The sequence below is a fragment of the Sinorhizobium sp. BG8 genome (assembly GCF_016864555.1).
Lineage (GTDB): Bacteria > Pseudomonadota > Alphaproteobacteria > Rhizobiales > Rhizobiaceae > BG8.
Map to the genome: position 1 here is coordinate 1 of NZ_CP044011.1, position 56,638 is coordinate 56,638.

Sequence of the window (56,638 nt, forward strand, 5' to 3'; positions counted from 1 at the left end):
TTCATCCCCTGATACCGGAGTTCCGTTCATGTCCGACCCTGCGTTGCCATTCCCTGCGACATCCGCGAGATCGAAGGCAACGTCTGGCAGGCTACCCCCAATCAGTACGTGCGTGCCGCTGTCAAAGGCGCCGACGTCATGGTGTTCCTCGTTCCCGCACAGGAAAACGGCCACGATTTCGACGGCATCCTCGACAGGGTGGACGGTTGCTTGTCAGCGGCTCGCGCACCAACGTGCACCCATCGCTCTATGGCGCTCAGGCGACGGAAGCCGACGGCCCGTTCGACCCCGCGCGCGATGCCACGACCCTGCCGCTCATCCGCCGCGCGATCGAACGCGGCATTCCGCTGCTGGCGATCTGCCGTGGGATTCAGGAACTGAACGTGGCGCTCGGCGGTACGCTCGCCAACGACATCCAGGACACACCGGCATCTGGGATCACCGCAAGCCCGACGTGCCGGAACTCGACGAGGCCTATGGCATCCGGCAGAACGTGATCGTCAAGGAGGGCAGCTGCCTTGCGGCGGCGGTGGGCCCGGGTGAGATCCAGGTCAACTCCCTGCATCGTCAGGCGATCTCGCGCACCGCGCCGCGCCTTGCGGTCGAGGCGCTTGCCGAGGACGGCACGATCGAGGCCGTTTCGGTGATCGACTCCAAGGCCTTCGCCGTCGGCGTCCAATGGCATCCGGAATACTGGGTGGGAACGGACGGAACCTCGAACAAGCTGTTCAAGGCTTTTGGCGATGCGGTGCGCGACTATGCCGCCCGCAAGCAGCACACCTCCGAGAAGGCCGGAGCGGCCTGAACCAGGCCGTCAGTCGACCACGGCCATCGTCAGCAGCGCGTCCGACGGTTCGATCGCCTCATAGGCAAGCCCGTCACCCTCCGCGATGGTGATGATCGCCTCACCCTTGGCATTGCCGACAACGACCATCCCGTCCCCGTCTCGATCCAGGTTCGGGCCTTCGACAGGCCCGCCAGACGAGGTCGCAATCGGGCCCGGCGCTGAAACGCAGGCTGCGGTTTGAAAGCTTCTCGCCGCGCTGCGCAAGACAGCTCGTGTGCTCGGCGGCATTCGCAATCGAATAGGTCTTCTGCGGATTCGGTTTGGCGATCGACGCAACGACGATCGGGTCCGGCCCGTCCTGTACCTGCCGGCTCGCGAAGGCCCACAGTCCGGACGCGACGATGGCTGCCATGCTCGCAATCATAAGCATCTTCATGGACGCTTCCCTCAAGCTTGGTCCCGCATGAGACGCGGCGCGAGGCGCGCCGCAGCGGGTATCTGGAAGATCACGCTACGCGCCCAAGCTTGCGAAAGGCTTACTAAAGGATTTTCTTGATCGCTAAAATGCTGCCGGAACGAGGACCGCAGCACGAAACCGTTGCCCGCCCCTTCCCCAGCCGGAGCGGCGGCATCCGTGCCTCTGCATTCCCTCAGTGCGGGTAAGGGGTCTCCGCGACAGGGGTCAGCGGCGCGCCGTTGAAGAACCAGCCAAGCAGATTGTCCGCGACCAGATCGGCCATGGCGTCACGGGTGGCGACGGAAGCCGATGCGACATGCGGCAAGAGCGACATGTTCGGCATGTCGAGGAAAGCCCGCGGCACGTGCGGTTCGTCTGGAAAACGTCAAGGCCCGCCGCCGCTATCGTGCCATCCCGAAGAGCGCGCGCAAGATCGTCCTCGTCCACGGTCCAGCCACGGCCGACATTGATGAGAACGCCGTTTGCCCCGAGCGCGCCGAGAACCTCGGCGTTGATCGTCTTGTAGGTGTCCGGCGTCTTCGGCACGATGGCGATGAGCGTATCCACGCCGAGGCAAGCCCCAGCAACGTCGAATGATAGGTATAGGCTACACCCGGCCTCGGCGTACGGGTGTGATAGCTGATCTCCACGAAGCCTTCAAGGCGGCGGGCGATCGCCATGCCGATGCGGCCCAGACCATAGATGCCGATCTTGCGCCCTCTGAGCGTGAGCGGCGTCAGCGGGAACTGGCCGTCGCGCTCCCAGCGTCCTTCCCGCAGCCATGCCTCGGCTTGCGGGTAACGCCGGACAGTGTTGAGGAGAAGCGCAAGCGTCGTATCCGCCACTTCCTCGTTAAGCACATCCGGCGTGTTCGTCACCACGATACCGCGTGCCGCCGCCGCACCGACGTCCACTCCATCATATCCGACGCCGAAGCTCGCGATGATCCGCAGTGCCGGCAAGCGCTCCATGAGCTCGGCGCTGAACCTGCCTGATACGGCCGCACCCGTAATTTCCGGAGCAAGCTCGGGATCGATGAGGTCGGGATCCGCGCGCTCGATCCGCACGATGTCACACTTTTCCTGAAGCCTGAGGATGACGCGTTCGCGGATCTGGCCGGGAATGAGGATTTTGGGTCGGATGTCGCTCATGGTTGTCCTGTATTGCGCATGCGTGGAAATGCCGCGTCAGCTCTCGATGTGATGGCGCAGGGGCCCTGTCGACTGGCGGATTCGCATTTCAGGCTTGATGAGGTGAATGCCGTCAGGATCGTGATTTCCGGAAAGCTTGTCGAGGGAGCGCCGGGCGGCGCTGCGCCCGACCTCCGACTGGCCGTTCCAAACGGTTGTGAGCGAAGGGGTCGCGATGGACGCCTCCTCGAGATCGTCATACCCCGTGACCGAGACGTCGCGGCCGGGAACCAGCCCGGCACGGGCGATGCCGTTCATCAGGCCGATCGCCACGAGGTCGTTCCAGCAGACGGCGGCCGTAGGCTTCTGCGGCAGTGACAGGAAGTTGACCGCCGCCTCGAACCCGCCCTGCTTCGAGCGGGCCCCGGGATGCGCAGCGCGGGTCGACCTCGATATTGGCCTTGCGCAAGGCGTTGACGTAACCTTGGTAACGGTCGCGGCCTGTCGAGGTCTGGTCGGTGCCGCCGACCATCGCGATGACCCGGTGGCCGAGCCCGATCAGGTGGTTGGTGGCAAGCGAAATCCCGTAGGTATCGTCTCCCCGGAAGATCGGCACGTCGAGCCCGTCGATCGAGCGCGCGATGAGGATGGCCGGCATGCCATTGTCCTCCGCGAGCTGGATGTCCTCCGCCGGTGTTCCGATCGCCGGCGACATGATCACCCCGTCGCCGCCAAGCTGCAGCAGCGTCTCCACGAAGGTGCGCTGCTTTTCCACCGAGTCGTAGTGGTTCGACAGGATGAATGTCTGCTGGTTTCGGTCGAGTTCGCTCTCGATTGCCTTGAGGATTTCGGCATAGAAGGGATTCATGATGTCGTGAACCACGACGCCGATGATACCCGATCGCGAGGTCCGGAGACTGGCGGCGCGCCGGTTGTAGATGTAGCCGAGTGCCCTCGCCTGCTCCTTGATGCGATCGCGGGTGCTCGAGGCGACCAGGGGGCTGTCTCTGAGGGCCAGCGAAACTGTTGCCGTCGAAACGCCGAGCGTCTCGGCAATGGTCGAAAGCTTGATCTTTTGTGCCACGACGCGCTCCCCGCGGAAGCGCTCCTGAACTGTGCGGCGCCCCTTAAAAGATTTATTTAAACGCTTTAAATCTCCTCCGCAACATCCTTCTCAGCGGGCTCCGAGCGGCCTTCGATCACCCCGCGCAAATTGTCGTCGACAGCTCTCAGGAGCTTGGAAAGTGTGCGGATCTCCTTCTCCGACAGCCCCTCGACAGCCTGGCCTTCGCTGACCCGTACAGCCTCTCCGATGACGGAGAGCGAACTCCTCCCGGCATCGGTTAGGTGAACGACGGTGAGGCGCCCGTCATCCTCATCCGGTCGCCTCTCCACGAAGCCCTGCGCCTCGAGCCTGCCTATGGTGCGGGTCATGGTCGGCGCCTTGACGCCGAGGCGCGCGGCGAGCGAGCCCGCGGTCAGTCCGCCCTCCTCCGCCAGTGCCATGATGACCCCGTCCTGCCCGGCATAGAGACCGGCAGACAAGAGGTTCCGCGACAGCACCGTGCGCATGGAGCGCGCGGCCTGGACTATGCTGCCGCCGAGCGGCGGAATCCCCGCCTCCTCCTGGCCCTTCTTTTTGCCGGATTTACCCTTTTTGCCGTCCTTGTGTTTCTTGCCCATCGTTTCCACCTGACGCGGATTGTTCTGTGGTTGCTTCTCGGCTGCAAAAATCTTGCATCGTATGGTCCTCCCTGTATGACTCATTGCAACTGCTTGCGGCAAGACAAGATCAGGGGATGGGCGATGGTGCGACCGGCGCGACGCTGGAGTGACAATGACGCAAGACTCGCTCCGGCCGAACGCGCGCGATGGATCGCCGTCCTCCCGCTCGGTGCTCACGAGGGCCATGGCCCCCATCTGCCCCTCGACACGGACACGCTGATTGCGGAAGGCATCGTCAAGCGCCTGATCGCCGCCCTGCCCGCAGACCTGCCGGTGAGCTTCCTTCCGGTCGAACCGGTCGGCTACTCGCCGGAGCACCTCGACGTCCACGGCACCAAGTCGCTGGAATATGATGAAGCCATCGAGCGCTGGCTCGCGGTCGCCGGCGAACTGTTTCATCTCGGGCTCCGCAAATTCGTCATGCTGAATGCCCATGGCGGCAATTCCCCCCTGATGACCATCGTTGCGACCGAGGCACGCATCCGCTTCGGAATGCTTGCGGTCGCAACCAGCTGGACCCGCTTCGGCCAGCCCGAAGGCTGGATCTCGCCGGAACGCAAGGCGATCGACATCCATGGCGGGGACATCGAGACTTCCGTCATGCTGGCGCTCGACCCGGATCTGGTGGAGATCGGCAAGGCAGAGGATTTTTCGTCTCGCCAGACAGAGTTTGCCGAGCGCTTCACGCACCTGCGCGCCTATGGGCCGCATGCCTTCGGCTGGAAGATGTCCGATCTCAATCGGAAGGGCGTGGCCGGCAATGCCGCCAACGCCACGGCCGAGCGCGGCGAGCAGCTCCTCGACCACGCGGTCGCCGGCATCATTGAATTGCTGAGGGACGTCGACGCATTCGACATGTCTGATCTGGACTAGCCCGAGTGCGTCGCCGGCCCGCCCGGTCCGGGACAAGAATTCCGCGCCCAAGACCTTTGCTCTTGGCTCCCTCATCTCCTATATGAGGGCGACAATCCGACAAACGCGGCAGAACGCCAGCTCCGAGGCTACCATGACCGACACCGCCACGCAGAAGCCCATCCCCGTCACCGTTCTCACCGGCTATCTCGGCGCGGGCAAGACCACGCTGCTCAACCGCATCCTGACCGACAACCATGGCAAGAAATACGCCGTCATCGTCAACGAGTTCGGGGAGATCGGCATCGACAACGACCTGATCGTGGAGTCCGACGAGGAAATCTACGAGATGAACAACGGCTGCATCTGCTGCACCGTGCGCGGCGACCTGATCCGGGTCGTCGAGGGCCTGATGCGCCGCCCCGGGCGCTTCGACGCCATCATCGTCGAGACCACCGGTCTTGCCGACCCCGTTCCGGTGGCGCAGACCTTCTTCATGGACGACGACGTTCGCTCCAAGACCGAGCTCGATGCCGTCGTCGCCCTCGTCGATGCGAAGCATCTGCCGTTGCGCCTCAAGGATTCGCGGGAGGCCGAGGACCAGATCGCCTTTGCCGACGTCGTTCTCCTGAACAAGACCGACCTGGTAACGCCGGAAGAGCTCGCACGGGTCGAGGCCACCGTGCGGGTAATCAACCCCTCCGCACGCATCTACCGCACCACGCGCTCCGACATCGACCTTTCCAAGGTCCTCGACCAGGGCGCCTTCAACCTGGAGCGCGCGCTCGAGAACGATCCGCATTTCCTCGATCACGATCACGAGGACCATGTCTGCGGTCCCGATTGCGACCAGGATCACCACCACCACGATCATGACCACGACCATCATCATCATGACCACGATCACGACCACGATCACGACCATGATCATGGCCATCATCACCACGATCATGGCCCGTCCCCGATCCATGACGTGACGGTCCAGTCGATCTCGCTGCGCGGCGGCGAGATGAACCCCGACCGGTTCTTCCCCTGGATCCAGAAGATCACCCAGACCGACGGGCCCAACATCCTCCGCCTGAAGGGTATCATTGCCTTTGCCGGCGACGACGAGCGCTACGTCGTGCAGGGCGTGCACATGATCGTCGAGGGAGACCACCAGCGGGCCTGGAAGGACGGCGAGAAGCGCGAGAGCCGCCTCGTCTTCATCGGTCGCGACCTCGACCGCGAGAAGATCGAACGCACGTTCAAGGCCTGCGAGGCTCAGCCGAACTGATGCCGACAGTCGCACCTCTCGATCTCGACGGCCACGTCGTCGCGGCCGTTTTCCTCGGTGACGTACCGTTCTTCGCGTCCGCCTCCGGGGAGATCCATCGCCTGGACAACGGACACAAGGTGACGCAGGCCCATCAGGGACTGCTTGCCTGCGTACGGGACGCGGCGAACGACACGCTTGTGACGGGCGGCGAGGACGGCAAGGTCCTGCGCATCAGTTCCGAGGGCACCAGCACCACCCTTGCGGAAGTGCCGCGCAAGTGGATTTCCGTCGTGGCGCCGGCCCCCAGGGGCGGTCGCCTTTGCAGAAGGCAGAACGGCCCGCGTGCGCCTGCCGGACGGCACGGTGAAGGAATTCGCCGAGACCCGCACCGTCGAGGGCGTCGCCTTCGCGCCCAAAGGGTTGAGGATCGGCATCGCGCGCTACAACGGCGTTTCGATGCACTGGGTGGCCACCAATGCCCCGCCCGTCGACCTTGAGTGGAAGGGCGCCCATACGGGTGTGATCTTTTCGCCAGACGGGCGCTTCGTGGTGACGTCGATGCAGGAGAACGCTCTCCACGGCTGGAAGCTCGACGGCAAGGCGGGCGCCGACACGCGCCACATGCGCATGACGGGCTATCCGGCCAAGGTAAAATCTCTCTCCTGGTCGGCCAAGGGCAAGTGGCTTGCTTCCTCCGGCGCGCCGGCAGCCATCGTCTGGCCCTTTGCGGCCAAGGACGGCCCGATGGGCAAGGCACCGCTGGAACTCGGTACGCGCGCCGACGTGATGGTGACGGCCGTCAGCTGCCATCCGGTCGAGGATGTCGTCGCCATAGGCTATTCCGACGGCATGGTTCTCGCCGCCCGCTTCGCGGATGCGCGCGAAGTGCTGTTGCGCCGGCCGGGCAAAGGTGCGATCACCTCGATGGATTGGAGCCGCAACGGCAAGCTCCTGGCCTTCGCATCGGAAACCGGCGACTGCGGCGTGATCGACATCGCCGGATAGGAGAATGGCGCATGCCTTCGAAAACCGCACTCTCTCCGCAGATCGCTGACAAGACGCCGGCGCCGAGCCTGCGCCCGCACCCGGCAGACAGCGAGATCTGGACGATCGTCCGCGCGGAGGCCCGCGATCTCGCCGAACGCGAGCCGGTCCTGCGGGCAAGTCTCGAGCGCCTCCTCGCGGCCGAAAGCGATGCTGCGCTGCTTTCCGGCGTGCTTGCCACGCGGCTGGCGGCCGACGAGGCCGAGCGCCGGACGATCGGGCAACTCCTGACGGAGGTCTTTTCCGCAGAGCCCTACATCCTTGCAAGGGTGGAACTGGATCTCAGGGCCGTGCGCGAGCGCGACCCCGCCTGCGAGAGCTTCCTTCATGTGCTCGCCAACCTCAAGGGCTTCCACGCGCTGGAGACCTACCGGGCGGCGCACAGCCTCTGGCATTCCGGGCGGCGCGAGGCGGCAAACTGGCTTTCCAACCTCGCCTCGCTGGTCTTCGGCGTGGATATCCATCCGGCGGCCACGATCGGGTCAGCGGTGATGCTCGATCATGGATCCGGCATCGTGATCGGCGAAACCGCCGTGATCGAGGACGATGTCTCGATCCTGCAGGACGTGACGCTCGGCGGCACCGGCAAGCAGACCGGCGACCGCCATCCGAAGGTCAGGCGGGGCGTAATGATCGGTGCGGGCGCCAAGATCCTTGGCAACATCGAGGTGGGAGCCTTCAGCAAGATCGCAGCCGGAAGCGTGGTCCTGAAGGCGGTTCCGTCTCACTGCACGGTTGCCGGTGTGCCGGCATCTGTCGTTCGCATCCACCGCGCCGACGAGATCCCGTCCGCGAGCATGGACCAGACGATCCTCTGAGGCTCAGCTCTCTGCCGTCCCGATGATTTCCGCGAGCAGGCCGTGGAGCGCGTCCCGGTATCCCGTGCGCGCCGATGGTCCGCTTTCGTCGGACGTCATGGCGACGGTCAGGCCGAGTTCGGGCACGATATAGAGCATCTGGCCACCGAAACCCCAGGCGAAATGCACGGTCTTGCCGCCGATGACGCGCTCGAACCAGCCGTAGCCATAGCCGTCATTTGAGAAGCGGGAATTGGTGCGCACCTCCCAGGATTGCCGGACCCATTCCTCCGGCACCAGCTGCCTGCCGTCCCGCGTGCGGCCGCCGTTGCGGTAGAGCTCGCCGAACGCCAGAAGCGAGCGAGCGCTCATCGCCATCTGGTTGCCACCGAGATAGATGCCCTGCGGATCGCGCTCCCACGCGCCGATATGGAAATCCTCGAGCGGCCCGAGCCACTCGCGCGCCAGCGCCAGCGTGGGCTTGCCGCCGACCCTGGTGAGAATCGCCGAAAGCAGATGCGTCGACGCCGTAGAATAGAGCATCGCACCGCCCGGCTCTTCCACGAACGGCGCAGCAAGTGCCGTGCGCACCCAGTTGCGGCTCGACACCCAGCGCCCGTAGTTCGCACCGGACATCCGCTCCAGTCCCGCCTGCATCGACAGCAGATTGCCGATCGTCACCTGTGCGAGTCTCGGATCGGGTCAGCCGGCAGGTCGGCGCGAAGGATCGGTGCGATCGGCTGGTCGGTTCCCTCCAGCAGGCCCTTTTCGATGGCGATCCCGACCAGCGCCGAGACGATACTCTTCGATGCGGACTTGATATTGGTGCTCTCGCTCGTCGAATGTCCGCGATAGCCGCGCTCCGCGATGATCTCACCGTTGCGTGCAACGATGACCGTCCTGAGGGCCGGAAACGCCGACGCTTCGTCGAGAACACGCGAAAGCCCGCCACTGCGGGTCGCCGATGCCGGTTCCGCTGACCCTTCCAGCGCTTGCGCCTGCAGCGATCCCGGCGCCAACGGGAGCGCCAGGCAAAGGAAGAGGATGAGGACTTTTCTGGTCATGGGAGTGAGGTAGGGCATCGTCCGGCCGAAATCGCGGCGCCCCGCCACGCTTCACGCGTTCTTGAAGATTGGTGATGTGCGAAGCGTGCACGCCGGGCTTCGCAATCCGCCCCGCCACGGGAGCGGGGTGGATTGCGCGTGGGCACCCACGACGAACCAGATCCGGCCTACCACTCCAGCTCCACGTGCGGCCTGCCGTCCGATGTCTTCGAAGCGGTTCGCCCCGTTTCGTCGACGGTGCAGCTCACGCGCTGCCGGAAGGCGGAGAAGCTCTCGAAGGTCACCACGTCGACGGGTTCGTCAAAATGGAGCGTCAGGCGATAGTGGCCGGGGCTGGACGTAATCGCCTGGACCGCGAGCACCGTCGCGTCGAAGGGCTGTCCGAGATAGTGGCCGCGCACTCGCGAGCCGAGTTGCCAGGGATCGAATGGCGGGCGATTGCCGAGAGCCCCGTGAAGGGTGTTCCAGTCGCGAAAGCCGTATTGCGCGGCAACGAGTTCGAGCGCGCGGGAATGGCCGATTGGCTGGTCTTCGGCGGCAAGCCGGATCCTCAGACGTTTGGCCTGACCCTTCAGGCTCTCCAGGGAAGGAAGCGGCGTCGATAGACGCATGGTTTTCTCCAGTGTCTGCATGCGCCGTGTCGGAGGGGTCCGCATTGCCACCGGTCCGCATGCTATGATGCTGGAAAACCGTGTCGTATCAGAGAGACTTCACCAAAGCTTGCGCTCGCGGACGGCCGGGGCTCTCACCCGTCGGCCAGGTTTTTATCGCGAGGTGGGCCAGCTGTCAAACCAGCCCGCGACGGGATCCGCGAAGCCGAAAAAACGCACGCCGAAACCCCGGCACGGACGGCGGTCGAAACCGTCCGTGCCGGTTCTGCTCGGGAGGCAGGCAGGCGGCTCGGTTGCATTGGTATTTCATGTCAGGCTTTCCGCCTGCCCGGTTCCTGCAGGTCTTGCGAAGACGAAGGGATTGTGACGCTGTCAGCGCCGCAACACCCTCGCCCCGGAGACCCCACCCTGACGGCGAAGGCCTCAACCGGAGAAACCATCCTTCTTGCCCGGGTTGCGCCGGTGAGGCGGCCGGTTCGCGAACCCGGCTCCCTTCCCGAAGGACCGCCTTAGAATGACATACCCTTCGCGGGCGGGGAAAACGGGGAAAGTTTCCCCGCTCCGGATTCGCACACATAACCTAGAAACGATAGGTGAAGCCCGTGCCGATCAGCCAGGGGTCAAGCTTGGCCTTGCCCGAGAGCGACGTGCCGCCGAAGTCGACCTTCCACTCCGGCTCCAGGAACAGCTTCTTCACGTCGAAGTTGACACCCAGTGGTCGTCGATCATGTAATCGAAGCCGACCTGAAGCGCCGCGCCGAACTTGTTCTTCACGTCGAGGTTGGAAAAGTCGCCGCTGCCGGACTGATCGAAGAAGATGGTGTAGTTGACGCCAGCCCCGACATAGGGCTTGAAGGCACCGAAATCGGTGAAATGGTATTGCAGCGTCAGCGTCGGCGGTAGCAGCCATGTCTTTCCGACCTTGCCCAGCCCGGCGATCGAACCTGCTGCATCGATGTTGGCATAGGTGGCGCCGAGGATCAGTTCCGCAGCGATGTTGTCAGTGAAGAAATAGGAGATATCGAGCTCCGGAACGATCGTATCGCTGTACGACAGGTCGGAGCCTGCAATGCCGTTCACATGGCCCGAATCATTGGTCACGACACCCAGGCCGCGCACGCGGACCTGCCACGGGCTCGACGCCGCAAGTTCCGCCGCCCCTGGCGCCGGCTCGGTTATGGGCGTCAGGTCCGCCGCCGAGGCCACCTGCCCCAGGGTGGCGGCGACTGCGATCGCAAAAAGCCCCATGGGACGGGTCAGGGTGTTCAGCATCATTCTCTCCTTCATCGGTCATGAGCAGCGGAATCGCCGCTGCGATGCGGCGACTATCCGCCGATCCGACATGAGAGAGTTGAGCTGGATCAATACTTTAGCAACTGCTGTGCAGGTCTTTGCCGGTTTGGACAAGCGTTGCACTTATGCCACGCATTGCAATGCGGAGATGTATGCGCCGGTGGCTATCTTTCCAGGAAGGCCGCCCTCCCTTCCGGCAAGGCGGCGCACCGCCCTCGCTGCGACAGGCAGCGAAGGTTTCAACGACGGTCCGGATCGCTACCGGTTTCTGTCCGGGAGCGGCGAAGCCTGCCTCAGGCCGGGCGACCGGCCCTGCCCTCGAGTCTCACCGGGGCGTTCCGCCGAAGCGCGAACAGACAGAGCATGCCGAGCGCACCGAGCAGGATGATGAGCGCGCCGATCTTGGCGAGTGTCGGCTCTCCGCCGGCATCGATCTGCATCTTGCCGATGACGAGCAGCACGGCGCCGAGTTGATAGACGACGAACTGCGGCAGGGCGAGCCGGGATTCGCGCATGGATGGGTAGGCGCGCAGTATGAGCCCGAAGAGGATCGAAGAGACAAATCCCAAAAGATTGGCGTGGGCATGGGAATTGGAGAAGTTCAACTGCATCGCGACCCCCATCCAGATCCCGAATGCCATGCCGAACGCGAGCCAGAGCAGCCCGCAGCCAATATAGGCGTCGTCCAGTTTACGCATGATTATTCCCCCGTTTTGAGGCGGTGCCCGCCGGCACCGCCGCCCGATCGTAACATCGGGCGGGGAGATTGTCGCGCCAGCCGCAGTTCAACCGCAGGCCGCCCGATCAGGCCGCCTTGTTGAACTCCGGCCGACCCAGCCGGCGGCCGGAGGCGACGAGGACGCCGGCGGTGCCCTCGAGCCAGCCCTCTTTCAACTCCAGCGCCAGGAAACGATGGCGCTCGAACGGGCCGGGCATGACCAGATGGCAGGCCTTTTCCGCAAAGAAGCCGAAGCGCTCGTAATAGGGTGCGTCGCCGACCAGCAGGACTGCACCATGCCCCAGGTTGCGGGCTTCGGTCAGCGCTGCCCGCATCAGCGCGGAGCCGATGCCCTTGCCTTCGTGATCGGGGTCGACAGCAAGCGGACCGAGCAGAAGCGCGGGAACGGGAGCGCCCGAGGCGTCGATACCGGCCTCGACGTTCCACAGCCGCACTGTGCCGATCATGTGTCCGTCCCGATCTCGGGCGACGAGGGCGAGACCTTCTGCCGGAACCCGGCCGTGGCGAAGCTTCTCCGAGGACTTGCGGAAGCGGCCCTCGCCCATGGCGCGGTCGAGGAGGCGTTCACGCGCGACGACGTCGCCGGCATTCTCCGAGTCGATTGCGAATGCGGATTGCGCGAAAAACGCGCGGACAGAGTCAAGAACAGTGGCCATCCCGGCCTCCCGAACTTCAATTGCCGCCACAAGCGGGCATCAGACAGAGTTGTGAAAGGCGCTCCCGCGCAAATGCGGGAGCTGCCGGATCAGATGACATAGGCCTTCAGGGGCTCGAAGCCGTTGAAGGCGACGGCCGAGTAGGTCGTCGTATAGGCCCCGGTGCCCTCGATCAGAACCTCGTCGCCGATCGAAAGAGAGATCGGCAGCGGATACATGTTCTTCTCGTACATCACGTCGGCCGAGTCGCAGGTCGGGCCTGCAAGCACGCAGGGCTCCATCTCGTCGGCATCGCGAACCGTGCGGATCGGGTAGCGGATCGCCTCGTCCATGGTTTCGGCGAGGCCGCCGAACTTGCCGATGTCGAGGAACACCCAGCGATGGTTGTCGTTGTCAGACTTCTTCGAGATGAGGACGACTTCCGCCTTGATCACGCCGGCGTTGCCGACCATGCCGCGGCCCGGCTCGATGATGGTTTCCGGGATGTGGTTGCCGAAGTGCTTGCGCAGCGCCCCGAAGATCGCCTGGCCATAGGCCTCGGCGGAGGGAACGTCACGCAGGTACTTGGTCGGGAAACCACCGCCCATGTTGACCATCTTCAGCTCGATGCCCTGCTTGGCAAGCTGGACGAAGACGCGCTTGGCATCGGCGAGCGCAGAATCCCAGGCATCGAGCTTCGTCATCTGCGAGCCGACATGGAACGAGACACCGTAGGACACCAGGCCGAGCTGGTGCGCATAGACGAGCACGTCGACCGCCATCTGCGGTACGCAGCCGAACTTGCGCGATAGCGGCCATTCCGCACCTTCGCCGTCCGTCAGGACGCGGCAGAATACGCGGCCGCCCGGGGCAGCACGGGAGATCTTCTCGACTTCCTCGTGGCTGTCGACGGCAAACAGGCTCACACCAAGCGCGTGGGCGCGGGCAATGTCGCGCTCCTTCTTGATCGTGTTGCCGAACGAGATGCGGGCGGGCGTCGCACCGGCATCGAGCGCCATTTCGATTTCCGCGACGGACGCGCAGTCGAAATTGGAACCCATGCTGGCGAGCAGGCGCAGGATTTCCGGAGCCGGATTGGCCTTGACGGCATAGTAGATCGAGCTATCCGGCAGGGCATGACGGAAAGCCTTGAAATTGTCGCGCACGACATCGAGGTCGACAACAAGGCACGGACCGTCGGGACGTCGGGTGTTCAGGAAATCGATAATACGTGCGGTGGTCATCTTGCCATTCCCCATGATCAATTGGCTCCGGAAATCCGGAGGACAAAGGGCATACGCGAACATGCGATGGAACCAGCCGGTGGAGACCCCGGAACCAAGCATGCGCACGATGCGCGAACGATGAACTGAAGCCCGCCTAGGCTTCAATTCGGCTTTGTCTGCCATGGATTGGAGGGGAATAACCCAACCGCACTTCCGGCAATGAAGGTGTGCCTCTTCAGTAACCCCGGCTGATGGAAAGCCGGCAGACACCAGAAAGGCCCGCACCGTCGTTGCTTCAAGATGTCCTCGCATTTCCCGGTTGGCCGGAATAGCGACTGGAGGGGTTAGTTCCAGGTACCTTACCGATGACCTCACCTAATCGAGGGTCGGCGGACACCCACAGGCACGTGCGACTTTGGGCAGCACGGGAGATAAGGAGATTCCCTGTCGCAATCAAGAGTTTTTTGCCCCCCGCTATTGAAAATTCTTCCCCATCGGCGAAATTCGACCCAAGCCGCTCGAAGAATCAAGGATTTGGAGCAAAAAGATCCACCCGGGGCGATCGGGCGGCGAGATCGGCGCAGACAGACATGTTTCAGGATTTCAGCTGCGCTCGCCGCTTACGCGGCGCCGCCAAATTGGAAAGTCTTTTCAGATGGATACCTTGACCCGCATTCGGGCCTTCATCGATGTCGTGGACGCCGAGGGGTTTTCAGCCGCCTCGCGCAAGATGGGCCGCTCGAAGGCGCTCCTTTCCAAGTACGTCCGGGAACTCGAGGACGACCTCGGTGCGCTGCTTCTGAACCGCACGACACGCCAGTTCTCGCTGACCGAGGCGGGCCATACCTACTACCGCACCGCGTCCGAGATCCTGAAGGAAATAGACAACCTCGCCGACCTCGTGCGGGAGAAGAACACGGACCTCAAGGGGACGCTGAAGATCTCGGCGCCGCGCACCTTCGTCGATGCCGACATCGGCCAGTCGCTCGTCGATTTCGGGCGGGCGCACCCGGAACTGTCGCTCGAGATTGTCGCCGAGGACCGCTTCGTCGATCTGGTCGAGGAAGGCTTCGACGTGGCGGTGCGCATCACCCGGCTGGAAGATTCGGCGCTGATTGCCCGCAAGCTCGGTGACTTCCACCTGAAGATCTGCGCCTCGCCCGATTTCATCGAACGGACCGGCGCGATCACCCACCCGAACGATCTGGCGCGCCTTCCCTGCATTCTCGACACCAATGGGCGCTCCTACAGCAATTGGCGCTTCGTCGACGAGAAGGGCGCCGGCTTCAGCGTTCCGGTCAGCGGCCACATCGAGGTCAACAGCCCGATGACGGCGATCCGCGCCGCCGAAAGCGGCCTCGGCGTAGCCCAGGTGCCGGAATTCATCGCATCGAGCCGGCTTGCGTCAGGTTCTGTGGTGTCCCTGCTCGAGGACTTCCTGCCCACCGATCGCGGCATCTACGCGATCTACCCGCACCGCCGCTACCTGCCGGCCAAGGTCCGCACCTTCGTCGATTTCCTTCACGGCTGGTTTCGCCGTTTCCCTTCCACCGGCGGCTGACTGCGACAATCCGACAACCGCGACGGGTCCCAATTCCGTCCCAATTGAGATACATTCCATTGACTTGTTTCCACTTCGATCAAAGGGCGTCAGCGAACGCATGAACCATCGTACCATGCTCTTGGCCGGGCTCGCCTGGCTTGCTCCGGTGGCCGCCCTCGCCCACCCGCATATCTTCGCCGAAGCCCGGCTCGAGATCGTCGCAGGCGAGGACGGGACGATTTCCGAACTGCGCAACGTCTGGCGGTTCGACGACATGTTCTCCTCGAGCGTGATTCTCGATTTCGACAAGAACAGCAATGCGAAGCTCGATCCGGACGAGCTCGCAGAGGTCGGCCAGACGGTTCTCGAGTCGCTGGAGGAGTTCAACTACTACACCTCGATCACCGAGGACGGGAAAGACATCAAGGTCGCAAAGCCGGACGTGATAAACGTCGACTTCAAGGATGGGCAGCTCCTGATGTTCTTCAGCGTCAAGCCTGCGGAACCGATGCCCCTGAAGGGCAAGCTTACCTTCGGCGTCTACGATCCGACGATGTATGCCGCGATGGACTTTGCCAATGACGACGACATGACGGTCCTCGGCGACAAGTTCGACGCCTGCACGCACAAGGTCGTCCGGCCGGACCCGGACGAGGTTCTCGCGGAAAACCAGTCAACCCTCACCGATGCCTTCTGGAACGATCCGACGGGCACCGACATGTCCAAGCTCTTCGCCACGAGGATCGAAATCACATGCTGAATGGCAGGCTCGTGCGGCTCGCCCCGGCCGTCGCAATCCTGGTCCTCGCGGGACTGGGCTACGCCCACGCCCAGTCGCCGCTCGGCATCGGTACCGCAGAACCGGCATTCAACACGACCGGTCCCTTCGGCAGCTTCTTCGCCTGGGTCAACAGTGAGCAGCAGGGCTTCTATCGCATGCTGACGGGCGCGCTGAAGCAGATGCGCGACAATCCCTGGGCGGCCTCGACCCTCGTCGGACTGTCCTTCGCCTACGGCGTCCTCCACGCCGCCGGGCCCGGCCATGGCAAGGCGGTCATCTCGTCCTACATGCTGGCGAACGAGGTGGAACTGAAGCGCGGCGTCGTGCTGTCGTTCCTGTCCTCCATGCTCCAGGGCGCGGTCGCGATCCTGCTCGTCGGCGCGGCCTACCTCGTGCTGCGCGGAACCACGATCTCCATGACACGCGCCACCCATGCTCTGGAAGTCGCGAGCTATGCCCTGATCGCCGCCTTCGGCGCCTGGTTGCTCTATCGCAAGCTCCGGGGCGGTCCCAGAAAGGCCGCCGCCCTGAGCGCGCAGGTCAGCGCCACGTCTCACGAGCCGCACCACCACGATCATCACCACCACGGCCATGCAAATGACCACGGCCACCACCATGGGCCCGGCGAGATCTGCGCGACGTGCGGCCATGCCCACGCACCCGATCCGCAACTCCTGAAGGGTGAGCGCTTCAGGCTGAGGGAGGCATGGTCGGCAATCGTGGCCGTCGGTCTGCGTCCATGCTCGGGCGCGCTGATCGTGCTCACCTTCGCGCTGCTGAACGGGCTTTATCTCGGCGGAATTCTTTCGGTCTTCGCCATGTCGATCGGCACGGCCATCACCGTTTCGATCCTCGCCACGCTTGCCGTGACCGCCAAGAACGCGGCGATGCGCTATGCCGGCGACGGATCGGCGGCGCTGCGCCTCGGCAGTGCAATCGAGATCGTGGGGGCTTTGCTGGTCATGGTTCTCGGGCTCGTGCTCCTCGGCGCGTCGCTCCAGGCCTAGAGCAATTCCGCTTCTCTCGGGCTAGCGAGAGCGCTCAAACCCTTGTTTGACGCTGCTGCGGACACGAACCCGCTGCACGCCTCTTGAGGGGTAGACCTGCCGCAAATTGCGACGAGGCCGACCGTCGCGCTGACGGCAATCCGCAGAAATGGTGACTGAGACGGGCGAAATGCCTGCTACTTGTCGTGTCCGCGCTGGTAGCGTGCCCGCAGCCAGAACAGCAGGAAGAAAGCCAGCACGACCGCCGTGCCGAAGACGCCCGCGAGCCAGGGAGAAATCCCCCCGAGGGCAATCATCACCTTCGGAAGGAAGAAGAAGGCAAGCCCCGTCACGACCAGAATCACGGCGGCGGCGACGGCAGGCGACGTTCCCTTTCTTTCGGGCTCCACGCTCATGCCTTTTCCTTCAGGAGCTGAGCACGGATATCCTCCAGACGACGCTTCTGGCTTCCCGCCGCATCGAAGTTTTCCGGGTCGAGCCACAGTTCGAAAGCCCGGGCGACCACCGGCCATTCACCGTCGATGATCGAAAACCAGGCCGTGTCCCGGTTCTTGCGCTTGGACAGCATGTGTTGGCGGAAGACGCCCTCGTACTGGAAGCCGAGGCGGGCAGCCGTTCGCTTGCTCGGCTCGTTCTCGTCGTTGCATTTCCATTCGTAGCGACGATAGCCGAGGTCCTCGAAGGCATGCTTTGCCAGCAGATACTGCGCTTCGGTAGATAGAGGTGAACGCGCCATTGCCGGCCCGTGTGCTATACCGCCGATCTCGACGACGCCGTTTGCCGGATCCGGCCGCATGTAGTTGGCCATGCCGACGACCGTGCCGGTTGCGCGGTCGCGGAACACTTCGGTGACCCAGCCGCCCTTCTGCACGGCGCTCAGCCACGCATCGAAATCCTCGATGCCCTTGAAGTCGTCCTGGGTGAAATAGAGCAGCAGCGGGTTGATCGCCAGGCCGCCGAAGGCATCCCAGAGCGCCTGCAGGTGCGTCTCGCGATCGTATGGCTCGATACGAACATAACAGCCCTCCAGCGTTACCGGCGCGGGCGCCGGACGTGCAGTCCAATTTGCAAGATCAGCCATAAGTCACTCCCTGGTCCGCGACATCGCGCCGGCGGCATCAACGTGCTGCAGGCGGCGTTGCGGGTCGAGCCCGCAACGCATATTGCCATAATTCAGGGGATGCCCCGGCACAAATGGAAAGTGGTGATCGATCGATCACACGGCCGTGCCGGCCGGCGTCTTGGCGGCGGATACGGTCGCCTCGATATGGTCTACGAGCGCGTCCGCAAGCCCGAGCCTTCCCGCCAGCAGGTCGAGATAACCACGCTCCGCCCGGCTGTCAGGCTCGATTGTCAGCCGCGACGCTGTATAGAGCTCGACCTTCTGCTCCTCGCTTTTGGCGGCCGCAACGATCGCGTCCATGTCGATCGGATTGGCGAGCTCGCTATCGAGGAATGCCGTGGCGTCGTCGCCGAGGCCGGATACCTTGAGCTTGTCGATGATGCGTTCCCGCTCGGCCGCATCGATATGGCCGTCGGCGCGCGAGGCGGCGATCATGGCGCGCACCAGCACCAGTGCGAAATCGGCGGATACCGCTTCCGTCTCGAAGCCGGAATTGGTCGGAGGGGGAAGCAGTTCCGGGGTCGTCCCCGCGGCAGCGTCCTGCGGCGCCTGCCCTGCCTTGTAGGCCTGGTACGCCTTGTAGCCGAGGCCGGCGATTGCGGCCAGGCTGCCGAGCTTGAGAGCGCTGCCGGTCACCTGCCGGCCAGCGCCGGTGCCGAGCAGCACGCCGGCGATCGCGATCGAGGCGAGAGGGTTGTCCTTGGCGAGCTGGGTCACTTGCCCGGCCCTGTCCCGCACGGTCCCTCCCGCGCCAGGCACCTGCGATCCGAGGAACTGATCCAGCAATTTCTTCGCATCGAACATCTTGGCTCTCCGTTTCTTGTGCCGACTGCAACGGAAGATAGGATTGCCATATGCGAATTACAAACAGGCGAAAGCGCCGCATGCGCGGCGCGCTCGCTTGGGCCCGGCCTTGCTCAGCCCTTCAGTGCGAATGCTTCGGCGGCAAGCTTGGTGATTCCCGCCCAGTCACCCTTGACGATGAGCTCCTTCGGAGCGACCCACGAACCGCCGACGCAGACGATGTTCGGCAGCGAAAGATAGTCCTTCGCATTCGAAAGCGAGATGCCTCCGGTCGGGCAGAAGAGCGTGCCGGCAAGCGGCGATGCCAGAGACTTGAGGTAGGATGCGCCGCCCGCCTGCTCGGCCGGGAAGAACTTGAGAACCTCATAGCCCTCGTCGCGCAGTGCCATCACCTCGCTTGCAGTCGCCGCGCCGGGAAGCAGCGGAACCTCGAAATCCTCCGCCGCATCGAGAAGCGACGGTGTGGATCCGGGGCTGACGATGAACTGCGAACCTGCGGTGACCGCCTGCTCGAACTGGGCGGCGTTGAGGATCGTTCCCGCACCCGGAACGGCACCCTCGACCTCGTCGGCAACGGCGCGGATCGCGTCGAGTGCGGCCGGCGTGCGCAGCGTGATCTCGATCGCCTTGAGCCCGCCCGCCACCAGCGCGCGCGCAAGCGGAACCGCAGTTTTGGCATCCTCGATGATGAGGACCGGTACGACGGGCTGCAGCTTGAGGACGGAGAGGAGCTTTTCGTTTTTCTCGCGCATGGCATCGGCCCTTAAAACGATTGAATTTCCCGTGGAATATAGCGCTTGTCCGTTGATGTCGAGACAAAACCGCACGGTAGGGCTCAAACTTCATGCAAGCCCATACTGAGCGCTTGCCATCAGAGTGCTATAATGTAGTCTCGCTCGCACCTACGGTCCGCAACCATTCAGGGCGGAAAGCATGGCCAAGGAAATCGAAAGAAAATTTCTGGTTTCGGGAAGTCGCTGGCGCCAGACCGCCGATGCAGGCGTCAGGATTCGTCAGTCCTACATCATCACGACCGACGACCGGTCGGTGCGGGTTCGCACCTATGGCGACGGTCGGGCGCAGCTCACGATCAAGATCGGGCAATCCGCCCTGGTGCGCGACGAGTATGAATTCGACATCGATCCCGACGAGGCCAGGGACATGATGCGCCAGGCGATCGGGACGATCATCGAGAAGACCCGATACAAGGTACGCCATGGCTCCCACGTCTGGGAAATCGACGTCTACGGCGGCATCCACACGGGGCTGGTGATCGCCGAGGTGGAACTTGCGAGCATCCATGATGATCCGGACCTGCCGCCGTGGGTGGGCCGGGAAGTGACCGGCGAGAGCCGCTATTCCAACCAGGTGATGGCGCTCGGCCAGTCTGCGGGACTGACACATGCAGTTCATCTTCAGGCCTGACAAGCCGCTGGACAAGGAAATCCGCCGCATCGCCGGCGGCTATATCGAGAAGGCGATTACCACGCTCGAGGGCAGCCCACCCGGCGACGAAGAAGCCATCCATACGACGCGAAAGCAGTTCAAGCGCATGCGCGGCCTCTACCGCCTTGTGCAGTCAGCGGACAAGGAGTTCCGCGAGAAGGAGAATACGCGGATCGGGGAGGCCATGCGCGCCCTCGCCGCCGTCAGGGATGCGACGTCCCGCATCGAATGCGCCCGCCACCTCGCCGTCTCGGCATCGACCGCCGACGAGCACATGGCCATCATCCGCATCTGCGACCGCCTGGTGGAGTGGCGCAAGGAGCATGCCCCCAGCGGCGAGGAGATGGCGGCGCTGCAGGCCCGCACGATCGCCACCTGCCACGAAGCCAAGGCTGCCCTCGACACGTTCTCGGCGCCGGATTCGGCGCGGGCGACATCGCGGACCTTCGGCCGGGGATGGATGCGTACCAGCGACAGGGCCGCCAAGGCTATCGAGAACGCCAGGAATGGCGGCGATGCCGAAAGCTTCCACGCCTTGCGCAAGCGTGCGCAGGACCGGTGGATGCAGAGCGGCTTCCTGGCGGAGGCCTGGCCGTCCGCCTTCTTCGCGAGCTCGGCCAGGTCAAAGCGGCTCGTGCAGCTTCTCGGCGTCAATCAGGATATCGCTCTGCTCGGCAACTTCATCGATACGCATGCCGCCGATCTCGGCTCGTTCGGCGACGTCGCCCACCTTCTCTCGGTCATGATCGCGGAGAGCACCCGGATGCGAGCCGAGGCGCTTCCGCTTGCCGACGCCATCTTTGCCGGACGTCCCGAGCGGGAGGGCGAACGCGTCGAGCTCCTCTGGCGGTACGCCTGCAAGGTGCGCCGGTAGACAAAATGTCGCGAGCGCGCGCGGCAATTGCCTGAAAAGCCGCAAAGCTGTATTTGGCAGCCATGACCAGCGAACTCTCCATTCCCCGCCCCGAGGCCGACGGCCAGTTCCTTGTGGCCGCGCTCTATCACTTCGTCTCCGTGCCACGGTTCGCCGACCTGCGCGAACCGCTTCAGGCGCTGTGCGAGGAACACGGCGTGCGCGGCACGCTGCTGCTCGCCCACGAGGGCATCAACGGCACGATCGCCGGACCCGAAGAAGGCGTGCGAACCGTGCTTGCCTATCTGCGCGCGCAACCCGAATTCGCGTCGCTGCAGCACAAGGAGAGCCGTGCCTCCAAGATGCCGTTCCTGCGCATGAAGGCGCGGCTGAAGAAGGAAATCGTCACGATGGGCGTCGAGGACATCGACCCCAACAGGATCGTCGGCACCTATGTCGCGCCGAAGGACTGGAACGCCCTGATCTCCGATCCGGACACGATCGTCATCGACACGCGCAACGACTACGAGACCGCCATCGGCGTATTCCGCAACGCCGTCGATCCGAAGACCAAGACGTTCCGAGAATTTCCGGAATGGGTCCGGCAGAACGAGGGGCTGCACAACAAGCCCAAGATCGCCATGTACTGCACCGGCGGCATCCGCTGCGAGAAGGCGACCGCCTTCATGAAGCAGGAGGGTTTCGACGAGGTCTACCATCTCGAGGGCGGCATTCTGAAGTATCTCGAGGAAGTCCCCGCGGACGAGAGCCTCTGGGAAGGTGCCTGCTTTGTATTCGACGAACGCGTCTCCGTGACCCACGGACTGAAGGAAGGCGAACACAAGCTGTGCAGGGCCTGCCGGCATCCGCTGACCGCCGAGGAGATCGCGTCCCCGGTCTACGAGGCGGGCGTCTCGTGCCCCCATTGCCACACGGAACGAAGCGATGACGACCGCCTCCGCTTCCGCCAGCGGCAGAAGCAGATGGATCTCGCCCGCAAGCGCGGACAGAAACACCTCGGCAAGTAAGGCGGATCACCCGGAAGTGCTCGGCGGTTCCCGATTGCGGGATGCGCAAGAACAACGAGCACATGCGTCGACAGCCGGTCCGGTGATCGCGACGCGCTCGAGGGCGACTTCAGTCAGGCAACAGCTGTCGCTTGTGCACCGCCCGCCGAAGACCGGCGATGTCGCCGCTTGACGGCCTGGATTTCACGCATCAGCGCGTCGAAATCCTCGAGCGCCTCCTGCTCCTCCTGCGAAAGATCCTCGGGACGCCCGAAGCGGGTCAGCAGTACCGCAAGCGCATCCTCGATCCGGCCGATCTGCCGGCCATAGCTCGCGACGTCGCGCAGGATCTCGCCTTCGACCTCCGGGTTGGACGACGGGCCGAGATCGAAGCTGAAGAGACTGAAGCTCGTGTTGCCGGGGCTGAACACCCAGGTCCAGGGGTTGATCGTCTGCGTCACATCTCCGGAAAGCGGCAACTGGAAGCGGGCCATGATCGTCCCCTCGTTGATGGAGCACCAAGAATAGCCACACGACCGCGAGGCAGCAATCGCGCCCTAAACGCGGGGCGTGGGGCGCCAACCCTGAAATGACAATCCCGGCGGATGGCTTGTCCGCCGGGACCGTCATGAAGTGGCATCATGCCAAACCGGCCACGGCGAGGCCGGCGCCAACAGAGGCGGTTCACAGAAACGGCATGCCCAGGGGGTGGACCTGACGATCACCGCCTGGACAGGAATGCCGTCTCTTCGTCAGACCCATGCGGTACGCTCGCCGAACGGCGTGGAATCATCGAAATTCGTCGTTCCGATATTGCTCTTGCTTTCGTCCGAGGACGATTGCGTGGCCTGTGCGGCCTTGGCATCCTGTCCGTTCTGCGCTTCCCCAGACTTGCTGGCCTGCTGCGCTTCAAGTGAAGCGAGCTGGGCCTTCAAGGCTGCGACTGCCTCTTCAATCTCGGCCTTTTCTTCGTCGGACTGGGCATCTTCCAGTTCCGCTTCCTTGGCCGAAATTTGAGATTCGAGCTGAGCGATCTGCGAGCTTAGCGAACTCCCAGAACTGCTCGTCGAACTCGTGCTCGAGAGAAGCGATACCGATGAACTTGAAATGGCGCTAACCATCTTTTCGTCCTCTACTTCTTCTTCACAATGCCCCGGCATAGGCCGGGGCATGGGAACTCTTCCCTGCTTGCCGGGTTGCGGAAAAGGCGATTTATAAGGGGTCAGATCTTGTCACCCGCGCACGGGGAGAATGGAGGCCGGTTGGCGCCTCACGCAAATCCGTTCGGATTTTTCCGCGAGTAAGGGCACTTTCTTTGCGCCGTCTTTCGAAAAACAGCAATTCAAGGAAACAGGATTGCATTTGTTTCTGTTTCGCAATGAATTGCGCACCGGATACGCGGCGCCACGCAGCAACGCTTGGCAATATTGAGAGATATGGAGAGACAAAATTCCTGGGCGTCGCAACCGTTGTTTACCCGAAACATCACGATTTCGCCGACATTAGTTCATCTCTCGCGCCGGCCTGACGTAACGGCACCTCGTTTCTAGGCGCCGGCAGTAGATATTCGACGATTCGCCCCTATCCGAAAATGCAAATCGCGCGCCGTGTTTGCGGCGCGCGATGAGAAATCAGGTCCGGTGGGTCTTACCAGCTGGGGATGACCGAACCCTTGAAGGTGTCGTTCACGAAGGCCTTCACAGCGTCGCTGTGGTAGGACTCGACCAGCGTCTTGACCCAGGCGGCGTCCTTGTCCTTGGCGTTGATTGCGATGACGTTGACGTAGGGCGCCTTCTCGCCTTCGCGGGCGATCGGATCCTTTGCCGGATCGAGACCTGCTTCAAGCGCATAGTTCGTGTTGATCACGGCAGCGTCGACATCGTCCAGCGAGCGCGGCAGCTGGGCGGCGTCGAGCTCAGCGAAGGTGAGGTTCTTGGGGTTCTCGGCAACATCAGCCGGACCGACCTTGAGGCCAGCGCCTTCCTTGAGCTTGATCAGGCCGGCATCTGCGAGCACCAGCAGGGCACGCCCGCCATTGGTCGGATCGTTGGGAATTGCGACCGTTGCGCCATCGGCAAGCTCCTCGAGGCTCTTGACCTTCCTGGAGTAGACGCCCATCGGGAAGTTGACCGTGTAGGCGATGTCGACGAGGTCGAAGCCGCGGTCGGCGACCTGATTGTCGAGATAGGGCTTGTGCTGGAAGGAATTGGCATTGAGTTCCCCATCCGCCAGAGCCTGGTTAGGCACGACATAGTCGGAAAACTCGAGCACTTCGATGTCGAGGCCCTTGGTTGCCGCGACTTCCTTGACCTTTTCCATGATCTGCGCGTGCGGACCGGGCGTGACGCCCATCTTGATCGTTTCGGCGTGGGCAGCGCCCGTTGCGAAGGCGAGCGCCAGCGACGCCGCGAGAATGAGTTTCTTCATTGCTTTGCTCCTTGGATGTTCAGTTCTTGCGGGTGCGCCGGTCGAACCTTCGCGCCAGCGCGTCTCCGGCGCTTTGCACAAGCTGGACCAGCACGATGAGGACGATGACGACGATCAGCATGACGTCGGGCATGAATCGCTGATAGCCGTAGCGGATGCCGAGGTCGCCGAGCCCGCCGCCGCCGACCGCGCCGACCATCGCCGAATAGCCGATGAGGCTGACGATCGTCATCGTCAGCGCCAGGATCAGTGCCGGACGGGATTCGGCGAGCAGCACCTTGAAGACGATCTGCATGGGCGTGGCACCCATGGCGCGCGCCGCCTCGATCAGCCCCTTGTCGACCTCGCGGATCGCCGCTTCGACGAGGCGGGCGAAGAACGGGATCGTTGCGATGGTCAGCGGGACGATCGCCGCCTTGGTGCCGATCGACGTGCCGGTGATGAGCCGTGTCAGCGGGATGATCGCGACGACCAGGATGATGAAGGGCGTCGAGCGCGCGGCGTTGACGACAAGCCCGACGATGCGGTTCGTCGACGGTGCGGGGAAGAGCTCGCCGCGACCGCTGGTCGCCAGGAACACGCCGATCGGAAGCCCGATCAGCGAACCGATGAGACCGGCGATTGCGACCATGCGCAACGTGTCGAGCGTCGCCTTGGCGATGAGGAGGAGAAGGTCAGGCGACATAGCCGAGAACCTCCGTTACAAGGCCGTTTTCGTTGAAGAAGTTTCGCGCACGCTCCGTCGTCTCGGGCGTTGCGGCATAGGCGACCACCAGCGAGCCGTAGGGTTCGCCGCCGATCTCGTCGATCGTTCCGGCGATGATGTTCACCTCGGTTCCGACCGTCTTGATCAGCTGGGACACAAGCGGACGTTCCGCCGTGGCGCCGAAGAAGGTGAGCCGCACCACAGCCCTGTCCGTCGCTCCCGGCGCCGCCTTGAGATTTCTGGCAAGCGCATCGGGAAGCTTCGAGCCCGGAAGGCCGGACAAGAGAGCCCGCGTGGTCTCGTGCTGCGGCTGCGTGAACACGTCGAAGGTCCGCCCCTCTTCGACGATCCGCCCGCGGTCGATGACTGCAACCTTCGAGGTCACGGCCTTCACCACTTCCATTTCATGGGTGATGAGCAGGACGGTCAGCCCCAGATCGGCGTTGATCGTCTTCAGCAGTTCGAGGATCGACTGGGTCGTTTCCGGATCGAGCGCCGAGGTCGCCTCGTCGGAAAGCAGCAGCTTCGGTTCGGTGGCGAGCGCGCGGGCGATGCCGATGCGCTGCTTCTGCCCGCCGGAGAGTTCCGAGGGGTAGCGCGCATGCTTGTCGGCGAGCCCGACCAGATCGAGCAGCGGGCGCACGCGCGCCTCGATTGCCTGCTTGTCGACGCCGGCGATTTCGAGCGGAAGCGCGACATTGTCGAAGACGGTGCGGGACGAAAGCACGTTGAAGTGCTGGAAGATCATCCCGACCGAACGGCGAAGGCCGCGCAGGCCGGTTTCGTCCAGCCCGGCGACATCGACACCGTCGACGATCACCTTGCCGCCGGAAGGCCGCTCCAGTCCGTTCACGAGCCGGATCAGGGTCGATTTCCCGGCACCCGAGCGCCCGATGATGCCGGTGATCGAGCCCTTGGGCACGACAAAGTCGACGCCATCGAGGGCGACGAAGGCGCCGCTGGCGCCGGCCGTGCCAAACTGCTTGGACACGTTTTCAAAGGCGACTGCGGACTTTGCGCCTTCCTGCCCGGTGTGGGTGGCTGATTGGATTTTGCTCATCGCCAGACCGCCCCGGTCTGGGAGAGTGAAACAGGAATGGATGTCATCGGTGCTCTCGGATGTTCGAAGTCAGGTCCGTTCAGGACGGACGGAGAATGCGTTTGCTCAGGCCGACATTCGGCAACGCATTCGTATCAGGGAGCAACTCTCTATCATCTGGAGACCGGACATTTCAATTCGCGTTCGCACCCGCTGCAACGGGGCACGGGCACCCGGGCGCTTATGGACCATCAAGCGGCGGCAATGATAGGCATCATTTTCCGCCTGCAGCACCAATCCAGCAAAAAATTGCTCTTTGGCGCCAGGATTCGCCCCTGAGGCAGGAAAGTGTCGTGGAATGGGGTGAAGCCGGCAGAAGTTGGCCACGGGTGGGAACCCGGCCGCTCCCTGCCCCTTGCCCTACCCTTTCGCGGACGACGCGTGATTGCCCGCCGGAAACTCGCCGGCGAGGCGGGCGTACCACTCACCGCTTTTCTTGACGGTGCGAACCTGCGTCTCGTAGTCCACATGGACGATGCCGAAGCGCATCTTGTAGCCTTCCGCCCATTCGAAGTTGTCCATCAGGCTCCACGCGAAGTAGCCGCGCATCGGATAGCCCTCGGAAATGAGATCGGCGGTGACGGAGAGGTGCTCGGCGATGTAGTCGAGGCGCGGCTGGTCGTCGACCACGCCCTCCTCCACGCTCATGTTGTAGCAGGCACCGTTCTCGGTGATGTAGCATTCCGGCAGGTGGTAGTCGGCGTTGAGCTTGCGCACGAGATCGCCGAGCGCAGGCGCATAGACCTCCCAGCCGATATCGGTCTTGATGTCCGCGACGGGCGCCGCCGGAAGCGTGGCCGGGAACTCCGCGCCGGGCGCGGGGTCATCGTGGACGCGCATCGGCGTGTAGTAGTTGAGGCCCCACCAGTCGAGCGGCTGCGCGATCGTTTCCATGTCGCCCGGCTCGATTGCCGGCATGCGCCCGCCAAGTGCGGTCATGAAGCTTTCGGGATACTCTCCCTTGAAGATCGGGCCGAAAAACACGCCGTTGTTGAAATCGAAGGCGCGCTGCGCGGCTGCGACATCCGCGGCCGTGTCGCTGCCCGGATAGATCTGATGGGCATTGAGCACGATGCCGACCGGCAGGTCCGGCCGCTCCGAGCGGACAGCGGACACGCCAAGGCCATGGGCGAGATTGGTGAAATGCAGGGCATTGAGCGCCGCGTCCATGTTTCGCTCGCCGGGCGCGTGGATGCCGTAGAGATGGCTGAGCCAGACGGAGCACCACGGCTCGTTGAAGGTCGCTACCGCATCAAGACGGTCGCCGATCCGGGCGATCGTGGTCTTCGCGTAGCGCTGGAAGGCGTAGGCCGTCTGGCGCGCGGTCCAGCCGCCGTCGCCCGCCAGCATCAGTGGCAGGTCCCAATGGTAGAGCGTCGCGAAGGCCTTGATGTTTCGGGCCTTCAGGCCGTCGACGAGGCGATCGTAGAAATCGAGCCCCTTCTCGTTGATCGGCCCTGTTCCCTCAGGGATGATGCGCGGCCAGGCGATGGAGAACCGATAGGCCTCGACCCCCAGCGACTGGATCAGGTCGAGATCCTCCTCGAGCCGGTTATAGTGATCGCAGGCGACATCACCGTTGTGCCGGCCATAGACCCGACCCGGCATGTTGCAGAACGCATCCCATATCGAAGGCTTCCTGCCGTCGGCTTTCGAAGCCCCCTCGATCTGGAAGGCCGCCGTGGCGACGCCGAAAACAAAATCGCCCGGGAAACGGGCAGCGAGCATCTTGGGATCTGTCATGATCGATAATTCCGGTTGGCCAGCGGCAGCCCGATCGCCGGGCCGGTCCTGCTATAGTTCTGCAACGTTGCAGTAATGCGACTGTCCCCGGACTGCAACAACTGAAGTCGGAACGGACGGCTTTTCCTCATCCCGGAAAACGAGGCGATACAGCGCGAAACGACCGGCCTTCCCTCCATGCCGACCACTTCCCGCCGAAGCGGGAAGGGGTCTGGAGCTACGCGTCAGACTTTCACCCAAGCGCCGTTCCGCTGCGAGGAACGGACGCAGGCATCGACGAAGAGCATGCCCTTCAGACCGTCGTCGACGGTCGGATAGATGACGTCAGGATCGACCGCCACGCCCTTGCGTTTTGCGATGATCGCGCGCGCCGCCTCGGCATAGATATTGGCGAAGCCTTCGAGATAGCCCTCGGGGTGCCCGGAAGGGATACGGGTGACGCGGGCTGCGGCGGCATTGGCGCCGGCACCTGCACGGGTGATCAGCCGCTTCGGCTCGCCAAAGGGCGTGTACCAGAGATAGTTCGGGTCGGCCTGAACCCATTCGAGCCCGCCCTTTGTGCCGTAGACGCGCACCTTGAGGCCGTTCTCGTGGCCCGGCGCCACCTGGCTGCACCACAGCATGCCCTTGGCGCGAACACCGTCCTTCTCCGCAAAGCGCATCAGCACGTGGGCATTGTCGTCGAGACGACGGCCCGGAACGAAGCTGTCGAGGTCCGCGGCAAGCTCCTCCAGTTCCAGCCCGGATACGAAGGCGCCGAGATTGTAGGCGTGCGTACCGATGTCGCCGGTCGAGCCGCCCGCACCGGATTTCGACGGATCGGTACGCCATGATGCCTGCTTCTGGCCCGACTGTTCGATGTTTTCGGTCAGCCAGTCCTGCGGATACTCCATCTGCACGAGGCGCACCGTACCGATCTCGCCGTTCTGCACCATCTCGCGCGCATGGCGAACCATCGGGTAGCCGGTGTAGTTGTGGGTGAGCACGAAGAGCGCGTCGCTCTCATCCGCAAGCTTCTTCAGCTTGCGCGCGTCCGCAAGGGTCGAGGTCAGCGGCTTGTCGCAGATCACATGGATCCCGCGCTTCAGGAACTCCTTGGCCGCCTCGTAGTGCACATGGTTCGGCGTCACGATCGCCACCGCCTCGATGCCGTTCTTCAGCTTCGCCTCGCGGATGGCCATTTCCTTGAAACCCGGATAGCTGCGTGCGGGGTCGAGCCCCAGTTCACGGCCAGAGGCCACGGCCTTTTCCGGTGTAGAGGACAGGGCGCCCGCCACCAGTTCGAACTGGTCGTCCAGACGCGCGGCGATGCGGTGCACGCCACCGATGAAGGCGCCGGAGCCGCCGCCCACCATGCCGAGCCTGATCCGCGGCTCGCGCGCCTCGGTAGTGCTTCCTTCGATTGCCATAGGTTCTCTCCTGAAATTGGTCTTCGGGAGGGTATCCCCCCATCTGTCACGTCGGGACACCCTCCCTCGAGGGGGAGACTATCCGTTGCCCAAGGCCTGCACCTTTCGCAGGGTTTCAGTTCGGCCAGACGCGACCTTTATCCGATCTGCCCCTAAGGCGAGAGGCCCGCGGGGCAGAGGGTGTGAAGTGTGCGCTGTCAAAGTCCCAGCATGCGCCGGTTGGCAGCGTCGTCCGTGCCCGCGTCGGCGAAGTCGTCGAAGGCCTTCTCCGTTACGCGAATGATATGGTGGCGGACGAACTCCGCGCCTTCGCGTGCGCCGTCCTCGGGATGCTTGAGCGCACACTCCCATTCGACGACCGCCCAGCCTGCAAAGTCGTTGGCGGCCATCTTGGAGAAGATTGCACCGAAATCGACCTGCCCGTCGCCAAGCGAACGGAAGCGTCCGGCCCGGTTGACCCAGCCCTGGAAGCCGCCATAGACGCCCTGGCGCCCCGTCGGGTTGAACTCCGCGTCCTTGACGTGGAACATCCGGATGCGGTCCTTGTAGATGTCGATGTTGTCCAGATAGTCGAGGCACTGGAGAACGTAGTGCGAGGGGTCGTAGAGCATGCAGGCGCGGGCATGGTTGCCTGTGCGCTCCAGGAACATCTCGTAGGTGATGCCGTCGTGCAGGTCCTCGCCGGGATGGATTTCGTAGCAGACGTCGACACCGCAGGCGTCCGCGTGGTCGAGGAGTGGCTTCCAGCGCTTGGCCAGTTCGTCGAAGGCTGTCTCGACGAGACCCGCGGGACGCTGCGGCCAAGGATAGACGAAGGGCCACGCGAGCGCACCGGAAAAGCTTGCCATGGCGTTGAGCCCGAGGTTCTTCGACGCTGTCAGCGCAAGTTTCACCTGCTCGACGGCCCATTCCTGCCGGGCTTTCGGATTGCCGCGGACTTTAGGTGCGGCGAACCCGTCAAAGGCTTCGTCATAGGCCGGGTGCACGGCGACGAGCTGGCCCTGGAGGTGTGTCGAAAGCTCGGTGACCTCGACGCCGTTCTCGCGCGCCTTGCCCGCGAACTCGTCGCAATAGGTCTTCGATTGCGCCGCCTTTGCGAGATCGATCAGGCGCCCGTCCCAGCTCGGAACCTGCACGCCCTTGTAGCCGCAATCCGCGGCCCACTTGGTGATCGAATCCCACGAATTGAACGGTGCCGCATCGCCTGCGAACTGTGCCAGAAACAGGGCCGGGCCCTTGATGGTCTTCATTGAAGCTCTCCTCCCAGATGATCCGACCGCTTTTCGCCGGCCGGCTTCCTCGGTTGTCATTCCTGGCTCGAAGTCCTTGGAGGACCCGACCCTGAAACGTTTCAGGCAGCGGACGCTAGCATGGTTTCGCTACCCGACAATGGATCCGTCGGATTTTCCGCAGAAAAATCAGACAGATTGAGAAACCCCCGCAAGCGCTGTCGCGATTGCGGGGCCATGTCCAGATCAGACGTAGCGGTTGACCACGTTTTCCAGAAGCTCCTGCTTGCCGGAGCGCGGCTGCGGGTTGAGCCCGGACTTCAGCACCCAGGCCTCGATTTCCTCCAGCGTAAATCCGCCGTCGAGCATCTTCTTGGCTTCCGGCACGTTCCAGCCGGCGTAGCGATCGGCAAGCGGCTTGGACAGTGCCTTCTCCTCGATCATCTTCGCAGCAGCCTTCAGGCCGCGCGCGCAGCAATCCATGCCGCCAATATGACCGATCAGCAGGTCCTCCGGATCGAGCGACTGGCGGCGGAGCTTGGCATCGAAATTGGTGCCGCCCGTCGTGAAACCGCCGCCTGCGAGAACCTGGTAGTAGGCAAGCGCCATTTCCGGAACGTTGTTCGGGAACTGGTCGGTATCCCAGCCGGACTGGTAGTCGTTGCGGTTCATGTCGATCGAGCCGAAGATGCCGAGCGCGTTGGCGAGCGCCAGTTCGTGCTCGAAGGAGTGGCCGGCGAGGATGGCGTGGCCCTGCTCGATGTTGACCTTGACCTCGTTCTCCAGCCCGTACTTCTTGAGGAAGCCGTACACGGTTGCGACGTCGTAGTCGTATTGATGCTTCGTCGGCTCCTGCGGCTTCGGTTCGATGAGGATGGCGCCCTTGAAGCCGATCTTGTGCTTGTACTCGACGACGAGATTGACGAAGCGGCCGAGCTGGTCGAGTTCCTGGCCCAGGTTGGTGTTGAGCAGGGTCTCGTAGCCTTCGCGGCCACCCCACAGCACGTAGTTGTCGCCGCCGAGCCGCTGGGTCGCGTCGATGCAGGTCTTTACCGTCGCGGCGGCGAAGGCGAAGACATCGGGATCCGGGTTCGTCGCCGCACCCGACATGTAGCGTCGGTTGGAGAAGAGGTTGGCCGTGCCCCAGAGGAGCTTCACGCCCGTGTCAGCCTGCTTCTTCGCAAAGTGGTCGACGATCTCGTTGAGATTCTTCGTGTTCTCGACGAAGTCCTTGCCTTCCGGGCGCACATCGGCGTCATGGAAGCAGTAGAACGGCACGCCGAGGAGCTGAAAGAACTCGAATGCGACGTCGGCCTTGAGCTTGGCCGCCTTCATCGAGTCCTCGAACCACGGGCGCTGGAAGGTCTGGCCGCCGAAGGGGTCGCCGCCCGGCCAGACGAAGGTGTGCCAGTAGGCGACGGCGAAGCGGAGGTGATCCTCCATGCGCTTGCCGAGCACGATCTCGTCGGGGTTGTAGTGGCGGAAGGCGAGCGGATTGGTGCTCTCCGCCCCTTCGTACTTGATCTTGCCGATGTCACCAAAGAAACCGGTGCTCATGGATGTCCTCCTGTCTTTCGGAATGTGGTTTTCTGTTTCAGTAGGCAGCGCGGACAGCCGGATAGAGCCGGCGGTATCGCTGGTAGGCGTCCTCGTAGGCGGCGTTGAGTGCCGGCTTCGGTTCGATGGTCGCCGCAGTGCTCGGCGGTGTGCAGACCGACACGGGATCGGCGCCCGTTGCCGCGATCAGTCCAAGGCGGGCGGCCCCGAAGGCCGCGCCGAAATCGCCGTCCGCGGGAAGGTCGACCGGCAGGCCGAGAGTCGTGGCAATCGACTGCAGCCAGTAGCGGGAGCGCGAGCCGCCGCCGATCGCAGTGACGCGCGAAAGGCTGGTGCCGGCGGACTTCAGCGCTTCCAGGCTGTCGCGGATCGCGAACGATACGCCCTCGAGCACCGCCTGGGTCAGCGCCACCCGGTCGCTCTCGTGGCCGAGGCCAAAGAAGGCGCCACGCACCGCCGCATCGTTGTGGGGCGTGCGCTCTCCGGAAAGGTAAGGCAGGAACGTGACGGCGCCGGGCGCCTTCAGGTTATCGCCGAGTTCGCCGGTCAGGTCCGACGCGCTGGCGCCGGTGAGCCGCGAGTACCAGTTGAGGGCGTCGGTCGCCGAAAGGATGACCCCCATCTGGTGCCAGGTGTTGGGCAGCGCATGGCAGAAGGCGTGGACGGCGCTGGCCGGATTGGGAAGATAGGAGGCGTTTGCGGCAAAAAGCACGCCGGAGGTGCCGAGAGAAACGAAGGCGGCGCCTTCGCTGACGGTGCCCATGCCGCAGGCGGATGCGGCGTTGTCGCCGGCGCCGCCGGCCACGACGGCGTCGCCGGAAATACCCCACTTCGCCGCGAGTTCGGCGCGCAGGCGACCGGCCGGATCGGTGCCCTCGACCAGCGCCGGCATCTGCCGTTCCTCCAGATCGGTTGCCGCCAGAAGATCGGACGACCAAGCGCGCTTGCCGGTGTCGAGCCACGAGGTGCCGGCGGAATCCGACATTTCGGACATGTGCTCCCCGGTGAGCCACAGGCGGAGGTAGTCCTTGGGCAGGAGAACCCACCGGACCTTCGCGAAGATGTCCGGCTCGTTGTTCTTGACCCAGGCGAGCTTCGGCGCCGTGAAGCCGGGGAAGACGATGTTGCCGGTAATCGCGCGGAAACGGGGATCGGCATCGAGTGCGGCCGCCTCCGCGTGGCTGCGGGTATCGTTCCACAGGATGCAGGGACGCAGCACCTTGTCATCGGCATCGAGCAGGGTCGCTCCGTGCATCTGGCCGGAAAGGCCGATGCCGCGAACCGCCGAAAGCTCGCTCGGATGCTTGGCCCTGAGACCTTCGACGGCCTCCTCGGTCGCGCGGATCCAGTGCGACGGATCCTGTTCCGACCAACCCGGATGCGGGCGGGACACGTCAAGACCGCCGTTGGCGGAGCCGATGACCCGCTGGTCGCCGTCTATCAGCATCGCCTTGACGCCGGAGGTTCCGAGATCGAGACCCAGATACATGTGCGTTTCTCCCTAGCTCTGCCTCTCAGGGCAGATTGTCCTTCAAAAATATGTCGAGCCGGATGCGCTCCTGCGCGGCGATGACAGGCAGCCCGTCTGCCTTCGCCTTCAGGACGCGGATAGCGCTCCTGACCTCATGGCCGGCATCCTGGTTGAGAATTGCGTCGATCGTCCCGTCGAGGAGTGCGGCGCGCGTGTGCGCCGTCAGCTCATGGGCGACCACCGTCAGGTCGCGACCCGCCCCCTGTTCCTTGAGGGCACGGATCAGGCCGCGGTTGCCCGCGCCCAGACTGTAGATCCCGACAATCTGTTCGTCCGTCGAAAGTACATCGGCAATCAGCCTGTGCGCGGTCTCCGGATCGTCGCGGGCTTCGAGGACCGGCAGAACCGAAAGGCCGGAAAAGTCCTCCGCCATGACGGCTGCAAAGCCCTCGAGGCGTTCGCGGTGGTCGCGCACCAGCATGGAGCCGGCGAGTACCGCCACCCTGCCCCGGATACCGCCAAGAAACCTGCCGAGAAGGCTAGCGGCCGTGCGGCCGGCTGCGATGTTGTCGACGCCAGCGTAGTGATGTCGAAGCGAAGCGGTAAGGTCGGAGACCAGCGTCACGACCGGCACGCCGTCCTTGACGAGCGCATCCACCGAGGCCCGGACATCAGGCGCGTCGGTCGCGACGAGAGCGATGCCGGCGGGGGCCTCCCCGCGGAGTCCTTCGAGAACCGAGACGAGTGCGGCCGGATCGAACGCCGGCACCTCGACCGTGCGGATGGCGGTGCGCTCTGCGGCCGACCGGGCGATCGCCTGCCCGATCTCGGCGCGAAGCCCGTGCATGAACGAGTTGTCGCTGGCCGGCAGGATGAAGACGAGCGGATAGACGCGGCCCTTGGCGAGATTGGCGGCGGCGACGTCGCGCACATAGCCCAGCGTCTCGATGGCCTTCTCCACCCTTGCCCGCGTGACCCCGCGAACACCCGGGCGGCCGTTGAGCACGCGGTCCACCGTGGCCAGGCTGACGCCCGCTTCGGCAGCGATGTCATGAACAGTCGGGCGCATGTTTCCTCCGCGGACATGCCATAGAGGATTTTCTGATGTACGTAAATCAAAAATTCTCCGGCAGAAAACAAATCGGGCGCGGCCACTGGAAAAATCCATGCAGCCGCGCCCGCGCCGGAGGTATCAAGAGACTGAAAAGTCTGAACCTACAGGGTGACCATCCGTCAATGTCCGCCGCCGGCACCGCCGGCTGCCGAAGAGGGTTTGTTGATCATCAGAACACCGAGCACCATCGCCAGGAACAGCACGGTCAGCATGAGGAACACGTCGCTGAACGACAGGATCATCGCCTGCTTCTGGACGAGGCCGACCATCTGCTTGACCGCGACCGTCGCGCCATCGAGGCCGTGTGCGGTATAGTTGGCGGCCATGTTCGTCATCTGCTCGACAGCCGTGGGATTGCCCCAGTCGATGTGCTCGCGCAGGCGCATGTAGTGGACGTCCTGGCGGTTGGTCAGCACCGTGTTGATGATGGCGAGCCCGACGGCGCCGCCGAGATTCCGCGTCAGGTTGAAAAGGCCCGAGGCACCGCGGATCTTGGCCGGCGGCAAGGTGCCGAGCGCAATGTTATTGATCGGAACCATGCACAGCATCAGGCCGACGCCACGCAGGATCTGCGGAATGAACAGTTCGTAGAAATCCCAGTCCGCGGTGAGCCCGGTCATGATCCAGGTGCCCGACGCAAACGAGACGAAACCGATCGTCATCATCGCGCGCAGGTCGATCTTGCTCGCGAGCATGCCGGCGAGCGGCGCGGTGAAGAACATCGCCAGGCCCGAGACGAACATGGTCTCGCCGATCATCAGCGAGTCGTAGCCACGGATGCGCCCGAGGTAGACAGGATAGATATAGGTGAGCCCGTAGAGGCCTATGCCCATGACAAAGGAAAACGTCGAGCCCAGGGCGAAGTTGCGGTTGGCGAAGGCCTTGAGGTCGACCACGGGGAACTCCACCGTGAAGGCTCGGTAGAAGAACACCAGGGCGGCGACCACCGAAGCGACGGCTCCGATGAGGATGTACTCGTCATTGAACCAGTCGTTGGCGTTGCCCTCCTCCAGCACGTACTCGAGCGCGCCGAGGAAGATGGCCATCGAGGCAAGCCCCCACCAGTCGAACTTCTTCAACAGCGACATCTCGGGCTTGTCGAAGTCGATGAAGTTCCAGGTGACGATCGTGACGATGATGCCGGGAACGATGTTGATCAGGAACAGCCAGTGCCAGGAGAAGGCGTGGCTGAGATAGCCGCCGACGGTCGGGCCGATCGTCGGGGCGAGCGTGGCGATGAGGCCGATGATCGGCGAGACGATGTTGCGCTTGGAAGGAGGGAAGATCGTGAAGGCGGCAGCGAACACCGACGGAATCATGCCGCCGCCGATGAAACCCTGGAGCGCGCGATAGACGATCATCTGCTCGATGTTGGTGGCCGTCGCGCAGAGTGCGCTGGCGATCGTGAAGCCGGCAGCGGAGAAGGCGAACAGATAGCGGGTGGAGACGATGCGCGCGAGCGTTCCCGAGAGCGGGATCATGATCACTTCGGCGATCAGATAGGCGGTCTGCACCCAGGCAATTTCGTCGGAACCGGCGCTGAGGCCCGCCTGGATCTCGGAAAGCGACGCGGACACGACCTGGATGTCGAGGATCGACATGAACATGCCGAGGACCATCGCGAAGAACGCGATCAGCCGCTTCGGATCCATGGTTTCGGCAGCGGCCGGCGCCTTGCTGGGCACCTGGCCTGCGGTAGCTGTGGCGGACATCGTCGCCTCCGGTCTCTTACTTGGCAGCCGCTACGCCGGTTGCGGGCGCCGTGCGGGTGTCGACGTCGACGACGACACTGAGGCCGGCGCGCAGGCGACCGCTGTCGAGCGCCTCCTTCGGCAGGGCAATGCGCACGGGGACGCGCTGGATGATCTTGGTGAAGTTACCCGTCGCGTTTTCCGGCGGGAGAAGCGAGAATACCGAACCGGAAGCCGGCGAGATGGATTCCACCGTGGCTTCGATCGCGTGATCGTCATAGGCGTCCACGTGAACCTTTACCTTCGATCCGGGAACGAGATGCGCGATCTGCGTTTCCTTGAAGTTCGCGTCCACGTAGAGTTCGCGCACCGGCACGAGCGCCATCAGCTTCTGGCCGGAGGAAACGAGGTCGCCGACCTGGACCGAGCGGTTGCCGACGATGCCGTCATAAGGCGCCTTGAGCACGGTGAAGTTGAGGTCCCGCTGTGCCTTGTCGCGCTGGAGCTCGAGGGTGCGGATCGTGCCTTCCTCCTCCTTGCGCTGGGCTTCGAGGAGCGCGATGTTCGCCTTTGCCGCGGTGATGTTCGCCTCGCCACCGACGAGGTTCGCCCTCGCCTGGTCGAGCGCGACATTGGCGCTGTCGAGGGTTGCCGTGGTGCCCACAGACTTGGACTGCAGCTCGCTCGCGCGCTTCTGTGCGATTTCGGCACCCTTGAGCGCCGCGGTCAGCGCGACCTGTTGCGCTTCGGTCTGCGCAAAGCTTGCCTTGGCGCCGTCGATCTGGGCGTCGATGCGGTGGAGCGAGAGGCGGGCCGTGTCGATCTGGGCATTGGCCTGGTCGAGCGCGTTGCGATAGTCGCCGTCCTCGAGAGTTGCCAGGACGTCGCCGGCCTTGACCTCCTGGTTGGCGACCACATTGACCTTCTCGACGTAGCCCGTGACCTTGGGAGAAATCGTGGCGATGTCGCCCTCTATATAGGCGTCGTCCGTGGAGACCATGAAGCGGCCGTTCGTCCACCACTCGTAGCCGTACCAGGCGCCGGCGGCGAGCAGCACCGCCACGAGAACGGGGAGAACACGACGCTTTCCGCCGCTCTTGGCCGGGGCCGCTTCGGCCTCGACCTTCGCCGGACCGGACACGCCTTCCGCGCGGCCTTCCGCAGCCGGGACCGTCTCGGACGCGGGAACGAACTCTTCGTCGGCTTCGACGGGACGAACTCTCGCTATGTTGGTATTCTGCTTGCCTGACATCGTCGCACCGGATCGAAATTGAACAAATTTTATCGAACTGAACCGTTCGGTTCGATTGACATAGGCGCATTCCTGTCGCATATCAAGTGAAATCGAACCGAGCGGTTCGAAAATAGTATGGACGTACACTACCATGACGGATGTGAAGGAATTGGAATCAATCTGTGCGGATGCAGCACAGGCCGGTCGTCGCGCCGCGGGCGAGGATCCGGCCAAGCGCGAGCAGATCCTCGAAGGCGCCAAGCGCGTCTTCATGGAGCAGGGTTTCGATGCCGCCAGCATGAACGACATCACCCGTGCCGCCGGCGTTTCGAAGGGCACGATCTACGTCTATTTCCAGAACAAGGAAGATCTATTTGCGGAACTGATCGAGCGCGAGCGGACCCGGATCTCGGAGACCGCCGGCCACGCGTTGGACGCCGGCCTGTCCGTCGAGCAGGCGCTGCACGACTTCGGCGTGATCTTTTGCACACATATTTCGTCAAACTACACGATCAACGCGATGCGGATCGTGATCGGCGCCATGTCGCGCATGCCGGCGCTCGCCTGCAGTTTCCTGTCTTCGATGCGGATGAACCCGGTAACCGTCCTCAAGGCTTATCTCGACCGCCAGGTAAGTGCCTCGACACTCGCGATCGACGACACGGAAATGGCCGCACGACAGTTCCTCGAGCTCTCCACGGTCGGGATCTTCAAGCCGAGACTTTTCGGCTCCATGGCATCCCCGCCGCCCACCGATGAAATTGAGCGCATCGTCAACAGCGCCGTCAGGGTATTCCTTGCCGCCTACGGTGCTGAAAAGGCCTGACCCCCGCGAATTTCCTCGCCGATTGATGGCGCCGCCGGGAATTTCCACTCCCGGCGGGCGAGATGCCTTGTAAGCCTTTCAAATCTCCATAAATACGGGGACTCATACCCTACGCTCAAAAGGAGAGAAGATCGGATGGAGAGCATCCTCACCCTGATGCAGGACCCGGCGGCCTGGATTGCCCTCATTACACTGATTGTGATGGAGGTGGTCCTCGGCATAGACAACCTGATCTTCATTTCGATCCTCACCAACAAGCTGCCCCCCGAACATCGGCAATCGGCGCGACGCATCGGCATCAGTCTCGCCCTCATCATGCGGCTTGCGCTCCTCGGCACCGTGGCCTGGATCGTCCAGCTGACGACGCCGGTCTTCGAGGCCTTCGGCCACGGTTTCTCGTGGAAGGACATGATCCTGATCGCCGGCGGCATCTTCCTCGTCTGGAAGGCGACGAAGGAGATTCACCACAACGTCGATCCGGCCGAACACGGCGAGGATTTCATCGCGACCTCGGTGACCTCCGGCTTCACCGCCGCGATCGGCCAGATCCTTCTCCTTGACCTCGTTTTCTCGGTCGACAGCATCATCACGGCGGTCGGCATGACGCCGCATCTGCCGATCATGGTCATCGCCGTCCTCGTCGCCGTCTCGGTCATGCTGTTCGCCGCGACCCCGCTTGCGAACTTTATCGAGAAGAACCCGACGATCGTCATCCTGGCTCTCGCCTTCCTGTTGATGATCGGGACGACACTCATCGCCGAGGGCATGGGCCTTCATGTGCCGAAGGGCTACGTCTACGCGGCCATGGCCTTCTCGGCGCTGGTCGAGCTTCTCAACATGCTCGCCCGCAATGCCCGGCAGAAGAAGAAGGCCAGCGGCGCGACGGTCCACTGAGGCGCCAAGCCTCCCTGCTGCCCTTCCCGGTCGACCGGGAACGGCAGAACCGGCCGCCGGTGTCGTCGCCGGCGGTCTGCACGGCTTCCCGCTTGCTTAATCCGGCAAGCGGGACTGACCGGCCCGCGCTCCCGCATGCCGGCCGCAGCCTGACTACTTTGCCAGCTCTGCGTCGATCGCCGACAGCAGGCGGCCATCCTCCGCGGTGACGTCCGGCGCGAAGCGGGCCTTGACCTCGCCGTCGCGGCCGATGAGGAATTTCTCGAAGTTCCAGAGGATCTCGTTGTCATCGGCGACCTCCATGCCGAAGCCACGCAGCCGCTCCTTCATCGGACCATCGCCGATGACGGGCACGCCGGAGCCGGTGAGCGCGCCGTAGAGCGGATGCTTGTCCTCGCCCTTGACGGAAATCTTCGAGAAGATCGGAAACTTCACGTCGTAGGTCAGCGTGCAGAACTCGACGATCTCCGCATCCGTTCCCGGTTCCTGGCCCTTGAAGTTGTTGGCGGGGAAGGCTGCTATGACCAACCCCTCGTCCCGCTTGTCCTCGTAGAGCTTCTCCAGACCTTCATATTGCTTCGTCAGCCCGCATTTCGAGGCGACGTTGACGACAAGCATGACCTGCCCCCTGTAGTCGTCGAGTGTGGTCTCGCGTCCGTCTGCGCGCTTCACGGGAATATTCAGAACGCCGCTCATCGGCAAATCTCCTAATCAAATCAGTGGGCGCGCAACCCTATCCCTCTTCGCCTATTTGTCCAGAGACGTTGACAGCAAGCCGTAGCCCTTGCCCTCGGACGATGCGACGCGTCCGTTCCGGCGCGACGATCCACCGATCGAGCGTGACCCAAGAGCGCTAAGGCCCGGCGGATTATCCGCCGGGCCTTGCTGTGGGGGGTACAGGGAACGAAGACACGAACCGGACGGTTAGGGAGCTCGCCTGCCTATTCGTTGGCCATGGGGAGAAACCGGTAAAATCCCCATGTTCTCCGCCCCGTCGGGTCCGGTTGGCACGGTCCGCATCTTCAACATCCTAACGGCCGCCGGACGGGATTGTTCCGGACGCCAAGCTCATGCTGCTCAGGAACTTTTCGACCGATTGCCGATTAATCATGCGACCACTCCAGACGCCTCAACGCTCCTGAGCTATAATCTTCTTCGACGCCCCGCGCGGGCGCCCGTGCCCGGAAAGACCTTCATGTCGACCGATCAGCTTCTGTCGTTCATCGTGATCTTTCTGATGATGGCCGCATTCATCTGGGGCAAGTACCGCCATGACGTGGTGGCCGCCTGCTCCCTGCTGGTGGCCGTCGCCGTCGGAATCGTTCCATTCGAAAAGGCGTTTTCCGGTTTCAGTGACGACATCGTGATCATCGTCGGCAGTGCGCTCGTCGTCAGCGCCGGCATCGCGCGCTCCGGCATCGTCAATGTTGCGGTCCAGCGCTTCTTCCCCAACCTGACAACACTGCAGACCCAGCTCGCGCTGTTGATGATCTCGGTGGCGGTGCTTTCGGCGTTCATCAAGAACATCGGCGCGCTTGCGATCATGATGCCGATGGCCTTCCAGTTCGCCAAGCGTGCCGGAGTTCCGGTGTCGCGCTACCTGATGCCGATGGCCTTCGCGGCACTCCTCGGTGGCCTCATGACGCAGATCGGAACCTCACCCAACATCGTCGTGTCGCGGCTGCGCCACGAGATCACCGGCCAGTCCTTCACGATGTTCGATTTCACCCCTGTGGGCGCGATCCTGACGGTGGTCGGGATCGTCTTCCTGATTTTGTTCTACTGGCTGGTGCCCGCCCGCGCGAACCAGAACCCCTCGATCGAGGAGGCCCTGGAACAGTCGGCCTATTCCTCCGACGCAACCGTCATCCCGGGGTCGTCCACCATCGGCAAGACTCTCCGCGAACTATTGAAGCCCGGCGAGGGCGAGGTTGCCGCATCCGCCATCATTCGCGGCGAGAATCGCTTGGCGCCGCTGCCGGACGTGAAGATCCTCGAGGGCGACACCGTTCTGATGGAGGGAACACCCGGCGGGCTCGATCACGTGGTGTCGAGCGGAGGACTGAAGCTCTCCGGCAAGCCGATCCGGCACTTCACCGGAGACGCCGACGACATCAGGGCGATCGAGGCGATCGTCGCCAATGATTCACGGGTAGCCGGCCTCTCTGCTCGCGCCCTGTCGCTCTTCCACAGCTACGGCATCAACCTGCTGGCGGTCGGCAGGCAGGGTCAGAAGCTCGGGCAAAAGCTCAGCGAGGTGGTCCTGCAGCCTGGCGACGTGGTGGTGATACAGGGCGACAGCAGGACGTTGCCGCACTCCCTGCAGGACCTCGGCCTGCTTCCGCTCGCCCAGCGGGAGATTTCCCTCGGGCGGCCGCGCAAGGCCGTCCTGCCCGTGCTCATCCTCGCGGCCGCGATGGCCGCGACCGCGGCAGGAGCGGTGCCCGTCGCCACCGCCTTCTTTGCCGCTGCCGTCGCGATGGTGCTCCTGAAGGCCATCCCGCTCGCAGACGCCTATCGCGCGCTCGACGGATCGATCCTGGTGATGCTCGCCGCACTCATCCCCGTCAGCGACAGCCTGCGCACCACGGGCGGCAGCGAACTGATTGCCGGATGGCTCGGCGCGGCCGCAAGCGGCATGCCCGCATTCGGAGCGATCGCGCTCATCCTGTTGACGGCGATGGCGGTGACGCCCTTCCTCAACAATGCGGCGACCGTTCTCGTCATGGCACCGATCGCGGCGAGCTTCGCCGAGACGCTGGGCTACCGCCCGGAGGCCTTCCTGATGGCCGTGGCCATCGGTGCCGGCTGCGACTTCCTGACCCCGATCGGCCACCAGTGCAACACTCTCGTCTTCGGACCGGGCGGCTACCGGTTCAGCGACTATCCGCGCCTCGGCTTGCCGCTGTCCTTCATCATCGTGGTGGCCAGCATTCCTGCCCTGATGCTGTTCTGGCCGTTGCGTTAAACCGGAGGCGCCGGGCTTTCACTCCCTTGACGTGCCCGGTTGAATATGGTCTCACGCAGCCCACGTGGAAAACTCCGTCTGCGCTGCATGTTTCGGCGAATTTGCGGACTTTCCTTCCCGTAAAGAATGAGCCGATAACGCCGGAACACGTCCGGCGCAGGCTCTGGACCATGTCGAGACGGACTGACAATCATGACCACTTCCGGGACGACCTCCGGCGTTCGCGTACGCATCGCACCCTCTCCCACCGGCGAGCCGCATGTCGGCACGGCCTACATCGCGCTGTTCAACTACCTCTTCGCGAAGAAGCACAACGGCACATTCATCCTGCGCATCGAGGACACGGACGCGACCCGCTCCACGCCCGAATTCGAGCAGAAGGTGCTGGACGCGCTGAAATGGTGCGGCCTCGAATGGTCCGAAGGTCCTGACATCGGCGGTCCCTACGGTCCCTACCGGCAGAGCGACCGCAAGGACCTCTACCAGCCCTATGCACAGGAGCTTCTGGACAAGCAGCACGCATTCCGCTGTTTCTGCACGCCGGAGCGGCTGGAGCAGATGCGCGAGGCACAGCGCGCCGCCGGCAAGCAGCCGAAGTATGACGGCCTCTGCCTTCACCTGTCTGCCGAGGAAGTCACCTCCAAGGTGGCGGCCGGCGAGAGCTCGGTCATCCGCATGAAGATCCCGGCCGAGGGGTCTTGCGACTTCACCGACGGCGTCTACGGCGATGTCTCGATCCCGTGGGATTCGGTGGACATGCAGGTCCTCATCAAGGGCGACGGCATGCCGACCTACCACATGGCAAACGTCATCGACGACCACCTGATGAAGATCACCCACGTCGCCCGCGGCGAGGAGTGGCTGGCTTCGGTTCCCAAGCACATCCTGCTCTACCGCTATTTCGGCTGGGACGAGCCGATGTTCATGCACCTGTCGCTGATGCGCAACGCCGACAAGTCCAAGCTGTCGAAGCGCAAGAACCCGACCTCGATCTCCTACTACACGGCGCTCGGCTATCTGCCGGAAGCGCTGATGAACTTCCTTGGGCTGTTCTTCATCCAGATCGCCGAAGGCGAGGAACTGATGTCGATGGAGGAACTGGCCGGGAAGTTCGACCCGGACAACCTCTCCAAGTCCGGCGCGATCTTCGACATCCAGAAGCTCGACTGGCTGAACGGCCGCTGGATCCGCGAAAAGCTGTCCGAGGAGGAATTCGCCGCACGCGTCTTCGCCTGGACGATGGAGAACAACCGCCTCATGGACGGCCTCAGGCTTTCCCAGTCGCGCATCACCAAGCTCGGCGAACTTCCGGACCTCGCAGGCTTCCTGCTCAAGTCCGACCTCGGCCTGGAGCCTGCGGCCTTCGCCAAGGTGAAGTCGAGCCCGGAAGAGATCCTCGAGATCTTGAACACGGTTCAGCCGGACCTCGAGAAGATCCTCGAATGGAACGTCGAAAGCATCGAGGCGGAGCTGCGCGCGGTGGCAGACCGGTTGGGCAAGAAGCTGAAAGTGGTCGTCGCACCCCTCTTCGTCGCCGTATCGGGCTCGTCGCGCTCGCTTCCCCTCTTCGACTCCATGGCGGTCCTCGGCCGCTCCGTCGTGCGCCAGCGCCTCAAGGTCGCGGCCCAGGTGGTCGCCTCCATGGCCGGCAGCGGAAAGTAAGGACAGAACGATGAACGACAAGACGACACCAGCCACCCTCTCCTCCGACGCCACGGAAGTGCGCCGCCAGAAGCTTGATCTTCTGCGCAAGGAGATCGGCGACGTCTATCCCGCTCACTTCCACCGCACGCTCACCAATGCGGAGCTGGCGGAGAAGTATGCGCATCTGGAGCCCGACACCGAGAGCGGCGACACCGTGACCGTCGCCGGGCGTGTCTATTCCTCGCGCAACTCCGGCATGTTCATGGACATCCATGACGCCTCCGGCAAGGTCCAGATCTTCTCGCACAAGGACACGACTCCCGAAGAGGCGCGCGCGCTCCTGCCGATGATCGACCTCGGCGACATCATCGGCGTGACCGGCCAAGTCCGCCGCACCAAGCGCGGGGAGCTGACGATCAACGCGCAAGAGATCACCATGCTGACCAAGACGCTGCTGCCGATGCCGGAGAAGTGGCACGGCGTGGCAGACGTCGAGATCCGCTACCGCAAGCGCCACCTCGACATCATGACGAACGAGGAATCGAAGCTGCGCTTCCAGCAGCGCTCGAAGATCGTCTCCGGAATCCGCCGCTTCATGGAAAACGACGGCTTCATGGAAGTCGAGACACCGATGCTGCATTCGGTCTATGGCGGCGCCACGGCCGAACCCTTCAAGACGCACCACAACACGTTGAAGCTCGACATGTTCCTGCGCATCGCGCCGGAGCTCTATCTGAAGCGTACGCTGGTCTCGGGCCTCACCGACAAGGTCTTCGAGATCAACCGCAACTTCAGAAATGAAGGCGTCTCGACCCGGCACAACCCAGAATTCACCATGATGGAGTGCTACTGGGCCTATGCGGACTACGAGGACATCATGGACCTCGTCGAGCGCCTCTTCGCAGAGCTTGCCACCAGGGTGCACGGCTCCACCGAGTTCACCTATGGCGACACCGAGATCTCGTTCAAGGGTCCGTTCAAGCGGGTGCCGATGCCCGACGCCGTCAAGGAAGTGACCGGCATCGATTTCCTTTCGATCAAGACGGACGAGGAAGCCCGCGCTGCCGCCAAGGCCGCCGGCTTCGAAGTCGAGAAGGACTGGACCTGGGGCGAATGCCTCGCCTTCATCTTCGAGGAGAAGGTAGAGGGCACGCTGATCCAGCCGTCGCATGTCACGCATTTCCCGAAGGACATCTCGCCCTTCGCCAAGGAAGTACCGGGCGAGCCGCGGCTCGTCGAGCGCTTCGAGACCTACTGCAACACGTGGGAAATCGGCAACGCGTTTTCGGAGCTCAACGACCCGGTCGAACAGCGCGCCCGCATGGTCGAGCAGCTCGAACAGGCGCATGCCCGCGGCGAAAAGGCAAAGCAGCTTGACGACGAGTTCCTCGACGCGATCGACCAGGGCATGCCGCCCGCAGGCGGCCTCGGCGTCGGTGTCGACCGGTTGATCATGCTCTTGACCAACGCCCCGTCGATCCGCGACGTCATCCTCTTCCCGGCGCGCCGCGCCAAAAACGACTGAGCCTCATCGGCTGGACTAGACCATCTAAAGCCCCGCTCACGCGGGGCTTTTTTCGTTATGTGATGTTTTTGTTCCCGGCCGGATGAGGCCAGACGAAGCAGGAGGCGACAGCTGCCTCGATCGTCGGCTCGTGAGCCTATGCAAGGGATCGACTGACGGGCGTCAGTGCGTCTCGGACGCCTTTTCGTGCGCTTCGGCCGGCTCGGCATGCTGCTCGCCGCCCTCATGCGAGGCTCCGTCGGCAGGCAGCGCTTCCACGCCGGCACTGTCCGCTTCCTCGATGGAGACCGGCCCGTGACTTTCGCCGGACGCTTCGCCCGCGGCAGCTGCCAGAGCCTCGAAACTGGTCGGATCTACGTGCTCTCCGGCGTCTTCGGCGGAATGCTCGCCCTCCGCCGAAGCGTGTTCCTCAGCTGCTTCGTGGCCGCCGCTTTCTCCGTGTTCCGCCGGCTTCTCGCCATGGCCGCTTGCAGGAGCTGCCGCCCCGTGCCCGCTGCTGGAGCCGCCGTGTTCGCTCGCCTGCCCCTCGACGACGGGATCCGTACAGTCCTCGCGCTCGGTCATCGCGGTCACGATGTCCCGGATCTCGGCGAGGCTCAGTTCCTTCTTCTCGCCGTAAAACTCTCCGTTCTCTGCCGGGCTGCCTTCGACGTAGCGCGCCTCGAAGGGCGCTTTCATGCCCGGAATTGCTGCGGGCTTCGGAGCGAACAGCACCTCGGCTCCGATCGCACGGCCGCGCATGTCCGCTCGGACAGCGGGACCCGCCTCGTCGAGGAGGATGACCTGATAGAGGTCGGCTTTCTCTTTGCCGGAAAACGAAGCGGCAACGCGAAGCGCCGTCTTGATGCGCACGTCGCCCTCGAGCGCGCGGGCGCGCACGAACTTGCGGATCCACTGCTGGCCGTTCTTGTTGAGGCGCACCGTTTCCACGTTGACGCAGGCGACGCCGGAGATCTTCTCTGCCGGAGGACCGAGAATGGCCTCCTTGCCGAGAATGACCGCGCCGCACCCGAGGCGCCCGACAAAACAAGAATGCCGGCGCCGAGAATGACCACCTTGCGGGACAATCGCAATTTCGACGGGATGAACTTCGCCAAACGCACTACTCTCGGTTCAAAGCTACCGTGACCTCGAGAAGGAGACCGGCACGTAGGGGCAATCTAGCCATTGGGAGTTTCGGAAAACTTAAGGGCACGCCCCCGCATCACGAATGCCCTTCGGCGGCAAACCCTGCGAATGATTTGCAATAGCGTTGACACGCCTCATGGAATGCCTATATTTTATTGCAACTCACTCGCAAAAGCATGAGGCCTCATGATTTCCGATATGCTGAAACCTCTCCTGCTGGCCCTTTCGTTCTTTTCCCTTGCGGCCGGTAGCGGCGAAGCATTGGCGAAGCCCAAGGTCGTGACGACGTTCACGATCATTGCAGACATGGCCCGCAACGTGGCCGGCGACGCCGCCGACGTGGAATCCATCACGAAAGCGGGCGCCGAGATCCACAATTATCAGCCGACTCCGCAGGATATCTATCGCTCGCTTGATGCCGATCTGGTCCTGCGCAACGGTCTCAATCTCGAACTGTGGTTCGAAAAGTTCCTGACAAACCTCGGCGATGTTCCGAATGTCGTCGTGACTGATGGCGTCGAGCCGATGAGCATCGTCGAAGGCCCCTACGAGGGCAAACCCAACCCGCATGCCTGGATGTCACCGGCGAATGCCCTCATCTACATCGAGAACATCCGCAAGGGTCTGACGAGCATCGATCCGGACAATGCCGAGATCTACGCCGCCAATGCCAAGGCCTACGGAGAAAAGATCACCGCGCTTTCGACCGAAATCCGCGACAGCATCGCCACCTTGCCGGAGAACAAGCGCTGGCTCGTCACCAGCGAGGGCGCCTTCAGCTACCTGACGCGTGACTTCGGATTGAAGGAACTGTTTCTCTGGCCGATCAACGCCGATCAGCAGGGCACGCCGAAGCAGGTCAAGGCTGTCATCGACGCGGTGCGCGAACACAACATCCACGTCGTGTTCAGCGAGAGCACGGTATCGTCCAAGCCCGCCGAACAGGTGGCAGCAGAGACGGGCGCCCGCTATGGCGGCGTGCTCTATGTCGACTCGCTCAGCGAGGCGGACGGGCCGGTACCCACCTATCTCGACCTGTTGCGCGTCACCTCGGAAACGATCGTGGAAGGCCTGACGAAATGATGATGGGCAGCAGGGCGAAGAGCACGCCGGGGATTATCGCGGAAGACGTCACAGTCACCTATCGCAACGGCCACACCGCCCTGCGCCATGCAAGCTTCTCCGTGCCGAAGGGCACGATCACAGCCCTCGTCGGCGTGAACGGCAGCGGCAAGTCGACGCTGTTCAAGGCGATCATGGGCTTCGTGCCGGTTGCCGCCGGCAAGGTCACGATCCTCGGCCTTTCGGTGAAGGAGGCGCTGAAGCGCAATCTCGTCGCCTATGTGCCGCAGGCGGAAGAGGTCGACTGGTCCTTCCCGGTCCTCGTCGAGGACGTGGTGATGATGGGCCGGTACGGTCACATGGGCTGGCTCCGCATACCATCCGCCAAGGATCACAGGATGGTCGACGACGCTCTCGCCCGCGTCGGCATGAGCGACTACCGCAAGCGCCAGATCGGGGAACTCTCCGGCGGGCAGCGCAAGCGCGTGTTCCTCGCCCGGGCGCTGGCGCAGGAAGGCCAGGTGATCCTGCTCGACGAGCCGTTCACCGGCGTCGACGTCAACACTGAGGAACAGATCATCGAGCTTCTGCGCACGCTGCGCGCCGAGGGTCGGGTGATGCTCGTGTCCACCCACAATCTCGGCAGCGTCCCGGACTTCTGCGACCGGACGGTCTTCGTCAAGGGCACCGTCATCGCATCCGGCCTGACCTCGGAAACCTTCAACGAGACCAATCTGGAGCGCGCCTTCGGCGGCGTGCTCAGGCACTTCATCCTTGCTGGCCATGATCTTCACGAGGACGAGGATCCGCGCGAGATCAAGGTCATTTCCGACGACGAGCGCCCCTTCGTCATCTACGCGGAGCACAAGCCGGAAAAGACCGAGCAATGAGCGCACTCCTGGAGCCTTTCAGCTACGACTACATGGTGAATGCCATGTGGGTCAGCGCCCTCGTCGGCTGCGTCTGCGGCTTCCTCTCGGCCTACCTGATGCTCAAGGGCTGGTCGCTGATCGGAGACGCGCTTTCCCATTCCATCGTGCCGGGCGTTGCGGGTGCCTACATGCTGGGTCTCCCCTTCTCGATCGGCGCCTTCCTGTCCGGTGGGCTTGCGGCTGGCGCCATGCTGTTCCTCAACCGCAGGACACGGCTGAAGGAGGATGCGATCATCGGCATGATCTTCACCTCCTTCTTCGGCATCGGCCTCTTCATGGTCTCGCTCTCGCCGACCTCGGTGAACATCCAGACCATCGCGCTCGGCAACATCCTGGCGATCACGCCCGGCGACACGCTTCAGCTTGCCATCATCGGTGGACTGACCCTCGCCATCCTGCTCGTCAAGTGGAAGGACCTGATGGTCGCCTTCTTCGACGAAAGCCACGCGCGTTCGATCGGCCTCAATCCGCTGGCGCTCAAGCTGCTCTTCTTTACCCTGCTCAGCGCCTCGACCGTCGCGGCCCTCCAGACCGTCGGCGCCTTCCTCGTCGTCGCCATGGTCGTCACGCCAGGCGCGACGGCGTATCTGCTGACGGACCGGTTCCAGCGGCTTGTCCTCCTCGCCGCATTGCTCGGCGCCGCGACAAGCCTCGTCGGCGCCTATCTTTCCTATTTCCTCAATGGGGCGACCGGCGGCGTCATCGTGGTGCTGCAGACGGCGATCTTCCTTCTGGCCTTCGTCTTCGCACCAAAGCACGGTCTGCTGGCCGCGCGCCGCAAGGGACGACTGGCACTCGCGGGCGGCGCCGATGGAGAAGCGGCATGAACGAGTTCGCCTTTCTTGCGTTGATGCCCTTCCAGCTTCCCTTCATGCAGAACGCCTTCGCGGTGACGCTGTTGATCTCGGTGCCGATGGCGCTGCTCTCCTGTTACCTCGTGCTCAAGGGCTGGTCGCTCATGGGCGACGCCGTCTCGCATGCGGTCCTTCCGGGCGTCGTGGTCGCCTATGTGGTGGGACTGCCCTTCGCGGCTGGCGCCTTCGTGGCCGGGCTGTTCTGCGCGATCGCTGCCGGTTACCTCAAGGAAAACAGCCGCGTGAAGGAGGACACGATCCTCGGCATCGTCTTTTCCGGCATGTTCGGCCTCGGACTCGTGCTCTACGTGAAGGTCGAGCCGGACATCCACCTCGACCACATCCTCTTCGGCGACATGCTTGGCATTTCGCTCCGCGACATCGCTGAAACCGCCATCATCGCGGCCATCAGCACGGCCTTCATCCTCGTCTGGAGAAGGGACCTCCTGGTGCAGGCCTTCGATCGCCAGCACGCCTGCGCGATCGGCCTTCCCGTTCGCTTCCTCCACTATGGACTTCTCGCAGTGCTTTCGCTCGTCGTCGTTGGCGCGCTTAAGGCGGTCGGCATCATCCTGTCAGTCGCCATGCTGGTGGCACCGGGCGCCATTGCATCGCTGGTCACGCGCCGCTTCGGCCCGATGCTCGTCGTCGCGGTTCTCGTCGCGGCCGGCTCCTCCTGCCTTGGAATCTATCTGAGCTTCTTCCTCGACAGTGCGCCTGCCCCCACCATCGTCGTGCTGATGACCATCCTCTTCGTCCTCGCCTTCCTGCTGCAGTTCAGGCGGCCCGAGACGGGACAGGCCGACGCCGGCGGAAATCGCTGAAGCCGACGGCGGCGGGGAGCCTCCTCCCTGCCCCGGGCACCGCGTTTCCAACCTTTCTTGCGGCCCGGCCGGTGGCAGTAACGCTTGCGTGCCGGAAAATCAGTTCGGCGAAAAGGTTCCCTTTGGCTATCCATTGCTCTATCGTCCGCGGCGATCGGATGGCGCGGACGGCCGCATCGGTGGCGTCAGGCATCGGGGATAGACGGGACAGGCATGGCAAATATCGGAATCGTCGGCGGCGGCATTATCGGCTGCGCCACCGCACTTCACCTCATCGAACAGGGGCATGATGTCACTGTCATCGAGCGCGATGCCGGCGGCCTGCCCGCGTCCGTCGGCAATGCCGGCATTCTCGCAGTTCCCGAAATAGATCCGGTCGCACGCCCCGGCATGCTGCTGGCGGCGCCGAAGTGGCTGCTTGACCCGCTGGGGCCGCTCACCATCCGCTGGCAGGACCTGCCCGCGCTCACCCCCTGGCTCGCCCGTTTCCTCATGTCGTCGCGACCCGCCAACGTCGAACATGCGCGCCGCTCGCTGCTGTTCCTGATGAAGTCGGCGGAAGACGACCACCTCAACATGGGGCAGATGGTTGGGATCTCCGGCCACATCCGCTCCACGGGAGCACTGACGATCTTCGACACGCTGGTTGCACGCGACAAGGCCTTTGCCCATGAGGAACGGACCTCGGCGCTTCTCGGCTCCAAAATCGAGAAGCTCGATGCCGAGGAAGCGCGCCGCCGCGTACCGGCATTGAAGGGCAACTTCGCGGGCGCCGTGTTCAACGACGGCTACAAGACATTCGAGTACCCGCTGACGCTGCTGCGCCGCCTGCAATCTTCGATCCGCGCCCGCGCCACCGTCATAGACGCAGCGGCCTCCGCGATCGAGCCGACGGCCCAGGGCATCGCCGTTTCGACCGAAGGCGGAAACCGCCACGTCTTCGACAAGATCGCCATTACCGCCGGGGTCTGGTCGCGCGACCTGCTGACGGGGCTCGGCCTCAAGCCGTCGCTGGAGACCGAGCGCGGCTACAACACGACCTACGTCAACCCTTCACTGACCCTTGAAATGCCGGTGTTCTTCTCCGAACACGGCTTTGTCGCGACGCCGTTCGAGAACGCGCTTCGCATCGGCGGCGCCGTCGAGCTCGCACGGCCCGATGCGCCCGCGAACTATGGCCGCGCCCGGGCGATGCGCCAGAAGATGCGCCGCTACGTGCCCGATCTTCCCGAGGAGGGCGGCACGGAGTGGATGGGACGCAGGCCGTCGACGCCCGATTCCCTGCCGGTAATCAGTTTGCATCCAAAGGACCCGCGCATCGCCATGGCCTTCGGACATGGGCACCTCGGCCTGACGCTTTCCGCCGTGACAGGACGCCACGTGGCGAACCTGCTTTCGGGACCCGCGGCTCCCGAACTCGAGGCGTTTTCCATCAGGCGTTTCCAGTAGCATTACCCGGCGACAGCGTTCCCGGGGCATTCCGAGAAGAGAACTTCAGCATGCACAAGGTCATTTTCGACACGGATCCGGGCATCGACGACGCGATGGCGCTTCTGTTCCTGCATCATCATCCCGAGATCGACCTCATCGGCATAACGACGGTTTTCGGCAATGCGTCCGTCGAGACCACCACGCGAAATGCACTTTTCCTCAAGCAGGCCTGGGATATTCCCGCGCCCGTCGCCATGGGCAACGGCAAGACCTACGTTCCCGAACGCCATTCCGCCGACTGGCCTGTGATGATCCACGGCCATGACGGTCTCGGCAACATCGACGTTCCCGACGTCGTCGATCTTCCGGTTGATCCGCGCCCGGCGCATCGGTTCATCATCGATACGATCCGCGCCAATCCCGGCGAGGTGACGATCATAGCCGTCGGCCGCATGTCCAACCTTGCCCATGCGCTGCGCGAGGATCCGCAGATCGCCAATCTCGCGCGCCAGGTCATCATCATGGGTGGCGCCTTCGACGTGCCGGGCAACGTCACGCCCGCGGCGGAAGCCAACATCCACGGCGACCCCGAAGCGGCTGATGTCGTGATGACGGCGGCCTGGCCGGTGGTGGTCGTCGGCCTCGACGTCACCATGAAGACGGTGATGACGCGCGACATGCTGGCCGGGCTCGTGTCCGCCGGCGGAGAGCGCGTCAGGCTCCTTTCCGACATCTCGCAAATCTACATCGACTTCTACGGACGGCACGTTGAGGACGCGATGGTTGTCCACGACAGTTGCGCCTGCGTCTATCTGGTCGCGCCCGAGCACTTCACCACCCGCAGCGGTGCGATACGGGTGGCGACGAGCGGCGTCGCCGACGGCCAGACGATCCAGAAGCCAGACGGGCGGCACTTCCCGCCGGGAGACTGGGACGGCTACCCGAGCCAGCTTGCCTGCATCGATATCGACGCGCCGGCCGTGCTCCGCCTCCTGGGCGAGACGCTGGCCTCACCCGCCCGGCCCTGAAGGACCGGAGACAGTCCACGCATCACGGTTCCAGCGGCAGACGCCAGTCGATCGGTTCGCGGCCCTTCGACTTGAGGAAGTCGTTCGCCTTGGAAAAATGACGGCAGCCGAAGAAACCGTTGTGGGCGGAAAGCGGCGAGGGATGCGGCGCCCTGAGCACGAGATGGCGCCGGTGGTCGACGAAGCTTGCCTTCTTCTGGGCATAGGAACCCCAGAGCATGAAAACGACCGGATTGCCGTTCTCGTTGACGGCGCGGATCACGGCGTCGGTGAACTGCTCCCATCCCCGCCCCTGGTGCGAGGCCGCACGTCCCATCTCCACGGTCAGCACGCTGTTGAGGAGCAGGACGCCCTGTTGGGCCCAGTGCTCGAGAAATCCGTGACGGGCCGGCGCGATGCCGAGATCGCTGTCGAGTTCCTTGTAGATGTTGATGAGCGACGGCGGGATCCTGACACCCGGTCTGACGCTGAAGCAGAGCCCATGCGCCTGTCCCTCACCGTGGTACGGATCCTGGCCGAGGATGACGACGCGCACATCGTCGAGGGGGGTGAGGTCGAGTGCGCGGAAATACTCCGCACCCTTCGGGAAGATACGTTTGCCCTGTTCCTTCTCCGTTACGAGAAAGCTTCTGAGCGACGCCATGTACGGGCTGCCGAACTCCGCCGACAACGGCGCCTTCCAACTCTCTCCGATGCGGATGTCTCCGGTCGTCATGCGATGCTCCCTTCACCCTTCCTCTATCGCCAAAACGCCGCGGCCTGTCGAGCGTGAATGCGCGACAGGCGTGCGAATGCCGGCAACGAAGCTGAATGGGAAAGCGGGACGAACGGGTCTCAGGCGGCCGACAGAAGCCTCTGACGCACGGTCTCGGCGGTCTGCGCCTTCCGCGCCTTAGCCGCGACACGCTGCACGATCTCACGCCCGAGGGCGCGGGCATTCTCCTGCGCCTTTTCGAGATTGCTGACCTTGCGGGCGTCCATCGTGTAGAGCGTCTCGCCGCACCCGAAGATGTCGCGATAGGCCGAGCGCTCGATGATCGGCGTGTCCAGGACATCCACGCGGCGTTTTGCCAGCAGATCCTTGACCGCGATCAGTGCGCGCGTGGTGACCATGGAATTGACGCGGGTGAGCACCACGGAATGCGCGATGCGGATGTCGGCCTTGTCCTCGAGATACTGGAGGAGCTCGATGACGTTGGCGCCGCCCTGCGCATCCATAGCCGATCCCTGGACGGGAATGAGCACGTGATCCGAGTAACCGACGGCCTTGGCGAGAAGCGAGTTGCGCGAGCCGGGCAGGTCGATCAGCACGTAGTCGCTCCGGCCGCGCTCCTCGGCGACATGCCCGTCGATCGTTCCCATCGTGACGTAGGTTACGACGGAAAGGTTCTTCCGGCTCTCCGCCGTGGCGGCCTCGAACCAGCGGGTGATCCACTGCTGCGGGTCGGCGTCGAGAACCGAGACCCGGTAGCCCATGCGGGCAAGCTCGGTGGCGACCAGGAGAACGGCAGTGGTCTTGCCCGCTCCGCCCTTGGTGTTGGCAAACGTGATGACTGGCATCATCGATCCTTCGAATGGGTTCGTGAGCCTTGTCATCGCTCGTCCAGTACCGCACATGGTACCGGGATCTATTTTGCCCGCATCATGGTTAACGGATGATAAAGCGCGCCTGACGCATATCTCCCGGAAGAGGTTATCGGCCCGGGCTAAAGTGAGACGCAGGAACAGGGACGGAAAGGGCATTAACCCTCTGTTTCTGCAGAACTTCGGGCGCGGGTTCGCTCAGCTTTTGCAGGAAATTCGCTAGTGCTTGCGGTCCGCGGTGAGGATTTCCCAGGCGATGTTGTCGAGCGGCACGACGCGATCGACGCCTCCATGGGCGATCGCTTCCTTCGGCATGCCGAACACGACGGAGGTCGCCTCGTCCTGGGCAACCGTATAGGCGCCGGCGCGATGCATCTCGTCCATGCCCCGCGCGCCATCGTCGCCCATGCCGGTCATGATCACGCCCATGGCGTTCGATCCGGCACAGCGCGCCGCCGAGCGGAAGAGCACGTCGACGGAGGGCCGGTGGCGGGAAACGAGCGGCCCGGTCCGCACCGAGACATGGTAGCGCGCGCCCTGGCGCTCCAGCATCATGTGATGGTCCCCGGGTGCGATCAGCGCATGCCCGCGCAGCACCGGATCGCCGTTCTGGGCTTCCTTGACCTCCACCTCGCACAGGCCGTTCAGCCGCTTGGCGAAAGCCGCCGTGAACTTTTCCGGCATGTGCTGGACGATGACGATGCCCGGCGAATTTGCGGGAAGCTGCTCGAGGAGCACACGAAGCGCCTCGGTACCCCCGTCGATGCCCCGACGCAGACGACCATTTCCGTCGTCTTCGCCATTGCCCGCCCAGAAGGGGGCGGCAATACGGCATCGGCGGTAAGCTTGGCGGCCGGCCCCTGCGAGAGCGGCACGCGCCGCGGTCCGGAGAGGCGGGCATGGGCTGCACCCCGCACGGCTTCGCGGATCCGCACGCCTGACTCCTCCAGGTGATCGGCCGCACCGATCTTGGGCTTGAGGATGACGTCGACCGCTCCCGCTTCCAGCGCCTGCAGCAGGGTTTCGGAACCCTCCTCCGTCAGCGAGGAGCACATCACCACCGGGATCGGCCTCTGCGACATCAGCTTGCGCAGGAAGGTGATGCCGTCCATGCGCGGCATCTCCACGTCCAGCGTGATGACATCAGGGATTTCTTCCTGGATCTTCTTCGCCGCCATGAAGGGATCAGAGACCGCGGCCATGACCTCGATGTCGGGATCCTGTTCGAGGACGCGGACGAGCGCCTGACGAACGCTGGCGGAATCGTCGATGATGAGCACGCGGATCTTTTTCGCCATGAGCGGACTTCAGACTTTCTTGAACACGGTATTCGCGACCTGCTTGATCGGAAGGTTGATTCCGGTCACCGTTTCCGAGTGGCCGATATAGAGGTAGCCGCCCGGCACCAGCCGATCGCAAAGCCGCGACAGCACGTGGGACTGGGTCGGCTTGTCGAAATAGATGAGCACGTTGCGGCAGAAGATGATGTGCATGGGATCGCCGACCTTGTAGGCGTCGTCCATCAGGTTCAGCCGGCCGAAGCCGATCGACGAGCGCAGCGAAGGCTTGATCCGCACGTCGCGGCGGGAAGGATCGCGCGCGGTCATGACGTACTTTTTCCTCAGCGCCGGCGGAACGGGATCGACCATTTCCTCCGCGTAGATGCCGCGCCACGCCGTGCGCAGCACGTCGGTGGAAAGGTCGGTCGCGAGAATACGGTAGTCGAGCCCGGAGTTTCCGGAAGCGAATTCGGCAAGCACCATCGCCATGGTGTAGGGCTCGGCCCCCGTCGAGCAGGCCGAACTCCACAGCCGCAGGCGCTTGTGCCCGGCATTGACGAGAGCCGGCAGCGCCTCCTGCTCCATATGCTCGAAATGCTTCGGCTCCCGGAAGAAGTCCGTCTTGTTCGTGGTCACGGCATCGATCAGGTAGACCGATTCCGTTTCGATGCCGCCCTCCTTGAACAGGAAGTGGCAATAGGCATCGAATGTTGGAATGCCGGTCGCGCGCAATCGCCGGCGCAGCCGGCCTTCCAGCATGGTCATCTTGGTGATCGGCATCTTGATGCCGCTGTAG

The 56,638-nt window shown here is 63.6% G+C and carries 48 protein-coding genes and 7 pseudogenes (1 of these 55 cut by a window edge); 23 read left to right on the top strand and 32 right to left on the bottom strand.

The features are described from left to right. The first annotated feature begins 48 nt into the window (after window positions 1-48). Window positions 49-805: pseudogene (locus F3Y30_RS00005) on the top strand (gamma-glutamyl-gamma-aminobutyrate hydrolase family protein). A gap of 302 nt (window positions 806-1,107) precedes the next feature. Next, window positions 1,108-1,254 carry a hypothetical protein gene (locus tag F3Y30_RS00010; RefSeq protein WP_203424585.1) on the top strand — a complete coding sequence of 49 codons (147 nt, stop codon included), beginning with the start codon at window positions 1,108-1,110 and terminating at the stop codon, window positions 1,252-1,254. 183 nt (window positions 1,255-1,437) lie between these two features. On the opposite strand, the pseudogene F3Y30_RS00015 reads toward F3Y30_RS00010, so the two are convergent. The 3 genes and pseudogenes from F3Y30_RS00015 to F3Y30_RS00025 form a co-directional block, all read right to left on the bottom strand. Further along, window positions 1,438-2,395, bottom strand: a pseudogene (locus F3Y30_RS00015) (2-hydroxyacid dehydrogenase). A 36-nt stretch (window positions 2,396-2,431) separates the two neighbouring features. Next, window positions 2,432-3,458: pseudogene (locus tag F3Y30_RS00020) on the bottom strand (LacI family DNA-binding transcriptional regulator). A gap of 65 nt (window positions 3,459-3,523) precedes the next feature. Further along, the gene (locus F3Y30_RS00025; RefSeq protein ID WP_203424570.1) at window positions 3,524-4,057 is read right to left on the bottom strand and encodes a MarR family transcriptional regulator; all 534 of its coding nucleotides are present in this window, start codon (window positions 4,055-4,057) and stop codon (window positions 3,524-3,526) included. 123 nt (window positions 4,058-4,180) lie between these two features. Here F3Y30_RS00025 and F3Y30_RS00030 point away from each other — a divergent pair, with 123 nt between their 5' ends. From F3Y30_RS00030 to cysE, 4 genes and pseudogenes are all read left to right on the top strand, one after another. Beyond that, complete coding sequence (locus tag F3Y30_RS00030; protein WP_203424571.1) at window positions 4,181-4,972, top strand: creatininase family protein; 792 nt, start codon at window positions 4,181-4,183, stop codon at window positions 4,970-4,972. A gap of 133 nt (window positions 4,973-5,105) precedes the next feature. Further along, the gene (locus F3Y30_RS00035) at window positions 5,106-6,227 is read left to right on the top strand and encodes a GTP-binding protein (protein WP_203424572.1); all 1,122 of its coding nucleotides are present in this window, start codon (window positions 5,106-5,108) and stop codon (window positions 6,225-6,227) included. Then, window positions 6,227-7,214 (top strand): annotated as a pseudogene (locus F3Y30_RS00040) (WD40 repeat domain-containing protein). The gene F3Y30_RS00035 and the pseudogene F3Y30_RS00040 overlap by 1 nt, the downstream one beginning before the upstream one ends. Before the next feature lie 11 nt (window positions 7,215-7,225). Further along, window positions 7,226-8,071, top strand: coding sequence for a serine O-acetyltransferase (gene cysE / locus F3Y30_RS00045; RefSeq protein WP_203424574.1), 846 nt, complete (start codon window positions 7,226-7,228; stop codon window positions 8,069-8,071). Window positions 8,072-8,074: 3 nt separating this feature from the next. Here cysE and F3Y30_RS00050 read toward each other — a convergent pair. The 6 genes and pseudogenes from F3Y30_RS00050 to odc2 form a co-directional block, all read right to left on the bottom strand. Next, window positions 8,075-9,114: pseudogene (locus F3Y30_RS00050) on the bottom strand (serine hydrolase). A gap of 167 nt (window positions 9,115-9,281) precedes the next feature. Further along, window positions 9,282-9,725: a glyoxalase superfamily protein gene (locus F3Y30_RS00055; protein ID WP_203424576.1), complete on the bottom strand. Its 444-nt coding sequence runs from the start codon at window positions 9,723-9,725 to the stop codon at window positions 9,282-9,284. A 580-nt stretch (window positions 9,726-10,305) separates the two neighbouring features. Beyond that, window positions 10,306-10,973, bottom strand: a pseudogene (locus F3Y30_RS00060) (OmpW family protein). 338 nt (window positions 10,974-11,311) lie between these two features. Next, window positions 11,312-11,716: a hypothetical protein gene (locus F3Y30_RS00065; RefSeq protein ID WP_203424578.1), complete on the bottom strand. Its 405-nt coding sequence runs from the start codon at window positions 11,714-11,716 to the stop codon at window positions 11,312-11,314. A gap of 106 nt (window positions 11,717-11,822) precedes the next feature. After that, window positions 11,823-12,413 (bottom strand): N-acetyltransferase, encoded by a 591-nt coding sequence (locus F3Y30_RS00070; RefSeq protein WP_203424579.1) that lies wholly within the window; start codon window positions 12,411-12,413, stop codon window positions 11,823-11,825. An 89-nt stretch (window positions 12,414-12,502) separates the two neighbouring features. Then, window positions 12,503-13,636: an ornithine/lysine decarboxylase gene (odc2, locus tag F3Y30_RS00075; protein ID WP_203424580.1), complete on the bottom strand. Its 1,134-nt coding sequence runs from the start codon at window positions 13,634-13,636 to the stop codon at window positions 12,503-12,505. Between the two features lie 637 nt (window positions 13,637-14,273). Between odc2 and F3Y30_RS00080 the strand changes: the two genes are divergently transcribed. From F3Y30_RS00080 to F3Y30_RS00090, 3 genes are all read left to right on the top strand, one after another. Then, window positions 14,274-15,179, top strand: a complete 906-nt coding sequence (locus F3Y30_RS00080) for a LysR family transcriptional regulator (RefSeq protein WP_203424581.1) — start codon at window positions 14,274-14,276, stop codon at window positions 15,177-15,179. A 100-nt stretch (window positions 15,180-15,279) separates the two neighbouring features. After that, window positions 15,280-15,921, top strand: a complete 642-nt coding sequence (locus tag F3Y30_RS00085) for a DUF1007 family protein (protein WP_203424586.1) — start codon at window positions 15,280-15,282, stop codon at window positions 15,919-15,921. Beyond that, the gene (locus F3Y30_RS00090) at window positions 15,915-16,949 is read left to right on the top strand and encodes a nickel/cobalt transporter (protein WP_203424587.1); all 1,035 of its coding nucleotides are present in this window, start codon (window positions 15,915-15,917) and stop codon (window positions 16,947-16,949) included. The genes F3Y30_RS00085 and F3Y30_RS00090 overlap by 7 nt, the downstream gene beginning before the upstream one ends. 176 nt (window positions 16,950-17,125) lie before the next feature. On the opposite strand, the gene F3Y30_RS00095 is transcribed toward F3Y30_RS00090, so the two are convergent. The 4 genes from F3Y30_RS00095 to F3Y30_RS00110 form a co-directional block, all read right to left on the bottom strand. After that, the gene (locus F3Y30_RS00095; protein ID WP_203424588.1) at window positions 17,126-17,344 is read right to left on the bottom strand and encodes a hypothetical protein; all 219 of its coding nucleotides are present in this window, start codon (window positions 17,342-17,344) and stop codon (window positions 17,126-17,128) included. After that, on the bottom strand, window positions 17,341-18,030 hold the full coding sequence (locus F3Y30_RS00100) for a GNAT family protein (protein WP_203424589.1): 690 nt from the start codon (window positions 18,028-18,030) through the stop codon (window positions 17,341-17,343). Before F3Y30_RS00100 ends, F3Y30_RS00095 begins: the two co-directional genes overlap by 4 nt. A gap of 135 nt (window positions 18,031-18,165) precedes the next feature. Beyond that, a complete protein-coding gene (locus tag F3Y30_RS00105; RefSeq protein ID WP_203424582.1) occupies window positions 18,166-18,876 on the bottom strand; it encodes a tellurite resistance TerB family protein in 711 nt (236 codons plus the stop codon). A 113-nt stretch (window positions 18,877-18,989) separates the two neighbouring features. Beyond that, window positions 18,990-19,628 carry a 2-dehydro-3-deoxy-phosphogluconate aldolase gene (locus F3Y30_RS00110; protein WP_203424583.1) on the bottom strand — a complete coding sequence of 213 codons (639 nt, stop codon included), beginning with the start codon at window positions 19,626-19,628 and terminating at the stop codon, window positions 18,990-18,992. Between the two features lie 181 nt (window positions 19,629-19,809). Here F3Y30_RS00110 and F3Y30_RS00115 point away from each other — a divergent pair, with 181 nt between their 5' ends. From F3Y30_RS00115 to F3Y30_RS00125, 3 genes are all read left to right on the top strand, one after another. Beyond that, window positions 19,810-20,301 (top strand): CYTH domain-containing protein, encoded by a 492-nt coding sequence (locus F3Y30_RS00115; RefSeq protein ID WP_203424590.1) that lies wholly within the window; start codon window positions 19,810-19,812, stop codon window positions 20,299-20,301. Continuing rightward, entirely contained in the window at window positions 20,279-21,196 is a 918-nt protein-coding gene (locus F3Y30_RS00120) for a CHAD domain-containing protein (RefSeq protein WP_203424591.1), read from the top strand. Before F3Y30_RS00115 ends, F3Y30_RS00120 begins: the two co-directional genes overlap by 23 nt. Window positions 21,197-21,258: 62 nt before the next feature. Further along, window positions 21,259-22,203 (top strand): rhodanese-related sulfurtransferase, encoded by a 945-nt coding sequence (locus tag F3Y30_RS00125; RefSeq protein ID WP_203424592.1) that lies wholly within the window; start codon window positions 21,259-21,261, stop codon window positions 22,201-22,203. A 113-nt stretch (window positions 22,204-22,316) separates the two neighbouring features. Here F3Y30_RS00125 and F3Y30_RS00130 read toward each other — a convergent pair whose 3' ends face one another. From F3Y30_RS00130 to F3Y30_RS00190, 13 genes are all read right to left on the bottom strand, one after another. Then, window positions 22,317-22,676, bottom strand: a complete 360-nt coding sequence (locus F3Y30_RS00130) for a hypothetical protein (RefSeq protein WP_203424584.1) — start codon at window positions 22,674-22,676, stop codon at window positions 22,317-22,319. Window positions 22,677-22,934: 258 nt separating this feature from the next. Next, a complete protein-coding gene (locus F3Y30_RS00135; RefSeq protein ID WP_246752825.1) occupies window positions 22,935-23,354 on the bottom strand; it encodes a hypothetical protein in 420 nt (139 codons plus the stop codon). A gap of 475 nt (window positions 23,355-23,829) precedes the next feature. Continuing rightward, a complete protein-coding gene (locus tag F3Y30_RS00140; protein WP_203424593.1) occupies window positions 23,830-24,609 on the bottom strand; it encodes a MetQ/NlpA family ABC transporter substrate-binding protein in 780 nt (259 codons plus the stop codon). Between the two features lie 19 nt (window positions 24,610-24,628). Next, on the bottom strand, window positions 24,629-25,294 hold the full coding sequence (locus F3Y30_RS00145; protein WP_203424594.1) for a methionine ABC transporter permease: 666 nt from the start codon (window positions 25,292-25,294) through the stop codon (window positions 24,629-24,631). After that, a complete protein-coding gene (locus F3Y30_RS00150) occupies window positions 25,284-26,375 on the bottom strand; it encodes a methionine ABC transporter ATP-binding protein (RefSeq protein WP_203424595.1) in 1,092 nt (363 codons plus the stop codon). The genes F3Y30_RS00145 and F3Y30_RS00150 overlap by 11 nt, the downstream gene beginning before the upstream one ends. Window positions 26,376-26,774: 399 nt before the next feature. After that, complete coding sequence (locus tag F3Y30_RS00155; RefSeq protein ID WP_203424596.1) at window positions 26,775-28,157, bottom strand: GH1 family beta-glucosidase; 1,383 nt, start codon at window positions 28,155-28,157, stop codon at window positions 26,775-26,777. Window positions 28,158-28,381: 224 nt separating this feature from the next. Then, window positions 28,382-29,566 carry a Gfo/Idh/MocA family oxidoreductase gene (locus F3Y30_RS00160; protein WP_203424597.1) on the bottom strand — a complete coding sequence of 395 codons (1,185 nt, stop codon included), beginning with the start codon at window positions 29,564-29,566 and terminating at the stop codon, window positions 28,382-28,384. 197 nt (window positions 29,567-29,763) lie between these two features. Further along, window positions 29,764-30,816 carry a sugar phosphate isomerase/epimerase gene (locus tag F3Y30_RS00165; protein ID WP_203424598.1) on the bottom strand — a complete coding sequence of 351 codons (1,053 nt, stop codon included), beginning with the start codon at window positions 30,814-30,816 and terminating at the stop codon, window positions 29,764-29,766. A gap of 225 nt (window positions 30,817-31,041) precedes the next feature. Beyond that, window positions 31,042-32,352 (bottom strand): xylose isomerase, encoded by a 1,311-nt coding sequence (gene xylA, locus F3Y30_RS00170; RefSeq protein WP_203424599.1) that lies wholly within the window; start codon window positions 32,350-32,352, stop codon window positions 31,042-31,044. Between the two features lie 37 nt (window positions 32,353-32,389). Next, on the bottom strand, window positions 32,390-33,841 hold the full coding sequence (gene xylB / locus F3Y30_RS00175) for a xylulokinase (RefSeq protein WP_203424600.1): 1,452 nt from the start codon (window positions 33,839-33,841) through the stop codon (window positions 32,390-32,392). 25 nt (window positions 33,842-33,866) lie between these two features. Beyond that, a complete protein-coding gene (locus F3Y30_RS00180) occupies window positions 33,867-34,892 on the bottom strand; it encodes a LacI family DNA-binding transcriptional regulator (RefSeq protein ID WP_203424601.1) in 1,026 nt (341 codons plus the stop codon). Between the two features lie 164 nt (window positions 34,893-35,056). Continuing rightward, window positions 35,057-36,649, bottom strand: coding sequence for a DHA2 family efflux MFS transporter permease subunit (locus F3Y30_RS00185; protein WP_203424602.1), 1,593 nt, complete (start codon window positions 36,647-36,649; stop codon window positions 35,057-35,059). 16 nt (window positions 36,650-36,665) lie between these two features. Next, a complete protein-coding gene (locus F3Y30_RS00190; protein ID WP_203424603.1) occupies window positions 36,666-37,880 on the bottom strand; it encodes an HlyD family secretion protein in 1,215 nt (404 codons plus the stop codon). A 133-nt stretch (window positions 37,881-38,013) separates the two neighbouring features. Between F3Y30_RS00190 and F3Y30_RS00195 the strand changes: the two genes are divergently transcribed. After that, complete coding sequence (locus F3Y30_RS00195) at window positions 38,014-38,688, top strand: TetR/AcrR family transcriptional regulator (RefSeq protein WP_203424604.1); 675 nt, start codon at window positions 38,014-38,016, stop codon at window positions 38,686-38,688. Window positions 38,689-38,823: 135 nt separating this feature from the next. Next, window positions 38,824-39,582 (top strand): TerC family protein, encoded by a 759-nt coding sequence (locus tag F3Y30_RS00200; protein WP_203424605.1) that lies wholly within the window; start codon window positions 38,824-38,826, stop codon window positions 39,580-39,582. A gap of 153 nt (window positions 39,583-39,735) precedes the next feature. Here F3Y30_RS00200 and F3Y30_RS00205 read toward each other — a convergent pair whose 3' ends face one another. After that, window positions 39,736-40,278, bottom strand: a complete 543-nt coding sequence (locus F3Y30_RS00205) for a glutathione peroxidase (RefSeq protein ID WP_203424606.1) — start codon at window positions 40,276-40,278, stop codon at window positions 39,736-39,738. Between the two features lie 499 nt (window positions 40,279-40,777). Here F3Y30_RS00205 and F3Y30_RS00210 point away from each other — a divergent pair, with 499 nt between their 5' ends. The 3 genes from F3Y30_RS00210 (at window position 40,778) to lysS (ending at window position 45,719) form a co-directional block, all read left to right on the top strand. Then, window positions 40,778-42,550, top strand: a complete 1,773-nt coding sequence (locus tag F3Y30_RS00210) for an SLC13 family permease (RefSeq protein ID WP_203424607.1) — start codon at window positions 40,778-40,780, stop codon at window positions 42,548-42,550. Between the two features lie 192 nt (window positions 42,551-42,742). Continuing rightward, on the top strand, window positions 42,743-44,212 hold the full coding sequence (gltX, locus tag F3Y30_RS00215) for a glutamate--tRNA ligase (RefSeq protein ID WP_203424608.1): 1,470 nt from the start codon (window positions 42,743-42,745) through the stop codon (window positions 44,210-44,212). Between the two features lie 10 nt (window positions 44,213-44,222). After that, entirely contained in the window at window positions 44,223-45,719 is a 1,497-nt protein-coding gene (lysS, locus tag F3Y30_RS00220; protein ID WP_203424609.1) for a lysine--tRNA ligase, read from the top strand. Between the two features lie 162 nt (window positions 45,720-45,881). On the opposite strand, the gene F3Y30_RS00225 is transcribed toward lysS, so the two are convergent. Next, window positions 45,882-46,640, bottom strand: coding sequence for a hypothetical protein (locus F3Y30_RS00225; RefSeq protein WP_203424610.1), 759 nt, complete (start codon window positions 46,638-46,640; stop codon window positions 45,882-45,884). Between the two features lie 393 nt (window positions 46,641-47,033). Between F3Y30_RS00225 and F3Y30_RS00230 the strand changes: the two genes are divergently transcribed. The 6 genes from F3Y30_RS00230 to F3Y30_RS00255 all read left to right on the top strand — a co-directional run bounded on the left by F3Y30_RS00230 (window position 47,034) and on the right by F3Y30_RS00255 (window position 52,978). Beyond that, on the top strand, window positions 47,034-47,930 hold the full coding sequence (locus tag F3Y30_RS00230) for a metal ABC transporter substrate-binding protein (RefSeq protein ID WP_203424611.1): 897 nt from the start codon (window positions 47,034-47,036) through the stop codon (window positions 47,928-47,930). After that, complete coding sequence (locus F3Y30_RS00235; RefSeq protein WP_203424612.1) at window positions 47,927-48,799, top strand: manganese/iron ABC transporter ATP-binding protein; 873 nt, start codon at window positions 47,927-47,929, stop codon at window positions 48,797-48,799. Before F3Y30_RS00230 ends, F3Y30_RS00235 begins: the two co-directional genes overlap by 4 nt. Continuing rightward, window positions 48,796-49,668 (top strand): metal ABC transporter permease, encoded by an 873-nt coding sequence (locus F3Y30_RS00240; protein WP_203424613.1) that lies wholly within the window; start codon window positions 48,796-48,798, stop codon window positions 49,666-49,668. Before F3Y30_RS00235 ends, F3Y30_RS00240 begins: the two co-directional genes overlap by 4 nt. Further along, window positions 49,665-50,519: a metal ABC transporter permease gene (locus tag F3Y30_RS00245; RefSeq protein ID WP_203424614.1), complete on the top strand. Its 855-nt coding sequence runs from the start codon at window positions 49,665-49,667 to the stop codon at window positions 50,517-50,519. Before F3Y30_RS00240 ends, F3Y30_RS00245 begins: the two co-directional genes overlap by 4 nt. A gap of 213 nt (window positions 50,520-50,732) precedes the next feature. Next, window positions 50,733-51,968 (top strand): FAD-binding oxidoreductase, encoded by a 1,236-nt coding sequence (locus F3Y30_RS00250; RefSeq protein WP_203424615.1) that lies wholly within the window; start codon window positions 50,733-50,735, stop codon window positions 51,966-51,968. Window positions 51,969-52,018: 50 nt separating this feature from the next. After that, window positions 52,019-52,978 carry a nucleoside hydrolase gene (locus F3Y30_RS00255; RefSeq protein WP_203424616.1) on the top strand — a complete coding sequence of 320 codons (960 nt, stop codon included), beginning with the start codon at window positions 52,019-52,021 and terminating at the stop codon, window positions 52,976-52,978. Window positions 52,979-53,000: 22 nt separating this feature from the next. Here F3Y30_RS00255 and ung read toward each other — a convergent pair whose 3' ends face one another. The 4 genes and pseudogenes from ung to F3Y30_RS00275 all read right to left on the bottom strand — a co-directional run. Continuing rightward, window positions 53,001-53,693, bottom strand: a complete 693-nt coding sequence (ung, locus tag F3Y30_RS00260; protein WP_203424617.1) for a uracil-DNA glycosylase — start codon at window positions 53,691-53,693, stop codon at window positions 53,001-53,003. A 119-nt stretch (window positions 53,694-53,812) separates the two neighbouring features. Next, window positions 53,813-54,538, bottom strand: coding sequence for a ParA family protein (locus F3Y30_RS00265; protein ID WP_203426425.1), 726 nt, complete (start codon window positions 54,536-54,538; stop codon window positions 53,813-53,815). Window positions 54,539-54,781: 243 nt separating this feature from the next. Then, window positions 54,782-55,860 (bottom strand): annotated as a pseudogene (locus F3Y30_RS00270) (chemotaxis response regulator protein-glutamate methylesterase). 9 nt (window positions 55,861-55,869) lie between these two features. Then, a protein-coding gene (locus tag F3Y30_RS00275; RefSeq protein ID WP_246752826.1) for a CheR family methyltransferase crosses the window boundary here: on the bottom strand, window positions 55,870-56,638 show its 3' portion. Its footprint extends 83 nt past the window's final position; only the last 769 of its 852 coding nucleotides appear in the window; its start codon lies off the right edge, out of view; it ends in the stop codon at window positions 55,870-55,872.

What these genes read in the sequence shown, in the direction of transcription:
- F3Y30_RS00025 (WP_203424570.1), bottom strand. Translation starts at nt 4,057, where the DNA reads ATGGGCAAGAAACACAAGGACGGCAAAAAGGGTAAATCCGGCAAAAAG.
- F3Y30_RS00030 (WP_203424571.1), top strand. Translation starts at nt 4,181, where the DNA reads ATGGTGCGACCGGCGCGACGCTGGAGTGACAATGACGCAAGACTCGCT.
- F3Y30_RS00035 (WP_203424572.1), top strand. Translation starts at nt 5,106, where the DNA reads ATGACCGACACCGCCACGCAGAAGCCCATCCCCGTCACCGTTCTCACC.
- cysE (WP_203424574.1), top strand. Translation starts at nt 7,226, where the DNA reads ATGCCTTCGAAAACCGCACTCTCTCCGCAGATCGCTGACAAGACGCCG.
- F3Y30_RS00055 (WP_203424576.1), bottom strand. Translation starts at nt 9,725, where the DNA reads ATGCGTCTATCGACGCCGCTTCCTTCCCTGGAGAGCCTGAAGGGTCAG.
- F3Y30_RS00065 (WP_203424578.1), bottom strand. Translation starts at nt 11,716, where the DNA reads ATGCGTAAACTGGACGACGCCTATATTGGCTGCGGGCTGCTCTGGCTC.
- F3Y30_RS00070 (WP_203424579.1), bottom strand. Translation starts at nt 12,413, where the DNA reads ATGGCCACTGTTCTTGACTCTGTCCGCGCGTTTTTCGCGCAATCCGCA.
- odc2 (WP_203424580.1), bottom strand. Translation starts at nt 13,636, where the DNA reads ATGACCACCGCACGTATTATCGATTTCCTGAACACCCGACGTCCCGAC.
- F3Y30_RS00080 (WP_203424581.1), top strand. Translation starts at nt 14,274, where the DNA reads ATGGATACCTTGACCCGCATTCGGGCCTTCATCGATGTCGTGGACGCC.
- F3Y30_RS00085 (WP_203424586.1), top strand. Translation starts at nt 15,280, where the DNA reads ATGAACCATCGTACCATGCTCTTGGCCGGGCTCGCCTGGCTTGCTCCG.
- F3Y30_RS00090 (WP_203424587.1), top strand. Translation starts at nt 15,915, where the DNA reads ATGCTGAATGGCAGGCTCGTGCGGCTCGCCCCGGCCGTCGCAATCCTG.
- F3Y30_RS00095 (WP_203424588.1), bottom strand. Translation starts at nt 17,344, where the DNA reads ATGAGCGTGGAGCCCGAAAGAAAGGGAACGTCGCCTGCCGTCGCCGCC.
- F3Y30_RS00100 (WP_203424589.1), bottom strand. Translation starts at nt 18,030, where the DNA reads ATGGCTGATCTTGCAAATTGGACTGCACGTCCGGCGCCCGCGCCGGTA.
- F3Y30_RS00105 (WP_203424582.1), bottom strand. Translation starts at nt 18,876, where the DNA reads ATGTTCGATGCGAAGAAATTGCTGGATCAGTTCCTCGGATCGCAGGTG.
- F3Y30_RS00110 (WP_203424583.1), bottom strand. Translation starts at nt 19,628, where the DNA reads ATGCGCGAGAAAAACGAAAAGCTCCTCTCCGTCCTCAAGCTGCAGCCC.
- F3Y30_RS00115 (WP_203424590.1), top strand. Translation starts at nt 19,810, where the DNA reads ATGGCCAAGGAAATCGAAAGAAAATTTCTGGTTTCGGGAAGTCGCTGG.
- F3Y30_RS00120 (WP_203424591.1), top strand. Translation starts at nt 20,279, where the DNA reads ATGCAGTTCATCTTCAGGCCTGACAAGCCGCTGGACAAGGAAATCCGC.
- F3Y30_RS00125 (WP_203424592.1), top strand. Translation starts at nt 21,259, where the DNA reads ATGACCAGCGAACTCTCCATTCCCCGCCCCGAGGCCGACGGCCAGTTC.
- F3Y30_RS00130 (WP_203424584.1), bottom strand. Translation starts at nt 22,676, where the DNA reads ATGGCCCGCTTCCAGTTGCCGCTTTCCGGAGATGTGACGCAGACGATC.
- F3Y30_RS00135 (WP_246752825.1), bottom strand. Translation starts at nt 23,354, where the DNA reads ATGCCCCGGCCTATGCCGGGGCATTGTGAAGAAGAAGTAGAGGACGAA.
- F3Y30_RS00140 (WP_203424593.1), bottom strand. Translation starts at nt 24,609, where the DNA reads ATGAAGAAACTCATTCTCGCGGCGTCGCTGGCGCTCGCCTTCGCAACG.
- F3Y30_RS00145 (WP_203424594.1), bottom strand. Translation starts at nt 25,294, where the DNA reads ATGTCGCCTGACCTTCTCCTCCTCATCGCCAAGGCGACGCTCGACACG.
- F3Y30_RS00150 (WP_203424595.1), bottom strand. Translation starts at nt 26,375, where the DNA reads ATGAGCAAAATCCAATCAGCCACCCACACCGGGCAGGAAGGCGCAAAG.
- F3Y30_RS00155 (WP_203424596.1), bottom strand. Translation starts at nt 28,157, where the DNA reads ATGACAGATCCCAAGATGCTCGCTGCCCGTTTCCCGGGCGATTTTGTT.
- F3Y30_RS00160 (WP_203424597.1), bottom strand. Translation starts at nt 29,566, where the DNA reads ATGGCAATCGAAGGAAGCACTACCGAGGCGCGCGAGCCGCGGATCAGG.
- F3Y30_RS00165 (WP_203424598.1), bottom strand. Translation starts at nt 30,816, where the DNA reads ATGAAGACCATCAAGGGCCCGGCCCTGTTTCTGGCACAGTTCGCAGGC.
- xylA (WP_203424599.1), bottom strand. Translation starts at nt 32,352, where the DNA reads ATGAGCACCGGTTTCTTTGGTGACATCGGCAAGATCAAGTACGAAGGG.
- xylB (WP_203424600.1), bottom strand. Translation starts at nt 33,841, where the DNA reads ATGTATCTGGGTCTCGATCTCGGAACCTCCGGCGTCAAGGCGATGCTG.
- F3Y30_RS00180 (WP_203424601.1), bottom strand. Translation starts at nt 34,892, where the DNA reads ATGCGCCCGACTGTTCATGACATCGCTGCCGAAGCGGGCGTCAGCCTG.
- F3Y30_RS00185 (WP_203424602.1), bottom strand. Translation starts at nt 36,649, where the DNA reads ATGTCCGCCACAGCTACCGCAGGCCAGGTGCCCAGCAAGGCGCCGGCC.
- F3Y30_RS00190 (WP_203424603.1), bottom strand. Translation starts at nt 37,880, where the DNA reads ATGTCAGGCAAGCAGAATACCAACATAGCGAGAGTTCGTCCCGTCGAA.
- F3Y30_RS00195 (WP_203424604.1), top strand. Translation starts at nt 38,014, where the DNA reads ATGACGGATGTGAAGGAATTGGAATCAATCTGTGCGGATGCAGCACAG.
- F3Y30_RS00200 (WP_203424605.1), top strand. Translation starts at nt 38,824, where the DNA reads ATGGAGAGCATCCTCACCCTGATGCAGGACCCGGCGGCCTGGATTGCC.
- F3Y30_RS00205 (WP_203424606.1), bottom strand. Translation starts at nt 40,278, where the DNA reads ATGAGCGGCGTTCTGAATATTCCCGTGAAGCGCGCAGACGGACGCGAG.
- F3Y30_RS00210 (WP_203424607.1), top strand. Translation starts at nt 40,778, where the DNA reads ATGTCGACCGATCAGCTTCTGTCGTTCATCGTGATCTTTCTGATGATG.
- gltX (WP_203424608.1), top strand. Translation starts at nt 42,743, where the DNA reads ATGACCACTTCCGGGACGACCTCCGGCGTTCGCGTACGCATCGCACCC.
- lysS (WP_203424609.1), top strand. Translation starts at nt 44,223, where the DNA reads ATGAACGACAAGACGACACCAGCCACCCTCTCCTCCGACGCCACGGAA.
- F3Y30_RS00230 (WP_203424611.1), top strand. Translation starts at nt 47,034, where the DNA reads ATGATTTCCGATATGCTGAAACCTCTCCTGCTGGCCCTTTCGTTCTTT.
- F3Y30_RS00235 (WP_203424612.1), top strand. Translation starts at nt 47,927, where the DNA reads ATGATGATGGGCAGCAGGGCGAAGAGCACGCCGGGGATTATCGCGGAA.
- F3Y30_RS00240 (WP_203424613.1), top strand. Translation starts at nt 48,796, where the DNA reads ATGAGCGCACTCCTGGAGCCTTTCAGCTACGACTACATGGTGAATGCC.
- F3Y30_RS00245 (WP_203424614.1), top strand. Translation starts at nt 49,665, where the DNA reads ATGAACGAGTTCGCCTTTCTTGCGTTGATGCCCTTCCAGCTTCCCTTC.
- F3Y30_RS00250 (WP_203424615.1), top strand. Translation starts at nt 50,733, where the DNA reads ATGGCAAATATCGGAATCGTCGGCGGCGGCATTATCGGCTGCGCCACC.
- F3Y30_RS00255 (WP_203424616.1), top strand. Translation starts at nt 52,019, where the DNA reads ATGCACAAGGTCATTTTCGACACGGATCCGGGCATCGACGACGCGATG.
- ung (WP_203424617.1), bottom strand. Translation starts at nt 53,693, where the DNA reads ATGACGACCGGAGACATCCGCATCGGAGAGAGTTGGAAGGCGCCGTTG.
- F3Y30_RS00265 (WP_203426425.1), bottom strand. Translation starts at nt 54,538, where the DNA reads ATGCCAGTCATCACGTTTGCCAACACCAAGGGCGGAGCGGGCAAGACC.